The organism is Bradyrhizobium sp. CIR18 (assembly GCF_014198295.1).
Lineage (GTDB): Bacteria > Pseudomonadota > Alphaproteobacteria > Rhizobiales > Xanthobacteraceae > Bradyrhizobium.
In genome coordinates, this window is the sequence record NZ_JACIHF010000003.1 from 568,325 (window position 1) to 625,995 (window position 57,671).

Here is a 57,671-nt window from a genome sequence, read left to right on the forward strand (position 1 = left end):
CGCCTCGGCCTCGGCCTGGTTTTCCGGCCTGCCGTTGCCGTTCGCCATCAGCGCTTCGGCACGCCGTTTCAACTCCGCTGCGGTCAGCGGCGCGCGTGAGTGATGAAAATTCATTACGCGGCCTCTGCAACAACGGTGACGGCGGTTTCGAGCCGATAGCGGCCGTGCATGCCCGGAAATGCCCCGGCGTGCGGTTCGCTGGTGGTCGAGATGCTCAATCCCGCTTTCCTCAGCATGTAGATGTAGTGCGAGCACCTGGGACCTGGGGTTTCCAGCAGGGTGATCCCGGTCGATCCGGCGTCGATCAGCCTCCGCAGCATCCAAGCTTGGCGGCCCGTGAAGGTTCGACGTGACCCGTCCGATTTCTGGATGGTGATGCTGCTCATTGCTCCACCCCCGATCCGATGCCGGCGAGGTTTGCGATCAGGTCGGCCACAGCGGGATGCACGCGGTATCGCCGACAGATAAAGTGACCGGCGGGGGTGGCCGGCCTGCGGACGGCTGCCCGCCAGGAGAATAACGGCAGGTCGGAAACCGGTTGGATTTGGGGCCGCTGTTTGCTATAGGTCTTCATCTAGACTGCTTTCTAAGAAAGCTCGGTGCACGTCTGTCCCGCCACAGGATTGGGACGTGCTGCCGGGCTTTTTCGTTGGAGGGGGGTTAAGTTAAGCAACGCGCCGGACTTCAGACGTCGACCGGACCAAGGGTCCAATCTTCTTCTGTGCCCATGCGTCGAGACCGGAGACCGGGTAGAGGGGAAAGCGTCCCGCCAACCGAAAGGGCGGGCCTTCCGAACTCACGCAAGCAAGCTTTGCCAGCGTCTTGGGTGAGCACGGGACATTGTAGGTCTCGACAACATATTTCGCTGCTTGAGCACGCCGCAGCAGGCGTTCGGGGTTGATTTCAGCGTTTTCTTTCATCGGGTCTCTCATCAACTGAGGGGAATCCTCTTCGTCGACGTGAAACCTCTCGCATAGTCGCGAGCACGAAAGCCGCTCAGAACCCGCCCGTAACTGATCATAACCCCTGACCGGAGGTTATGATCAGAGGTCCTTTAGCCAAGCCGTGATGTAGCGGCGAACGGTTGGCTCGGCCAAATCGACACCCTTCTTGGCCCACTCGTTCATGACCGCCTCGGCGAGCTGACTCTTGCTTGGCAGTCGCTTATTCGTACGCCCTGGTCGACCGTGCTGCTTCACCAAGCCAAGGGCATATTCCTTGACCGCATCCCAGTCATATTCGAGCGGGCGCCCGCCCTTGTCGCGCTCTCTAACTTCAACCTCGGCCATGGGGCCAGACGACGAATAATACCAATCTGAAAACGAATCGGCGTCGACTAGAATAGTGGCCCAAAGGCCGTCTGGCTCGTCGATGAAGTTGACGTCGTCGGGCGCACCAGGAACATAAGGACCGAACGGAATCCGGCGCATCTTGCCGGTCGCCACATAGGTCAAGCCATCGTCGAACCAATTCATCGCCGTGTCTTGTGCCCAAGACTCAGGTGGTTGATCAACCCGCTCCCCGGTTTGAGCAAATTGCAGAACGGATCGCAGTTCTCCGGCATTCAGTGCCGTTCGGATCAATTTTTGGCTTTCTTGGTAGGACTTAAAGCGCTCCTCAATCGAGTTGTCTGGCAGCTCTCCCGTCTTGCGATCCCGAAGACTTAGCTCGATGCCCTCCAGCGTCCGCCGGAGATCCTTGAAATGCGAGGTTTCCCCCAATCTCTCGTAAGCATTAATCTCCGAGAGGGTCATCTTGGCATGGTCCCAGAGGCGCTCGTCCAGCTCCCGCGCTATCAGCAACACAGCCCGTTCGAGGGCGTAGAATCCCTTTGGGACAAAGTCCGCCATTGCACTTCCGCTTGTGCTCCGCATATGGACGACGCGGCAGGCTGGTGCGGACCAGCTTTTCGGGAGCTACCCTAGCCGCGTCGATTGGTCAGGCCTTCCGAAACTGGACGACCTTGTTCTGCTTCTTTCCGTTCATGGCATCATCGATGTGCCTGGCGATGCGGTCGGCAGCTGCGAGCAGCGCCGAATCGATCTTGTGAATGTAGCCCATCGTCACGTTCCCCTTCTTGGAGTGGCCGATGAGGGCCTTGATGGTTGGTAGGGTGTAGCCGAGATCCTCGGCAGTAGAGCTGAAAGAATGCCTCAGTCCGTGACTTGTGATCCCCGGGACGTCCTTGGCCGACACCTTCTGCAGCCATCGCGTCAAGCCGGTATGGTGTTTCGTGTCGGTCGTTATGGCAGGGAACACATATTTCGACTTGGACTTGGCCATCGCCGCCTTCACGACCGCAATAACTGCCGGCCCGACAGGACGGATGCTCTTGCCAGTCTTGCTATCGCCGAGGCGAAGGGCCATCCCGGTGGTGTCCACCTCGGTCTTCAGCAATCCCTCCACCTCGTCCAATCGGCAACCAGTCATGGCGGATGTCCGGCTCGCGAGTACGCGCTGCCAATGCTCGCCGTTTGCCTCGGCGGTGGCGAGGCACTTACCCAACCGGCGATACCCGGCGTCATCCAGGCGCCACTCTCTGGTTTGGTCTTTGGGACGCCGAATGCCGCTAACCGGATTGTCGGGTCGATAGCCCTCGTCGACGGCGTAACTGAAGATGCCGCCCAGCAGCCCCATCGTCCTGGCTGCTGTTCCCCTCCCGCCAGTCACAATCGCCCGGCCCCGGGTTTTGGTCTTCACGTCGGCCGCGGATTTGCCCGCGATAATGTCGCGCTGGAGGCCCTTTGCGTCTGTGGAGGTGAAGCCCTTCACGGTCTTCTTGCCGATCAGCTTGATGATGTGGCGCTCAATGCGGCCCTTATCGCTGTACAGGGTCGTCTTGCTTTTGACCTCGCCCCGCCGCGTGAGGATGAGCCCCCGCTCGGCCTTATCCAGGTACTCGCGGCATAGTTCCTCGACGGTCATGGCGCCGCGGGCGAGCTTCTTGCTTTCGACCGGATCTGCGCCCCTCACCACGTCTGCCAAGGCCAGCTTGGCGTCTCGGCGAGCCTCCTCGGGGGTCAGCACGCCGTAGCGCCCCAAAGTCAGCCGGCGGCTGCGGCCATTGGCATTCCGGTACTGCACCAGGAAGGACTTGGCCCCGCTCTTCTTCACGCGCAGGCCAAAGCCCCGGAGCTCGTCATCCCATACGAAGACGTCGTCTCCGGTCGATTCCGCGGCATCGACCACGCGCTTGGTTAGTTTGGGCAAGATTCCCTCGAGGTAAGCACCGGGTAAGCAGGCGCCGGAAAACGGGGGAAATCTGAGGAAACGACCGTAGCCCCCAAATCAGGCTGTTTTACCCTATATGTGAGGGCTATCAATTCCAAGGGATTTCAGGTAAGCAAGGGCAATCAATTCACCCTTGCCCTCCGAAGGCAAAGGTCACACGTTCGAATCGTGTCGGGTGCGCCATATTTACAAGCACTTAGCTCCATCGTTTTTTCGGTTGCATCGCGGTGGCTACCAAGGGGCTACCAGCTGGTCGAATCGGTGAGCGATTGGGCGAAGTGACCGGACAAACTTCGTTCATCGAAAGCATCATGGGATATTCCGGCCGCGGCTAGGTCTGGCGAGTGCGTGCCGAAGGGCGTACCTCCGCGAACGGTAGCTATGGAGACAGCTCAACCTCTGTGTCGGCAGCTCAGGTGCTTTTGCCTCGCCACAAAACAAACGGTGGCTCAAGCCTTACCGGGTATCCCCGCCCCCATATGGACAGGGCCCCCGGCGGTCCCCGGCCTCGCTTTTTGAGGGCCCCTTCTTTTACATAGCCTAGGAAAAACGATTTAGCGCCCCCTGGAGCACATCTCTTGAGCCTGAAACTCCAGCCATCGAGCGCGAAGAGCGCTGCGATCTGGAAAGCGGCTCGGCTCTACAAAGAGCTGTTGGCCGTCAAATTGCATATACTCACTATCTGCAAGTCTTTCGCTGGCTGACACCAGCCCGTCCTCGGGATTTATCGCAATGAGGTTTAAATCGAAGAGTGTGTGGAGATCGCTTCTTAAAAGCAGCCCGTTGGACGGATGGTGGTCTCCCTCTCCCCGATAAGGTCGTATATGAGCCGCCTCCAATATTTCAACCACACTGCAATTGGAAATGACACACCTGCTCGCGTATTGCTCCAGTAGCGCAAGTCTAAAAGTCTGCTGGCCCCGTCGTAAGCGTATTGCGCGTAAGGCTGATACTCGATGGTCTTCACCAGGTGGCGTTAAGTCGGGCTCGCCATCTTCAACATAAGGCGTGCGAACGTCTCGGAGCCAGCCGACCAATCTTTGATACGATTCCCGTCCTTCCCAACTTCCAACAAAGCTTACGATCTCGTCCAACGCGACAGGCATAATTGCAAGTTGGTTACTCCTCCGGAGGTGAAACCGCTTGAGCTCGATATTACTCACGGGTCGAGCGGTAGGCATCCAGTCGCGATCAAAATGAGCCCGAAACTTTCTAACCTCCATAGTGGTCAATTTCGGCGCTATAAATTCATGCCCTCTTTTGCATCGACCGCGCTCGGTCCATTTTCTGGACTGAACCATCTGCCCACATGACGGACAGCGGGCGATTACTTTCTCCCCGTAGGACATTTCTATGTGGCCGATCCGCCCAACTCCCTGCAACTCGGTTCTTGAGCGTACAAAGAGCAAGTCTCCCGCTTTCACCTGCTTATGGTTCTGAACGTTACTATCGTAATCGTAGTGAACCCCGACTTGATCATCATATGGACTTGAAGCGTCATCGAATGCCATCGCCAGCCACGCACGCCGACCGTCCATAATTTGCGTTGTTACGTCGATCGGTTTCTCACTCATCAGCGGGCCGCTCTCTCGCAAAATCCAAAGCGTGAATAGGCCTTCGCACAACGTCAAATGCGTCCACGAAGAAGGTCGGTAATGCCCCCGCATCCGCAATTATGCTTTGGAAGGGCTCGACCAAGATCGATTGCGGTTTGATACTCCAAAAAGGATGGACCACGACATAATTCTCGGTATGACCATTCCTTTGAACTTGTACTCCCGGCAACCTGTACTTCCCGTATTCGCGAAAAGACCTAGTCGTGGGTTGTATGCGGACTAGCTCGCGAGCCGCCACACTTGAAAACGCGAGCCAATCCTCTAATTCACGGTACCGTTTCCAATTGCCGTCCAAGCCGCAATTATAGTCATGATCAATCATCGCGCGTAAAAATCCTATTCCAAGCCTCCAATCCAAAAGGCCGTGATAGCTGCGGTTGCTGTAGCGCTGTAGGCAACGATAGCAGGCTTGCGCGCACTCTTTACGGTGCGTCGCGTCAAAGTATGAGCGCACTAAGATGTCATCAGGATTATCCAAGACGGACCGAATCAGATTCACTACAAGCGGCTCGCCGCCTTCAGTGCGCTCTGATAGCCTTTGACAGAATCCAGCTCCATTCACCAAAAAATCAGAAATTTGCAGAAGCGGCTTACCCTCTCTGAGGCGCGGCTCCAAGGCTTCGAACTCCTCCGGTGCCAGGTCCAATTCAAGCGCTGCACGTTGAACAATGATTTGCGTCGCACTCAGAGCTGCTGCTCTGACACTAGTCTGCCATTGTTCACGACCTATCCGCGCCAGCGCCAGACCTGGCGGCACTTCCTGCAGACCGAGCCAGAGAGCATCTGTCGACTTTCGAGACATAAGCCGAATGCCCTGTTCTACATCGGGAGCACCCAATTCCCAACGACTAGGATTTTTGTCGTAAGCGGCTACGTCAACGAACTGATTGCGCAGACGAAATGATCCAGCTCTATTCGGAGTACGTGCTTGATCGTGAACGTGCCGAACATCGTAGCCCCTTGAGCCCGCTCCTCCGTTATTTGCAGGACCGTCATTTAGTCTGAGCACGACTGCGCCCGTTCCGGCATGCATGGTCATGTTCGTATTAGTCACTGGAGCGGTAGCTACTTCGGCTATTTCTGCAACCACCACGCGGCGCAACACCTCAGTGCGCTCGTTCTCATCCACCTTCCGAGGGTGAAAGTCAGTCCTGAAACCTGCAGGTACAAAATACCGCCGGAACGCATCGCGTTCAATTCGACTTGAGCAGTCTGCACAAAGGACGGCATCCGACGGTGCAGGTTGGCGCGACGCTGTGCCTTGACATCTCGGACACTTTGCCAAGAACCAAGCTTCAGTAAACCAGCGGGCAGTCGGGTCCACGGGCGCAAATAGTCCGGCCTTCCAACGACGAGGTTTTGGAAGGGACCCTGTAAAGCCGATCGGCTGATGAAGCCGTTTGTCCCTTACTAGAGCTTGGCCGGGAGCAAACTCGTAGATGGCCACGTCCATGTCTCGGTCGATGCTATCCCACGCCAGCCCGTCATTAGCGGCCGCCTCCAATCCAAGATACAATGGGCGCACTCGCGTCGGCATCCCATACATCGGAAGCAAGCCGAACTCCGCCAAAAACTGGGCAAGCCCTCCATCAAATATCTGTCCTGCTTCAGAAAGCGAGTCGATCTCGGACATGATCGTATCGACCGAAGCACGGGCCAATAAGCTGCTAGTGCGGTCCATGATTCCGGCGCCCAAAGCTAACGCGAACGAATCCCTGATGCCGACGGTGCTTTCGAGCGAGCTTCGCAACTGAGAAGCCCAAGGTGTACCCGTCGCGTAGAATTCAGACGCCAAAAGATATTCACCGTGTATGTCAGGTGGGTTATCATCTCCGGGCCAAGGAACGGTCTCACGCCGCATGTTGGCAAAAGCCGCCGAGAGCCACACCTTCCGCAATAAGCGAAGGGGAATGTCTAAATGATCCGTCGCCAGGAATGGTGGAGGAGGCTTATCCCCAGTTATCGCTTTCGGATTGCGGAAATAATGAAGATCATGACTTCTGCTTCTGCATAGCGTTACGACTAAAGAGTACGCCTGCCCTCTTCGACCCGCTCGACCAACGCGCTGCTGATAATTGAAGCGCTGTGGCGGCATGTTAGCCTGATAGACTGCCTGCAGCGCACCGATGTCGATCCCGACCTCCATCGTCGTTGTGACTGAAAGCATGTCGATTTCGCTAGCTGCGCGCTCAAGTGCAGCGTCTTGGCTGGAATCAGCACTGACGAAAATGCCTCTGAACCTCCTCAGCCGTTCGGCTGGCTCACTCGTTTGCCCAGTGAGCTCTTCACAACGCAGGCGGAACGAAGGAACCATCTCCGCTTCGCCGCGAACAATCCGCCTGGACAAAAAATTCGATCGCCACAGATCGTCTACAGGTCCTGTTGGTTCTGCAGGCAGTTTTTTGTAGCATCGTGTGCAGAAGCCCGTACCAGAGTGCAGATGTACTCGTCCACAGCCATCGCACCGGCGGTATGGATCACCAGATCTAGTTAAATAGATGTTCAGCTTAGATGCATCAATAATTCCGTTGGAATGGCCGAGAGCGGTCAACTTCGCCAACAGCACGCGAAGCTCTTCCTCTGGATCATCTGGCTTTGAGGCGCCTGCAAAGCGACGAACTCGGTTCGTGTTTGTGCGAGGAATTTGATCAACTCCGGGCCACAATTTCGTGTCGTCTGTGACCCATCGATTGGATGATACCCGGTACGCGTCAGAAAATACCCTCAACCAAGCATCTAACCTGTTCGCGTCCGGATGCGCGGTTTCGAACAGAGACGCGTAGCCAAGGCCCGTCTCCTCCAAGGCGAAGTAGGTCTTGGAAAATAGCACTTCATCAATGTAGGGCTCTTGTTCGGTTAGCACCTCCGTCCGGGCCCCTTGCAGGGCCGTGGCATCCGCCCCTTCAATACGCCATCGAAAAGAACCATCAGGCGCGCGCGTGAACAGCTGGGGCCAATCGAAGCCATTGATCTTTCCCACGCCCGCGTCGTCGGTGGGATGGACCCCCAGTCGAATGAGCTCATTTAGCATCGGGCTAGTAGGATGGCCCGGACGCGCGGAAGCAATCGGCTGTTCGATTAGTTCCGCGAGTGGAATGCGCCGTTCATCAACCTCTTTCGGAAGAGACCCAAGCTTAGCGCTAAGCTCAGTTACGCGAGCATATTGCTTTTCTGCAATGGCTTTATTCCACTCAAGTTCTAACTGTTCACGAGATGGCCCAGAACGCCGCTGGCTCTGATATCGCCTCGCTGTCTCGATGACAGTTTGTCGCCGCAAATCTTGATGATGCCGGCGCTCGATGTTAAGCGCCGAATTTGCGGCATCCTGTCGACTATCTGAGAATACGATAGCTTTCGCGGACATGCCGCCGGCCTGTAATAGTTCAAAAATTTCCGTGGCCACGAGTTGAGACGTTTGACCGAAGCCAGTGCGAAAGCTTCTGATGGGCGAGAAACGCGGCTTCTTGCGTTGCGTATAGTCGGTGCCACAGGCAGGGCAACAATCCGGTCCAGCGGTCCCTGCTGAACGCGGTCCCCTCTGGTGGCTAAACTGACCCACCCGCCGGTAGAGCTTTCCCGCTATAAGACAAGGATCTAAAGACGCATTGGGCGGCGACACCAATCCCGTTCGGGTATCGAGGGAAGCGTCGCTCCAGACCTCTCCCTGCCCAACGTTAACCGGAGTTTCGTTCTTCGGCCAAAATATCGCAAAATCTTCGTAGCTTAAGTCTTCATACTGACCTGATGCTGCAGCTTCAGGAAGATTTTCTAGCATCGGCGAAGCCGGCAACAACTCAACAGCCGCGGCTCCGAAGGCTCCCTGTCCTCTCATCCCGCCGACAAACGCTTCTCCGCAAGCTTCGCAATAAACGAGCTCAAACGAGCGTCGATAACCTAGGTCCTCGGAAAACGTGTATGTAGTTCCACGTTCGACGGACACGCCATCGAATGATATTTGGCCCTCCTGGTTCCTTGGCGTCGCGAACATTCCCTCTAAGCTTCGAAGAAAGATATGCATTCTGAAGCTGGGTGTGGTTTCATCAATACTTTGGTTGCAGATTTGTTTGGCTCTGTCGCCCAAACCCCTCAGAATCAGCAATCCTCGCAGAGCCTGCATTGCTTTTGAGTCGTTCGTCCCAAATAGTCGCTGTGCAATATTCTCAAGACTTGTCGCGCGCAGGCTGTCGGGATCGCCGTCTTTTATACACGCCCGCACAAGGGTAGATGCCGCCGCCTCGATCGCTCTCGGCAATGCTACCGAAAACTCGGTTGAGCTTTGATTGGGGAAGAACAGTTCGTGAATTCTTCGGATGTGATTTTTGCTCGCTTCGTTGTTTGGAATGTCCGTTATAAGGCCTTCCGCTCCAATAAGTTTAACAAGAGCGCAGAACGGCTCTGGATCTAACCTGGAAGGCCCCTGCCGCTCCGGTACAACGGGGTGGCCGGGAACAATGCACTTACGCCAAAATTCCGGCGATGTTGCACCCAGGGACTTCTCGCTCTCAAACGTCCCAAGGTTTGCAAAAAAGTCGTTTAGATATTTTACGCTTCGATCTCCTTCAGGGCCCTGAGACGGCAGCGATGCGCTGGATGCAAGTATTCGCAGCTTGTGGCGATGCTCGGGAGTATTGAGACCTAATCGTTGAACGAGAGCCCGCACGAGGCCAGCTATTTCAGTACCAGCAGAGCCACGTATCAGATGAAGTTCGTCCAGTACGAGGTAGAAGTATGCTTCCGCTTCAGACTCTAGCCACTTTCGGGTTTCATCAAAGATCCGATCCTCGACCTCGCGGGAGAGCATCGCACTTAGCATGGAGACGTTAGTTACCAGAATGTCGGGCGGATAGTGCTGCATATCCCAGCGACTACAGAGCTCGCTGCCATCAATTGATGGAAAGAGATAGCGTGTAGCCTCTTCCAACGGAGACTTCTCGTCGTAGTCGCGCGCCTCTTGTTGAATTGATTGTATCGCACGAAAGGCTTGGGCGAGCTCTTCTGTTTTATCTTTCTTACGCTTCTGTTCGGCAGCATTCGTTCGGCGGGGATGTACAAGATGACCGGTCACTGGAGTTGCACTCGTGTAACGGCCGAAAAAAATGCGATTCCCACGAAATCGTCGGTCCATCGTCGCACGAGCCTCTGGCGAATCTAGGGCTCTTCGCAATCGCGTCATCTGATCCTCGACGAGCGCATTCATCGGATAGAGGACCAATGCCCTAACGCTGCTAGGCCGCGCTTCATTCAACCTCCTACACTCAAACGAGCTTTGTTCACGATCCCACCATCTGCCTCCCAGATAATTGGCCTTTGGCGGCGACCAGTGCACCGCTTCATTAGAGATCGCTGCCAAAATCGGGAGCATAAACGATTCAGTCTTGCCCGAGCCTGTGCCCGACGTCACTATTCCTGGGTGGCCCGGTCGAGTGCCTCTTTCGAGCATGGCGACCTGGTGAGTGAACGCATCGAAGCGTGCCTTACGCTTTACACGACCAGTAAGGTCGTCCTCGCCTGGAAACAGCCCCGACAAAGCAAGCTCGGCGAAAGCAACACGCGCTTCCTGAGAAAAGTGTTGCAGAGGATTTTCCCTGAAATTTTCAACAATCCGTTCTAAACGCCAACCCGCCGGCCTGTAGCGAGGCACAGGTTCGAGAAATGGGACCGTCGCCAATGATCCAGCGCTTTGGAGCAAGGCGGTGCGAGCCGCCGCTAGTCCAGTCTCTCGAACGCGGAACGCTGTGTCGAGATAAGACAGAAGAAAATCCTGAATCCTCTCAAATCCGCCAATTGGATCAAGCACCGGCAACCTCCCAATTTTATGGCTTAGCGATCGCGGCCAACAATTCTTCCAAGCGACAGAAGCTGCTCTCAATATGAGAGAGCAAACCTTCCGTCGATGGTCCACTGACTACTAGCTTGGGTATCTCAAGGGAAAGTTTTCTGGCTTCTTGTGGCTGCATAGTTGCGAGCGACGCCCTAAAGACAAGAACAGCGCGCTGCGCTAGGATGGGCGTGGCGCCGATTTCTAGAAGCTCGCGCGAAAGATCCGCGATCATGTCCTCAGCGCACGTCGGCAAAATTGGGCCTTGAAGCTCAAGCACGGGCCCCCGCGCCTCGTGAAATATTGCCTGATAGGCAGCTGCCGCTACACCACCCGCGGTGGCCGCTACCTCGAAGGGCACGCCATGTTTCAGCGATGTAAATCTCACCCTGCCTGTGGCTATCGAGGTGTCACTAACGGTGGCACTTATGAACAAATTTGGGGGTCTCGCGCTGGTGCGTGCAAAGTGAGCCAGCTGCGGAAACCAATGCGACGCCGGTGCTGCCGTCAGGTCCTCTATGTTGACCAGAATGGGCGTACCTGAACCTTTCGCCGCTTCCCATGCAGAGGCAAATGCGGTCGGCTCTCCGGTTGCCGCATGCCTCCAAAGATCGTCAATACCCAACGTGGCCAAGTCGACACTCATCCTCCAAATGTTCCCGGCGGCGACGCTCCTACTATAGACTTGCAGTAGACGATCAGCGTCCGCACCGAACAACAATGGTATTTCCCCTGCTCTTAGAAGCGCGTCGAGCTCGATCAGATCATCAAACTTTACTCCGCTGAGCTCGGCGCTATCCATGAGTGCATTCTTTAGCTCCGCTAGCTTTATTGGCTTTCCGGTCTCAATGTCTGGATTGATCCATGGCGGCACGACTTGTTTGAGCTTAGCTTCCGGCGCGTAGCGCTTTGCAATGTCCAATGCCGTCGATATTGCTCCAAGAAACTCAGTTGATTGCGAACCAAGGGCCGCGATCTGACGATCCCGGTCCTCGCTTATCAACGCCATGTCTTGCCTGACGCTCGCCAATTGGGCATGAGCCTCTTCTAATTCCATAGCGGCGGACTCTCTCGCAGCAGTTAGCTGCGAGAGCGATTCGACGATTTCCTGACGAACTTTCGGCCCCAAAGTCTCTCGAAGCTCATGCTCGACTTTTTTTACCGCACTATCCTTTGCTTTGCGCAGCTCGCCTTCAACGAACGGCAGTGACAATAACGTGTCGACAACAGAGTGCACCGCATTCACATTCGCTTCCAGGTTCGCAACAAACGCCTGCAGCCGAACGGTCATGGCTTTGGATGACCTGCTGTCGTTTCCGAGAGGCTCGCCGTTTCTAAGTGCAGTTGCCAGCCGCTCAATAGTCCGACGGCTAATGTCGCTCAAATCGCCTTGTGGCTGAAACGCCGCGGTCTTCTTCAGCCTCTTCAGCACGCGCTGGAAGAACTCAGGATCACTAGACCAATCAACCACATCGATCGACTGCAAAGGTTCGGTAGGACAAAAATAGGAGCGTCCGTCCAACTTCGCGGTTAGGAGTTGGTGAGGTGGCAATCTGAAGATTGTCAGCTGCTCAAGTCCCCTATGATCGGCCGGCCGCCATACATTGTCAGTCGCGTCGAACTCAAAGCGCAATCGAACGCACAATCGCCCCTTCATCGCAATGACAGCTTCTTGGGAGCTAATGCGCTCTGCTGAAAGGCCCGACTCAACAATCATCCGCCTGACATCATCCAGATGTTCATACGTTGATAGATCAACTATCTCGACTGGGACCTGGACATCAACGGCAACAAAATGGTCGTGCTCATCGCTTAAGATTCTCGAATTTGCTTCGACCCGAAACAGTCTCGCGGCACCTTCCACACAGCGCAGAGCGTTTCGGTCTACAGAAAACACATTTCCAAAGGGCGGAAATTGCCGCTTCTTCTCATCAATAGGAATCCAACCGTTTACTGACGATCTGAAAAACGGCTCAAGACGAGTAAATTTCTCATGCCAAAAAAGACATCTCCCGAGAAATAGGGAATTTGGCCCCCCGGCGTTCAATGTTCGCCTCCAAGACTCAGTCGAGCCCGGAATAATTTCTCACCGCGGCTCAAACGGCGACTAACTTGTTGGCTTTCACCGTCGGCACGGTCGCCGGCAAATATAGCTGCGCCGAACTTGTCGGAAAGCCACCGGATATCCTCGCTATCAACAGGGTAGCTGTAGAGGACTTCTCCAGAGGGCTCTTCTATTAGTCCCGGAGGCGACGAATGACGCAGCCTGATACGAGATACCGCAGCATCGGGTAGTTTGCCTTCAACTGTTAGCGCTATAAGAAGATCGCCCCTTCGTTGAAACAAGGGCCGGCCGTTTTGCCGATAGGCCTCCAGGATCGCCGCGACGCGGTTGTTGAAAATCACTTCGCGAGAGCGGCCACTAGACACCCGAAACAGATCCGCCGCATCACCTCTCGGCCTGGCCCAGCGCTCAAGTCTAATTTCTCCACCAGCTTTTTCCTGCTGCGACTTAAAACGCCCCTCACTCCAACTCCAATATCCAACGACTTTCCGCCGTGCCAAATTGAAGTTGCCGCTGGTCCAGCAACCGGGTGCCCGAGCCACTTCATCGAGTTGTGGCTTGATAATCTCAATCTCGAGTGCCGAGGACAGCTTGAGTGCATCGATGTGTTTCGCAACCAAGGTCGGAATGATCCAACGCCCCCCGCGATTGTTGATTTCAACCTTTCCTCCCAGGTCTGCAACCGCGCTAAAAAACCTTTCCCGGTGCGTTTCATTCCAAGAGCCGACTAACATTACGGATCCGGAAATCTGAACAAGTCGGAGAGGCTTGAGGTACCAGCGGCGCGCGCGCCATGCTTTTGCTACCCAAGCCTCTAACCATCCGGCGTCTCGCAAGCTTCTCAACAAATCCCAATTACGAGGACCGTTAGGCCCCGCAATTTTGGTTAGCAACGGCAGCAGCCCAATCTCGCTCCATCCGCTGGAACCACCCGCGTACACCGCCTCCAGTAAATCGCTGACAACGTCAGAGACGAAACCGTTGAATGTGGGCATCACGGTCTCTGGTCTTGGCCCAAGCTCCTGTGTGCTTGCAGTCTCGTTGTCGTATTGCCAACTTGTATTGCTCGGGCGAGTTAGCACCGGATGGACGATTGCACGGTCGACAAAATTCAGACGAAGTTCGCTGGGCGCGGACGCATCAGATTCGCTGATAGACGCTCGCCAGGCGCCAGATAGCCGGGGAGTCGCTGACAGTGAGATCAAATCGGCGTTTGATCCGCCTACATTCAGCTCCCCCAGCTCGACTCGCTGAGGATCTATGATGACGTTGCAACCCGCAGGCGCGCGAATGGAGGGCAAAACACATTCCCTCCCCAAATAAATTCCTGAAGTCCTGACACCGCCTTCTAACGAAGGACGTTTGAGATGTGTCTCAACAGCAACAACTTGGCCAAGTGACCGAGCGAGAGCTTCATAGAGTCCTGCACCTATAGGAACGGACATCCACCATTCCGGGGAAACCCGCACCGATGCGCAATGGTGGTCTGAATGCGCTTTCCATCGGCTATGTATCAATACACGTAATATGCCTGCGTCGATATCACTAGACCAAGACCATTGCCCCCAGGTGTCCTCCTTAAATGCAAGGAAACCTCGATCTAGCTCCGTCGCCAAGCGTGTCAAAAATGGACCGTTATCCGATCGGGTTTCACGTACGATTGTCCAGGCTTCCTCCAAAAGCCCCGTAAATTGCGACGTGTGATCATCTTTGCTATGCCATCTCGGGTCTGAGTTCTGTATTGTGCAAGTGGATACTTCCACTTGAATCTCTTCATCCATCTCGATCAGCAAACGTAGGTATGGCGAGTCTTCTGCAATGGGCTGCGAACGTCCCGGGTCGCACACTTCCTGTACAAACCGCCAGAAGGCGTGATCCCGCAAGAGTCGATCTCCCCTACGGTAGCGTCGTTCGAACTCAAGAAAAGCTGCGCGAAATCCCTCCGACCAAGGATGGCGATCCAATTGTCTCCGGAAAAGAGAAATGATCTCGGGAGGATCATTAGCAGGCAGTGGCGCCGCTAAGTTCTCAAACCGCTCTCTATCACGCCGCGATGGAAATGAAATCCTGAGTGGATATCCGATATGGGTCATTCGACCGGGGTCGGGAAGAACAACTTTTCGGAACGGTCGCCCTTCCGATCTAGCGCTCTCGCACCAACTTGCGAGGCGCTGCCACAGCGTCGCGATTCCTCGGAGATCCAGAATGATGCTGTCGAAGCGGAGGATGAGCCTCAGTCTTTCTCGGTAGTCACCCTCATCCACAAGGTCGGTGGAGATCGAAGCTATCATGCAGCTAAGAATCAGATAGCGAAACCAACCCGGCCCTTCACTGCCGATTGCCCTTGGCAACGCCCAACTGAAAGCGCGAATAACTTCGGCTCGATTGGAGAAGGTGGCGATAATCCTCTGCGTAAGCTCTGAGCCGTTTTCAACGCCCAAAGCAGCCGACAGATGGTGTGGTCCCGTGTCCACGTATCGCAGCGGCTCTGAACCAAAAGGCCCGTCAGATCGGAGATAATAGTAAGCCAGGGCGTCTTCCAATCTTTCGACAGCCCAGTCTGTTGTCGCTCCAGAAGTTCGCATTCCACACAGCGCCCCAGGTCTACTCCTTCAATAGTTTAAATCTGTGGAGATTTACAACCTGGACTTAAGTAAGCTCACGCTCAAGTAGTGCGGTGCAGCAAAATGCGAACAGCTTGACTTGGTTCTCGACCAGCGACAGCGGCCAATCCTTCAAGGAAGCCATCTTCCAATCTCAGGGTCGAACGTCTCACCCGCTCAAAAAAACCGCTTACCGCCCGTTTCGATATCGCATGACCCTTGTGATTGAGAAACGCGTGCAAATGAGGGGGACGATCTCCGAAAGGCCATTCGCTGACCTCCACCATAAACCGACGGCCCTTTGCGCCAAATGCTGCGATCGGCCAAGCGGACGATTGTTCAAAGGGTGCGATATAAGCAGGGCTCAATTCTCCAGGCGACGTTATACGATCAGCGATCCAGCGAGCAACGGGTACACTTACAGCGTTGCCCACTTGCTTCCAACGTCGCCTCGCATATCGCGCGTGGCTTGCTTCAGTCGGCTGCGTCCAGTCCTCGTCAAATCCTTGTAACCTTTCGGCGTCGCGAATATCAGGCAGTATGATCGCACCATTTCGCGGAGTCCAAATTGCTGGAGGCGAAGGAATTGAAAGCGACGAGCCCCCTTTGAGAGTAGGGATCGCATCAATTGCCCATCCCACACCCCGATTGCCTTCCGTCCAGTAAAACCCTCTCGCATATTTAGTACTCTTAAGATCCGCGACCGGTCTTGCATTATCAGAAAACAGGACGTTTTCGGGTTTTGCTCCTCCGCGGCCCGCAACGATAAACACTCTTCGTCGGCGCTGAGGTAGGCCGAACGCGCGACTGTCGACTACACGGTAGGCCCACGCGTAGCCCAAATTCTCTAGTCTACGCGTAATAATATCCATCGCTCGTCCCCGCTCCAGCTGGAGCATGAATGGAACGTTTTCGAGAACAATCCATCTAGGTCTCTTCGAGCTATCCTCCACAAGTTGAAGAAGGGCATTGATAAGGTTCGAGCGGCTTCCAGATATTCCAAGGCGAGTGCCGACCGCACTCAAGTCTTGGCAAGGGAATCCTGCAGTTATCACATCTACGTTTGGAAGCTTGTTCAAACGTAGAATGTCTTTCTGGATCTTTACCCCATTAAATTGGGCTTCCAACACCGTGCAAGCGTCGGGATCCAACTCGCACAAAAATCGACTTTCGAAGCCGACGCTCTCAAACCCCAACTCGAAGCCGCCGATACCGGAAAAGATCCCCGCGACGGTTTGTCCGTTTTGCAAGGGTTTACGAGCCTTACCACTTGATTGGACGACTACGGATTCAACAATCGCGTTCAATTATTTGTACCCTCTAAGCTCGGTCAGGAGAGCCTTACCACGGATGGCTTCCGAAATTGAATGCTTGAAGACTCCCAGGTCCAAGCGACCCGGCCCCTTAATAGAGCACTGCCAGACAACGACTGTCCGCCAATGTTCATCTAGCAATTTATGAATGATTTTGTCATCGCGCATTGCGTTTGCTTTCAACTTTTCCCGCCACCAGTCGGCCCTCGTCGACGGTAGCTTGAAAAGCGAACAATCGTGCATGTGCCAAAAACATCCGTGAACGAATACAACAGTCCGCCAGCGAGCCAGGACGATGTCGGGTGAACCAGGTAGATGGGTTTGATTCAACCGAAAGCGAAACCCAAGTTGATGAAGCACGTGTCGTACGAAAATCTCTGGAACGGTGTTCTTTTGGCGTACCAGAGCCATTCGACGACTTCGTTCATCTCTTGTAAGTATATCGACCATCCTTGAACGACCCCAATTGTTGCGCGGGCGATGCTACTGAGCGGATTCCATCGTCCGCACTCGTTTATGGGAAGCTTCGCGCTGCCAACCTTCCCAAACGCGCGTAACCTCGCACGCGAGAAGCGCGCCCCCGACCAATAACATGCCGCGATCTAACCGGCGTCCACCCCAACTTCAGCATGATTTTCTTGATGCGCTTGCCGCTCTCTGGCGTACGCTGGAGGGGTGGAAGATCAAGAGCATCGAAAACCGCTTCTGTTGCAATTCGAGCGATGCCGTCGCTTCCCAGTTGGCCTTTGACCGTTCGCAACGGATCAGTCCAAGGGTCCGAAGGTTTGATTGCCGAGCTAGCAGCTCGCAAGCGTGCGACAAATGACTGCTTAAAGCCAGCGTGATCCCCTGCCATCGCTACAACCTCATTTCCAGTGGCCATATAAGAATAAGCTTCTGATTTTTCTAATCAAAAGAGCGGACGGAATTGGACGGTTGAGCCTAGTGGGCCCGCCAAACCAATCCGGGCCCTAGATGGTCGAGCACCTTTGGAGGGAAACTCTGCTTCAGCTCTCGATCTTGCTTGACGGAATCCGGCGCATACGGCGATGCCATAACGCCGCAGACATACTCATCAAAAGATGGATGAGCGTCCATGTCGTAGTCCATCCTCATCAAAGATTCTGCATACCAAGCTACAAGGTGTGACAGACCTCCCGTCTTCAGAGATTCGCGCTCGCCGCGCGTAGTTGGCAGCGGAGGGGCATGGGAGGGGCCTTCTTGGGCGAAGCGGTGTCGGGCGACGAGGGCCCGAGACGCGTCCTCTTTCTGAACTTTTATAGCGTCGACACCTTTGACCCAGCGCGCCCCCGTCACGGGGTTCTCAACCGTTTCCCCAAGAGACCCGCCCATCTCGGAAAACACTCGATTGACCTGCAATTTGATTTTTAGATCGATAATCATCATTCTTCTCAGTCCAGTTGTTACCCGTGAGGTAATCGTTTCAAAGTGTCAGGCGTTTTAGGAGCGCCAGCGCTGCCGCCAACCACACCCCCCGCACCCCCTGGCTTGTGGCGGTGGCGTGACCGCCCCAAGCCACATCAGCCATTTCTGCGCCATGGACGGGTTATGGCGGATCATGGCTACGGAACTCCCGTAGATGTTCGTGAGCCGACCAGCACGAGGCCATTGCGGGTGTAGGGACCACGACCCGGCCGTGGCACCAGAACGGGCTGCACCGTCACTTGACCGGAGCGTATTAGGTAGTCGAGAACCGCTTTCGCGTTAGCGTTGGATGCGTGACCAAGTAGATGAGGCGCAATCGCCGCTGAGATGACAGCAGCAGCGCTAGTGCCGCTGGCACGGCCAAACGGCGAAAGCGGTGGGCTCGCTTTTCCGATAGCCTGCAGCGCTGCCGCGATGACAGGAGCAGGGAACACTGCACTTGTGGGATTGGGAATAAATTTTTCAACCACAGCCACGCTGTCACCATGCGGATAGATCGGCGGCTCGGCGTTGAGCATATCAACGGATGTGAGGCGCACCCAATCATCAGTTGCATTGGGTGGAGAAAGATTTTGCTTAGTCCCGATGATTCGAAAAACAGAACGCGCATCCCAAGGTGCCAAGCCGACCTTACCAGCATCCCCCTCTGCCAGCGGCTCCAGCGAAAGGCAGATGCGTGCCAGATTCACAAGACTAGCCGCGCCCATCGCGGCCTCAGCCGAGGTGGCCTCACGATTTTTCGCCGCATGGTGAGCGATCAGGACGGCAATTTTTCGTTCTGCGGCGATACTGACAAATTTGCCAATCATCAGCGCAGCAGCCGAATTGTCGTTTAGAGAAACTCCACCGACAAGGGCTACCAAAGGATCAATGAGAACGATATCGGGCTCGACTCGATCAATCTGAACAATCAAATCGTTCCAACCAGTTATGTTTAAGGAAGGTTGTCCACGATTGGCAACGAGCAGAGTCAGGCTTAGGCAATCAGCCCCGGCGACGTGAAGTTTTGCTACATCGGAATCTTTTAGTCCATGATGCTGCATTGCTGCGCGCAATCGAAGAGCAAGTTCGTCTGTAGAATCTTCTGCGTTTATATAGAGAACACGAAGGGGGCCGCCAAAGACGCGTGTTCCTAAAATCGCCCGACCTGAGGCGCAAGCTATAGCGACGGCCAGTAACCACGTTGATTTTCCCCGGGCCCCCGGAGCTACTAAAAGTGAAACCGCCCCTCGAACGAGGTAAGTCCCATACAACCATTTCCGCTTCGGCGGAGTGGCAGGAAGGTTCGCAACCGAAATTGCGCCTCGACTTGCGGGGGATTTGGCCGAGGTTGGGGGCGTCTGCACACATGCGTCAATGCCATTGCCCGGCAATGGGTTTTGCACAATTGCCGGCCGCCACAGTGCAAGATCAACTCCGCCGTTCTGGCCCAGATGCAGCAACGTGCCCACGGTAATTTTGCCGCGACGAAATGAATTCCAGGCTTGGTCGAAGTCGTGGTTTGAAGTCCACCCGCGTCCGTTTTTCGACCACTCGAGGGCAAGTTGTTCAGCGTCTGGACAGCCCCGTGCCGAGGCATCTCCGACGGCGAACAAGATTTGAAGCCATCGATCTCTTGGGTCGCTCTGCCGATTATCGATTGCGTCAAGGCAGGCTTTGACGATGTTTCGCTTTTCTGTAGGTGCAAGTAAGTCAAACCAATGTAAGACTTCTAATCCGCCAGAAAGATCGCTAACAAGGGACGCCGATGCGAACCGTTCGGGGCGAAGAGGGAAGTTACCCTGCGAGGTTACAGGGTCGCTCGTGCGCAGTATCGGTGCGCAGGCACTCAGAAATGACTGAATAGCCGCCTCTGAAGCGATCGGAAGCTCGTCGGCGGAAACCGTGGCCGGCGAACGACCTTGCATCCATTCGAGTTTGACGCCAGAAGGATGGATCCCGTCAACTACAAGCTGCTGTCCCTTCCCGAGAACTTCGACCTTACCTTTGTCGCCGGCCGCAACTAATTTTCCGGGTTCGCCATCAGCTGCATAGACAAGTGCAAGGCGCGAGGAGCCCGGTCGGCGCCGGACAAGCGGGTTTGCGGGCAAGTACGTAATAGCTGCAGCAATTATTTGATCGACCACCGCCGGATCATCGCAGTCTACGTCGATGACCCGGCGCCCGCGGCAACTCATTCCAGTGTTTGCCGTCTTCTGAGTTACATTCAAAAGGGTCTCGGGCAGCTCTCCATTTTGCCAATTTTCGGCTACGGGTCTTTTTCCGTGCGCGTGCACCCGCAAGAGAGCATAACCATTTGCAAGTGCGGCCTGCCGCCGTTGTCGGACTTCGGCAAGGTCTAGCGACACGGTCATTGCGACCCGCCCAAAGGTTTGGCATCGATCTCAGAAGTGTTATGCCGAAGCGGCGCAGTATTTGCCTCCGCCCACTTAAGTAGATCGCCCCAACGATAAATCGCGCGCTTGCCGAAGATTCGATAAGCTGGGCCATTACCGCGAGTGGCCTTGGTTGCCAGTGTAGCCGGTGACGTGACATAGCCGGCGGCCGTCAGAGCGCGCGCACTCGCGTCACGACTGAGTAAGGTGTCTAAGTTTTCAGGGATTGAAGTTGTCTGCATTTGCTACCTCTTGATCTGGTAGCATTGCAAAATCAGAATGCCTTGAGCTCGTCAAAATGAAACGTCGTACGCAAATGAGTCATGCCGGCGTTCTATTATGGGCGGTTCGTCGCTCGCTGGCCACGACTGCGTTTTTTTGACGGTGACCGGTTGAAGGCGGCGGTCGCAGTTGCAAACGTGCAAGGGATAGCACGCGTGCAATCTGAAATGCGATCTTTCCTTTTTTTCAGGGGATTATTGGCAAAGTCGGCATTCATCCAAGCATCAATCTGCTGATTGGCTATTGGCCACAGCTCCAGAATTTCCTTGGCATCAAAGGTGACGTTCTTCCAACGCGGGATATTCTGAGGTGCACCCGGAGGCAAGAAAACTGTTTCGCCTGTGTGATCCACCGCGAGGCTCTCAAACTCTTCAAAAAGAGCCCATGGGAGGAGTTCAGTTGAAATGGCTGGCTGTCCAACTTTTTCTGGATATCCTTCAGCCGACACGGTTCGCTTCGCGATGGCGTCTCTAAGCTGTCGAGTAATTTCTGGAAGGGATCGAGAAGCCAAGCTTATATTTGCCTTGCCGTCTAGCGCGTTTTGCAACATTGCGGCGTTGCCGAACATCCCATAGCTTAGCGCCTCACGCGCTGTCAGCCTCGCCATTGTTAGCCGCCCGCCATGAGAGGAACGACGGCTTTGAGCGATTGTGGCTTGCAATCGGACATCAAGTTGTCGATGTGCGCCGCCACCACGTCCGACGCTGCTAACAACACTGTGTCAGCTTGGTGTGTATAGCGCGAGGTAATGGAACCAGCTCGGTGTCCAAGTAGGGCAGCTATGGTCAGCTCGGAGAAGCCAAGATCGGCTGCGACCGAGGCAAACGAATGGCGCAGAACATGCGGCGTGACTTCTTGGGGCAACTCCGCGAAACGCGCAACCTTTCGAAACATCAAAGGGAAACCTGACATCAACCCCGAGTCATGAGAAGGAAACACGAGGCCATCTACAGAGCGAGGGAGTTCTTCTAGGACCTTGATCGCTGCGCGCGAGATTACCCTAACGCTCGCTCCCGTTTTGGTATCGGGAAGACACGCGACCCGTTGCTTAAGGTCGAGGTAGGACCATCGCAACTTTAGTGCTTCACCCGAACGCCACCCGGTTAACGTCAGAAAGCGAGCGGCGGCTATGGCATAGGGCCAAATTTCCTTTGAGGCACCGAGGCTTTTGCCGAGCTTCAAGTATTCACCATCGGTAAGACGTCGATTGCGCCTCCCATCGGCAAAGCGGACAATCCCTACAACTGGGTTTTGATTGCAAACGCTCGTGCGCACTCCGTAATTGAATATTGCGCCAAGTAGACCGACGGTGCGGGTGGCTGCCCCACGACCGCCTTTCACGTTGGAGACGGCACGCGGTTTGCCAAGGTGAGAGCGGCGCTTCGTCTTTCCCCCAGCAACGTCATGCATGAATTTCTCAATATCGGCGCGACCAATCTCGGCAATCTTACGGTTGCCGAGAAGTGGTTTGATGTGAGCGGCGATACGACTTCGATCTGTGTCGAGCGTGCTTTGTTTCTTGTCCTGGCCACGACGTGTTAAAAGGCGTCCTTCCGACGCAGCCCTCAAATATTCATCGCAAAGTTCCGCGACCGTGGCGGATTGCCGGAAAGCAAGCTTATCTCCGGCCGGGTCGTTGCCCGTAGCGACCTCTGCCAGAATGCGGCGCGCTTCGTCTCTAGCCGTTTCGGGAGTCCAAGGTGCCCCGTGCCGTCCGATCGTATGCCAGCGCTGTCGCCCTTCTTTTGTCCGATATTTGAGCCCGTAGACAACCGCCGGGCTATTCCTACGGCGCGCACAGAAGCCCGGTATCCGATCGTCCCAAAGGGTTTGATGGGCTCCTAGAGCTCGTATTCCCTTCATCCCAATTCTAGCTTTTCCACTGCTTGCCATACATTAGCTGTGGGGACACTGGCTACCGGATGGCTACCTATCTGGGACAAAGGATTTCGAACCTCCGCAAGTCCAATCAAAAGCTTTCTGAGTGGAAGTTATTGACGTCGCTACGATATTTACCCATATCAAACACGAGCAAACTTGCCTAACTGCCCTCCGAAGGCAAAGGTCACACGTTCGAATCGTGTCGGGTGCGCCACGTCGGTACAAAACTGGTGATGTTAAGGACGCGCGCGGGCGTTTTCGCGGGCGCTGCGCCCTCGCCGGCGAGATGATTGGTCGTACCGTTCCCCGACGCCCCGACATTGATCGCGCCGGACTTCGCCTTCGCGAGCGCGATCAGCTCCTTCACGTCCTCGCGGCGGCCTGCGGCGACGGAATGGGCGAACCGATCGGAGAGGCAACGTCGTCCGGTACCAGTCCTGGTCCCTGGATCAGCTCGACCACAGGCAGAACGGGATGACTTTCCTTACGCCTGAGGGCGAGCAGGGCGGCAGAGACAACGTAGAGGGCGACGCCCAACGCATATGTCGAGGCGATGCCGAACAGGATGGAAAGGGTCACGCCCAGCACCGAGGCTAGCATCGAGGTAATGCCGTTGGCGCTCCAAAGGAACGGAAGTATTTCCGAGTGGCGGCGCCAGATGCTTAGGCCGAGCGGGAACATCATGCCCATGCAGAACGCCGGCGGCGCTAACAAGGAGACGGAGATCAGTATCCGGATGTCGGTCGCTTCCGACCGCGCCCAGGTGCTCACCAGCGGTGTAAGGAAGCCCGCCACGGTGAGCGTGACGAGGAGAGCAGCCACCCGGCCGAGCACTACGCCGCGATGAGGGGTTAGCGCACCAACCGTCGCACTGCCGATACCGCTGAAGATGAGAATGGTGAAGAGAACGACGCTCAATCCGTAAACGGGATGTCCGAGAAAGACCATTAACCGCTGCATCTGCGACACTTCGATCAGCATAAATCCGAGGCCGATCGCGCTGAAATAGACCACCGGCGGCGTCAGTCTCGATAGCGGCATCTGTCGTGCCAGACGCACAAACGGAACGACGATATAATATGCGCAAGCGCCGAGCGCGACACCGAGCACCAGCAAGATCATGCTGGTGGCCACATTGTTGTTCGTGACGGTGGACGACGGTTTGGTGATGAAATTCGTAAAGCGCTGCGTGAAGAAGAAGAACGGACTATCGTCGGTCGAAGCGGTGATATTCTCCGGCAATGACGCCAAGAAAGCAGGGCCTGCGTTGCCGGAGAGCAATTTAGAAGTGATGGCGTCGAAAGCGACGTCGGGTGCCAGGATAATCTTGAAGCCCTGTGCAGCAAGTCTTACCCGCGCGCTTTGCCATTCGGCGTCCGTGAGGGCGTCGGGGCGGGTGATGACGGTCACGACAGGACCAGCGTTGACGGCGATCACATGCCGCGCGAGTTCGCCCACGGGTACACCGTGCCGCTGTAGTGCGTCGGCGGCGATCGCCACAAGCCGGTAAAATTCTCCGCTATGATCCGTGGGATCGTACCAACGCGAGATCGACAGCAGCCCGCCGGGCTTCAAGGCACGGTAGAAGTCGCCCCAGGCCTCCACAGTATAGAGGCGATTTTCCGTCAGCGTCAGCCCGCCGGCGGCCGTGGCGGCCCAGGTGTCGATCAGCGAAATCTGGACGAGATCATACCGATCGGAAGAATGATTGATGTAGCTGCGTGCTTCGGCGTTCACCAGCTTCACACCCGGCTGACGATCAAGATGGCCGGAGAATTCGGCGAATTTGTCGGTCAGGACCTCGAAAATGGCGGGGTTGATCTCGATTCCGCGGATGCGCTTCGCGCCAAACAAAAGTGCAGAAAGGATGTCGCGCCCGCCGCCGACGCCGATGACAGCCACGTCTGTTGGCGGCTGAACTAGGTAGGCCGCATTGATAACGTCGTCTTTCAGATAGGACAGCTTGTCGAGATCGCCGTCGTGCCGGGTGATGACGGTAGCCGCGTCGGAGTCGATATCCAGATAGTTCTGGTCGATCTTTACCTTGGGATCGCGGGCAAAGCCCCAGCCGAACGGAGCTGTCTCTCCGAGCGGCCTCACTCGTACACGGGAATATGTGTTCCAGCGCTCGAACAGTGTCCCGGTCTCCTCCCGCCCCTTGGCCCAGAACACTCCAAGGTGACTTTTGCCAGCAACATGAAGACCAGTGTGCAGGGCGGCCGTAGTCGCCAGCGTCAGCGCGACCACACCGCTCAGTCGCCGGCTGCCGACATTGCCGCCGCTGCGGACCACCATCCAGCCCGCACCTGCGGCAAAGGCACCGAGCCACAACGTGGCGCTGACGGGATCGACGACGAGCAAAGCGAAGATGATGCCGAGGCATCCGAACGCGGCCCCGGTCAGATCCGCGGCATAGAGCCAGCCACCGGCATACGGAAGACGCGTGAGCAGCAGCGTGATGCAGATGCCGCTTTCGCTGAAGGGGATCACGAATGCCAGGGCCGCAAGCGCGAGAGCGCCCTGCGCGAGGACTGCAGGAATCACGAGAGGCACGCAGAGGAAGGCGACCATCGCGCCAACACCCGAGACTGCGAACCACGAGGCGTGGCGTGCGAACTCGGGGCCCACTGCCTCGGGCCCGTAACGCTCGGCGTTGTTGTAGACCTCCATCGCGCCGCGCGTCAGTCCGAGCATCGCAAGCGAAATGGCCGCGAACGCGAAGTGGTAGTATAGCATCACGCTAAAAAAGCGCGTGATCAGGATCTGGAAAGAGAGAGTAGCGCAGGCCAAGACAAAAATTGCAAAATAGTAGCGGCCTGGAATCCTGAGACTTGCCGGCACGGCATTCACCCTTAGTTGGTCATCGGCGAAAAATTAGATCCGTTCTGGCCAACACTGGACAGCGTTTCCTAAGATCTGGTTGCTTGTTTGGGCGCCTTACAACTTTTAGGAGAATGTCTTCTTAACGGTCTCTAAAGGCTTGGCGAAAATCGTGCCGAGTTAACGGACTGTGCCGTGCGGCTTTTCAAACTAAGCGACCGTAACTCGGAAACAGGTCCGTGCCCTAAACATTCTTGACGAGCGGGGAAGATAGCGATGCCTCTTCTTGGCCCACCGCGCTGTTCCCGAGATTGATCGAAATGGCCGCAACCGCGAAATCGGGAGGACAACAGCCTATGAGGCGTAGCGCAAGATCGCAGTCCGTCGCTGGTTATCGGGCGTGATCGCGTCGCCGGCCGCCGCGTCATTGCGCTACGGCGAAGCAATAGTGCCCATCTTCATCGGCCGTGGCGCGCCAGTCCTACGGCCGTTTCAGGCCGACGCTCACGTCAGCATCGCGACAATCGTCTGGAGCTGGTCCGAGGCGGACGAGACCAGTCCGTCATATGAGGTCTGGCCGTGTGCGGCGGCGTTCAGGATGCATTCGGCCACGGCCGCTTTCAGGCCGAACACCGATTGATGGCCGGTACGCTCGCCATCACGGTCTCCAGCGCTTGACGCATCGTGTGAATGAGCTCGGAGCTGTATTGCATTGGCTGTCCTCCGTGCGCTCATATTAGGTCGCGCGACCATGCTTGCCACTCACAGGCCTGAGATTGTTCTTTGAACTGGTCGAGACTGAATGTCTCAATTCAAACGCCAGATGGCCGCATTGAGCACGCCGGCAAACGCGACCCAGGCTGCGTAGGGCACGAACAATGCGGCGGCCAGCCTGTCTCGTGATGCCTCGAGACCGATATAGGTCGCGATCGCGACCAACAGGCCGATGAGAATGACGAGCGCAGCGCCGATCTGGTGCATCGTGAACATCACCGGCGACCAGGCGAAGTTGAGCGCCAGTTGCGCAGCCCAGGCCATCATCGCTTTGCCCCCGGCTTCACGGCGAAAGGTCCGCCAGCCCGCGATGGCGATCATGATGTAGAGCAGGGTCCAGGCCACCGGGAACGCCCAGTTCGGTGGCACGAACGCCGGTTTGGCGAGGCCGGCATACCAGTCTCCGGGGAGATTGGTTGCGCCGATCAGCCAGCCCGTGCCGACCACGCCCACCACGAACAACAACAGCTGCAGCATCCATCACCTCGCGCATTTCATCGCGCAATTGTATCATCTGTTCATGAGCGAATCCGACACGGTGACCGGCGAAGCCTCGCCCGTCCGCAAGATCATCCATATCGACATGGATGCCTTCTATGCGTCGGTGGAGCAGCGCGACAATCCGGAGCTGCGCGGCAAGCCGGTCGCGGTCGGAGGCTCCGCGGAACGCGGCGTCGTCGCGGCCGCCAGCTACGAGGCGCGGCAGTTCGGCGTTCGCTCCGCGATGCCGTCGGTCACTGCGAAGCGGCAGTGCCCCGATCTGATCTTCGTCAAGCCGCGTTTCGAGGTCTACAAGGCGATCTCCAGGCAGATCCGCGACATCTTTGCCGAGCACACGCCCATCATCGAACCCTTGTCGCTCGACGAGGCCTATCTCGATGTGACAGAGAACCTGCAAGGAATCCCGCTGGCGCGCGACATCGCGCTGAAGATCCGCGGGAAGATCAAGGCCGAGACTGACCTCAACGCGTCGGCGGGCATCTCCTACAACAAGTTTCTGGCCAAGCTCGCCTCCGATCATCGCAAGCCCAACGGCCAGTTCGTGATCTCGCCGGAGATGGGACCGGCTTTCGTCGAGACGCTGCCGGTCGGCAGGTTCCACGGCATAGGCCCGGCGACGGCTGCGAAGATGAACGCGCTCGGCCTGTTCACCGGTCTCGACATTCGCAACCAGACGCTGGAGTTCATGAATGCGAATTTCGGCAAGTCAGGTGCGTACTATTACTGGATCTCACGCGGCGTCGACGATCGGCCGGTCCGGGCCAACCGGATCCGCAAGTCCATCGGCGCGGAGACCACGTTCTCGACCGACCTTGCCGAATATGACGCGCTCGCCGCGGAGCTAAGACCTCTCGTCGACAAGGTCTGGCGGCATTGCGAGGCGACCGGCAATCGCGGCCGCACCGTCACGCTGAAGATCAAGTTTGCCGACTTCGAGATCATCACACGCAGCAGGTCTGTCGCAGCGGCCGTCGCGGGGCGGGACGATCTGGAGCGGCTGGCGTGCGGCCTGCTCGAAGTCGAGATGCCATTGCCCAAGCGCGTCAGGCTGCTGGGTGTCTCGCTGTCCGCGCTCCAGATCGGGGACGAGGCGGAGCCGCAGCTGACCTTGGGCATTTGAACGGGGCCGGCAGGCCCTCGGCGAACGCGACATCTTTATCCGCGACGCGGCTCGAAACCTGTCGTAGAGACACCAGAACACGATTTTTCGCGATTGATGCTGGAATGCTTGCTCTATTGATACGCCTCGGTTTGCGCTTCGAAGACCGCATCGAGGAGCGCCGGTTTGTCGACCAATACGTCCGAGGCAGTCTCGGGTGGACGCAGATCGCGATGCTGCTCGGCGCCGCCACCTATGCCGGCTACACCCTCTGGGATTGGGTGCTCTATCCCGAAGTCGTTCCAACCACGCTGGCCATCCGTGGCGGCACCGCCCTGTTCGTGCTGCTCCCGCTGACCGCGTTACTGTCACGGCGCTTGATGAAGCCATGGGCGGAGACGATTTTCCTCGTCTACTGCGTCATTCCCGGCTGCATCCTTCCGAGCATCTATCTCGTCCTGCCGTCGGGCTTCACCTTTGCCGCCCCCGGCATGATGATGATCATTCTGTTCGTCTCGACCATGCTGCCATTGCGGATCGGCTCGCTGGCGATTTTCTGCCTGTTGTCGTGGCTGGCGCTGCTGGTCGCCGAGACGTTCGCACCGACGATGCCGATCGGCCTGCGATTCATCAATCATTCTCTCGTCGGCAACGCCTACGCATTGTCGCTCTACGCCGTGGCCGCGCGCGAATACCGGGCGCGAAAGCAATTCCGAACGTCGGAGGCGCTGCAGCGGGAAAAGGAACGCTCGGAGAAATCGCTGCGCGATCTGCGCGCGACCCAGGAACATCTGGTGCAGGCAGAAAAACTCGCCTCGCTCGGTCGATTGGTGGCCGGTGTCGCGCACGAGGTCAGCACCCCGCTTGGCCTCGCCCTGACGACCTCGACCACCATGCAGACCGATCTGCAGACAATGGCCGACGCATTGGGCGGAGCGTCGGTCCGGCGATCCGATCTGACCAAGGGAATTGACAGGCTCAAGCAGGGGCTCGACCTGACCTTCGACAACCTGCATCGCGCATCCGAGATGGTGCACAGCTTCAGGCAGGTCGCAGTCCACCAGGCCGATGAGGACCGGCGCACGTTCGAGCTCAAGGATTGGCTGGCTGAGCTGATGTCCAAGCTTGGGCCGCTGCTGTCGCACCATGCTCTGGCGGTCGACGTCCAATGCCCGGCGGGCATCACGCTCAACAGCTACCCCGGAGCGCTCGCCCAGGTGATCAGCAATCTCGCCCTCAATACCGCAGGGCATGCGTACCCGGACAAAAGAGGCGGCAGATTCGCAATCACCGTCAGCCAGCCGGACGCGAAACGGGTCCGGCTGGTCTGCGCCGACGACGGAGTTGGGATACCCGAGGAATTACAGGCGCAGATCTTCGATCCGTTCGTCACGACCGGTCGTGAGAGCGGACATGCCGGCCTCGGGCTGCACATCGCATTCAATTTGGTGGCCTCGTCGCTGAACGGGCGCCTGCGACTTGAGAGCAGGGCGGGGCCAGGGACTCAGATCGCGATCGAGATTCCGATCGAAGCATGATGCTGCGGCTCCTGGAGCCGCCTCACAAGGCGGCACGCAGCCGATGGTGACGGGATTTTCAGGCCCCGTCACCGATGGAATTCGACCCGCTCGGGGCAATCAATGCCTCACGTGCTCGAACACCACGATCACGCCGGTCGGCTCGGGCTCGTGCGCCATCAGGCGCGTCAGGTCGGAATCGCCCCAATCGGCGAGGCTGACGACTTCGCCGCTCTGGCGGTCGGCACCGAGCGATGGTGTGGGCTCGAGGACCTTGAGGCCCATTTCGTCGACGAAGAAGGTATGCTCGCCGAACATGCTGTTGAGTTGCGGCATGGCCGGGTGTTCGTCGGGCAGCACCTGAGCGCCGAGTTGGTTGACGGTCTGCTTCACCTGTTCGGATGTGAGCTTCATGAGCTGCTCCGTTTCTGTGTCCGGTTTCGTTGGCCAGGGCGGGAGCACGCGTTCCCTGCGCCTTTGCCCGCCTGGCTCGACTCCGAACAGGTGCTGCGCTCAAATGTTCCCGAGAAATGTATTTCGTGATCGGGCGCTGCATCTGCCGCGCTCGCGGCACGAGATCGCCACAGGATGCACACGATTTATCGGGGGACCTGCTACGCGCTGCGGCTTTCACCGACCGAGAGCGCACAGATGCGTGACAGATATGTGTAGGGCAGGCCGGTCTCCTCGGCCCAGGCATTGAACTGCGCCTGCACCTTGGCGAGATCCCGCTTCGACTTGACCTCTTCGGCAATGTCGAGACCGGCATCGCGCAGGCAAGCCACCACGTCTGCGGAGGTCACAAAACCGTCCCACCCGACGAAGCGCAGCAGCATCTGCCCGGTATTGCCGCCGAGCCGGCTGCCGCGCTTGGTCATGAGATCGAGCAGGCCGATCTCGTCGGACGACGGCCACTTCGCCAGAAACTTGCCGAAGCTGCCGTGCTCCTTCGCGATCTCCTGCACGAAGGCAGCGTTGTCGCGCACCGACATGATCTTGGCACCATTGCGCACGATGCGCGCATCGCGCAGCAGGCCTTCCCAATAATCCTCGGGCTGGAAGCTGAGCTTGGCCGGCTGGAAACGCAGGAAAGCGTCTTCAAATCCGTCCCATTTCGTCTCGATCACGCTCCAGGCAAAGCCGGCGCAGAACACACGCTTCGTCATCTCCGCCAGGATGCGATCGTCGCCGAGCTTCGCCAGACGCTTCAGGTCGGGCTTCGCCGGCATCAGCTTTTCCAGGGCCTTGAGTCCGCCCTTGCGTTTCTCGGCGCGGGCGCGAATGGTCTTGAAGGAGGTCATGCGGACATCCACGTTGATGAATCGTCAAGACACCAGAATTGGCCCAAGAGGTCCAGCACCGCGGAGGTGAAGTCCGTGATGCCGGCGCGCCAGGCGCACGTGGTCGGGGTCCTCGGCCAAGGACGTCGCCGCCCGGATGAGGGCGCGGGTGGATAGCGGTTGATTTCATCTCAAAGTTGCTATTGGATGCCGCGGCCAATGAAGCGGCCCAGTCACCGCCTCGCTGGACTGTGGTTTATCTGCGCAATCCCGGTTGCACCCGCGCTCGCCTCGTTATCCAGACTGAGCAGAGCGACGAGCGGCGTCGCGATCCAATAATGTGACCTATTCTTGCAATGTCCTTTGTCTCCGTGGCGTTCCTCGGTCTGGTGCCCGCGACCTTCCTGCTCTATCACGCCACCTCCCGGCTCGCGGTCCAGAATGTCATCATCCTGGCGGCAAGCTACGTCTTTTATGGCTGGTGGGACTGGCGTTTTCTGCCGCTGCTGGTCGGAATTTCCGTCGTCAACTATGCTGCAGCGATTCTGATCGCCGCGACCCCTCACGAGCACACCCGAAAGCTTCTGGTCTTTTCCGCGGTCGCAGTGGCGATCATCGTCCTCGCGATATTCAAGTATTTCAGCTTCTTCATCGATTCGTTCGTGACGATTGCCCAACGCGCGGGTCTCAATCCGAACCTGCCGACGATGCGCATCATCCTGCCGCTGGGCATATCCTTTATCACCTTCCAGGGCATCGCCTATGTGGTGGACGTCTATCGCGGCAAGCATGTTGCGGAGAGAGACCTGGTCAAGTTTCTCGCCTTCAAGGCGTTCTTCCCGCAACTCGTGGCGGGACCGATCGAAAGAGCCAGCAATCTCCTGGACCAATTTTCGAAGCCTCGACAATTCACGGCTGACCATGCCGATCGCGCACTCTGGCTGCTGATCTACGGCTACGCCATGAAGGTCGTGGTGGCGGACAGTTTGGCCGTGATCGTCGACACGCTCTTCATTCCGGATCAACCCTTTGGCTGGTCGGTCGTGCTCGCCACGATCGCCTTCGGCATCCAGATCTACGCCGATTTCAACGGATATAGCCTGATCGCAAAAGGCGTCGCGCTGCTGTTCGGCTTCGAGCTGACGTGGAATTTCCGCTACCCCTACTGGTCGGTATCGATCAGCGAATTCTGGCGGCGCTGGCACATCAGCCTCAGCACATGGCTCCGGGACTATTTGTACATCACGCTCGGCGGAAACCGTCGTGGCGAGACCATCACGAACCGGAATTTGATGCTGACCATGGCTTTGGGGGGCCTCTGGCACGGCGCGTCGTGGACGTTCGTTCTCTGGGGACTGCTTCATGGAACCGTGCTTGCGCTGTGGCGCAAATTGCCCGGCGGAGACGAGCCCCCTTCGAAGGTCGCCCGCGGCGCCGGCTGGGCCGTCACCATGCTGGTCGTATTCGTCGGCTGGTTCCTGTTTCGAGCGGCAAACTGGAATTTGCTGATGGGCATGCTCAGTGCGCTCAAGAACTGGGAATGGGCCCCGGTGCACAGCGCCGTCGCAGTCGCGATTCTATCGCTGTCAGCCCCACTGATGCTGCTGGAATGGCAATTGCAGTCGCGCGGGGATTATTTCCTGATTCGCCGACCTGCTTGGATGAGGTATCCACTGTTTGCAGCCTTGGCGGCTGTGACTATCGCGGCGTCCGGGCACGTCAACGCAACCTTCATCTATTTTCAGTTCTAGGCCATGCAGAACCGCACGATTCAGGCGATCGGAAAGTGGCCGCTGACCCATGCGCTTCAGCTCGTCGCGCGCAAATTCGTTCCGGTCGTCGCCTTGACGGCTCTCATCCTCGGAGTCGCGAATTTCATTTATCAGCAGGGCAACTATCAATGGTCTCGCGGGATCGAGACCTACATCGTCCTCGAGCAGATCAGGCGTTCGGAGCGGCTGCCTGCATCCGATCTCGCCTTTCTCGGCGACAGCTCTTGCCTGTTTGGGGTTCACGTCCCGACCTTGTTACGCACGTTTCCGGGATCCGACGTCGAGTCGTTCTGCACCATCGGCTTCGTTGGGCCGGATGGCTACGCCGCCATGCTTGACAAGATGATCGCCCGCGGACGCCAGCCCAAGAAACTCATTCTGGTGTTCAATCCGATCCAGTTCCAGCGCGATCCGAGATGGAATGAGTGGCCGACCTTCATCAGGACCGACCGTTTCGAAGTTCCTTCCAGCCTGACGTTTCCGGCCGGCGGTCTCGAATACATCCGACTGCTGATGGAGCGAGCCGTGTACACCCCGCTTCCAGGCGCCTATGGGATTTATTACGGCGGCAAGGACCAGTTCCTTTCGACCATATGGAGGGAGCACGGTAGCGCCATCGAGCCCAACCGAATGCTTGATATTCCTTCGCTGGAGGCATTCAAGGCCACGCTGCCCGCTCACGTTCTTCTCAAGCCGCTCCCCGCATCAAAGCCGTTCGTGATGAACGCGGAATTCGAAAAGGCGCTCGACTCCCTGTCCATAACGCTTTCGAAGCTCGACCGGACGAAGGTTTATCTCGTGATCTCGCCGGTCAATTCCGTCAATGCTCAGGGCGGTCCGCAAAGCTTCCACGCCGAGGCAGGTCAGAGGATTGCGGCTCGACTTGGCCTCGATCAATCGCAGTTTCTGGATACGCCGGACGTGATGCTCGATATCCTGTATGCGCATTATCCCTCGCATTTGCATCGATGGGCGCGGATGATCTACACCGAGCAACTTGCCAAGACCCTGGCTGACCGGAGAATCCTGGGAAAATCCGCCGGCGATTGATTGATCGGCTGGCTGGGCATCGACCGCGGATTTCACCCGCACGCCCGACCGCCTTCCCAGCCATTTTGCTGCGCCCGGAGGGCCATCCTGGCCCGTTTCTTGCGTCCATCAATTCGCAAGCAATTCGATTTCTCTTACCAATGGATTTTCGATGCGTTGCCTGGTCGTTGCCGACCTGCATTATTCGCTGCCTCAGCTCGACTGGCTCGTCAGTGCGGCTCCGCAATTCGACCTCGTGATCTTCGCCGGCGATGCGCTCGACATCGGCTCGATGGTGGATTTCCGGGCCCAGATCGTGGTGGTGAAGAAATACCTCGCGCTGCTCGCCGCGAAGACCCGCGTGATCCTCTGCTCCGGCAACCACGACCTCGACGAGCGCAATGCAGGGGGCGAGAAGATCGCACGCTGGATTTCGGAGGTGCGCGACATCGGCATTGCCTGCGATGGCGACAGCCTCACCATCGGCGACACTCTGTTCACCGTGTGCCCGTGGTGGGACGGGCCGCTGGTCAAACAGCGCCTCATGACCCAGCTCGGCGACGCCGCTTCCGGCCGGCCGCGGCGTTGGATCTGGGCACATCACGCGCCACCGGCCGATTCACCGACCAGCTGGGGCGGCAAGCGCTTCTTCGGCGATGTCGAGCTGGCGCAATGGATCACGCAGTACCAGCCTTCGATGGTGATCTCGGGTCATGTGCATCAGTCGCCCTTCATCAAGGACGGCTCGTGGTTCGACCGGCTGGGCGAGACCTGGGTGTTCAACGCCGGACTGCAGCCGGGCCGGCCACCGACCTGCATCGTGCTGGACCTCGACGCAGACCAGGCGTTCTGGCTCGCGGCTGGCGAAGCCCAATGGATCGACCTCAGCGCGCCGCTGAAGCGGCCCGCTGCCCCTATCGAGGCGCCGCCCGACTGGCTCACATTCTTGGATCGGATTGCCGATCCGACCCTGGCGAGACCTCAAGCGGCGGCAAGTTGATCATGCTCTGGAGCACTTCGCCAACCATGGCCAGATGCGTGCCGTGACCGGCATATTGCCGCTTGAGATCGGCGAGATAGGTGTTGGCGACGTTGAGCCGCTGTGCCAGCATCCGCGCGATCAACAGCGCGACGCCCGGCTCCTGCCTGAGAACCGATGCTGCATCCTCGAATTCGTAGATGACCGCGTCGGTGCAGGCCCGCACCGTCGCGGTATGCGGCTGCTCGAGCAGCACGGACATTTCACCCAGAACCGCGCCTGGCTCGGCGACGGTGGCGACCACCATCTCGCCCTTAAGCACCTCGAGCCTGCCCTTCATCAGCACGTAGAGATGGCCGCTGGTGCCACCCTCGGTGACGATCAACGTGCCGGCCGCCACCTGCCGTTCCGTTCCGCCGCGGCAATAGTTCAAGACTGCGCGCATCGCTGAAAGCTCCGATCACGGGAGACAGTAGAGCACGATCGGCATCGCCTGCTTGCTCAAATTTTCGGCAAGACCCCGCTAGCGCGACAGGCGCTTGGCGAGATGAACCGACTGCCAGTCTCCGAGCCCGGTATCGTTGAATCCCGCTTTCCTGGCGAGGCCGCGCATCTCAGCATTCGCCCGCGCGGTCTCGGCAGCGATCATCTCATGCCCGAGATCAATCGCGCGCGTTTCCATCGCCGTCATCATCTGAAGGCCGAGCCCCATGCGCTGGAAGGCATCGGCAACCGAGATCGCAAATTCGCCGTGCCGGGCCGTCGCATCGTACGCGTATAGCGCTTCGCCGATGATCCTGCCCCGTCCCTCCTCCCTGAGCTCGGCGAGCAAGGTGAAGTTGTCGAGACCGCCGCTCTTGGCGATGCATTCGGCCGCGACCACGCCGAGGTCGGAACGCGCACCACTGAAGCGCTTGTTGCGTGATGTCGTGGAAAGGCCGGTGAAATAGACCGACAGATTCTCCACGTCGGATGCGCTCGCGGCCCTGATGCAGACCATGCCGTTTGCGTCGGCCAGTTCGACCGGCTCGACGACGGCTCCCGGAAACAGCTGTGACATGCGTGATGCTTTCGGCAGGTTGCTGGGACTTGCAGACCTAGCCGAGGCCGCTCACCGTCCGCTTGGACGGAGCTGCCAATCATGCGGATGAAAACGAACAGCTCGTTCTCATGTGCCGCGGGTCACACACGGGAGAGCGAAGGCACCTCCTCGGGCACGATCGCCTGAAGGCCGCCGAAGCGGCGCTCGCGGCCGTGGAAGGAGGCTAGGGCGGCGGCGAGATCGCTGGCGTCGAATTCAGGCCACATCCGCTCGGTGAAGTGCAGCTCGGCATAGGCGCCTTCCCAGAGCAGGAAGTCCGACAGCCGCTTCTCGCCCGAGGTGCGGATGATGAGATCGACGTCGCGCAGGCCGGCTTCGCCGGTGACGAGCTGTGAGAAGGCTTCGCGGGTGAGGCTCGTCAGCGCGGCCGCCTTCGCCGCAGCATTGAGGATGGCATCACGCGCGGAATAGTCGACGGCGATACGCAGGTGCAGCGTTGAGCCTTCAACTGTCGCGTCTTCGGCTCGTGTGATCGCATTGGCGATACCGTCAGGCAAGCGGTCGCGGCGGCCGATCACGGTGAGGCGCACGCCGTTCTTGACTAGGCTCTGCACCTCGTTGGCGAGATAGAAGCGCAGCAGGGTCATCAGCGCCGCGACCTCGGGCTTCGGTCTCCGCCAATTGTCGGTCGAGAAGGCGTAGAGCGTCAGCGTGCCGATGCCCTGTTTTGGCGCGGCCTCGACGATGCGGCGGATGGTTTCGACGCCGGCCTCGTGGCCGCGCACGCGCGACAGGCCCCGCCGCGTCGCCCATCGTCCGTTGCCGTCCATGATGATGCCGACATGAAGCTTTTCGTTGCGGGACGCAAGGTCACTTTGCATTGCAAAGTCTCCGGTCAAAAAGGGGGAGGATCAGGTCGAGACGATACCGAGGCGGCCGAGCGGCGGCGCCTCGCGGCCGGCGGCTTTCGCAGCGTCGCGCACCAGGCGTTCGAGCACGGCGAGATAGTCGAGGAAACGGCGGCGCCCGGCCTTGGTGAGGCGGCAGGTGGTGTGCGGGCGGTTGCCCTCGTAGCCCTTGGTCACCTCGACGAGGCCGGCCTCCTGCAGCACGCCGAGATGCCGGCTGAGATTGCCGTCGGTGAGGCCGCACAGCTGCTTGAGGTCGGCGAATGCCAACCCCTTGGGATGCGCCATCAACGAGGTCAGAAGCCCGAGCCTCGCCTTCTCGTGGATCACGCGGTCGAGCCCTTCATAGGAGAAAGGCGCGCTGTCAGCCTTCAACATCATGGTCTCCAGATGCGACATAGAGAATGCCCGCCATCACCGACTGCCCGATCACGTAGGGCAGGCCCATGGTCCATGGCGACAGCGTGTGCGTCTGGCTCGCGAGCACCACCACGGCGAAGCCGGACACGAAATACCAGGCGCCGGCGAGCGCGACGGTGCGCGGCAGCGAGCGGACAGAAGCGAAGATGCCGAGCGATACCAGGATCTGCCACAGGCCCGGGAGCAGCCACAGCGTCTCGCCCGCGAACTTCCACATCACCACCGCGAGCAGCACACCGGCAACGCCCGCCGGCAGAAACTGCTCGACCGCCTGGTGGATCATGGCGTCGGCCAGACCCGAATGATGGCGGCGCGAACGCGCGCGCATCTCGATCCCGATGATCAGGCCGGACAGCGCGGCGGCAACGAACCAACCGAAGAAGAAGCCGAGCGGCTCGCTGTTGGGATCGCCCAGCAGCCAGAATTGCAGGATCGCGGTGAGCAGCGCGACAGCGCCGGTCGCGGCCATCGTCGCGGGGCCATAGCCGCGGAATGCCGTGCCGGCCGCAATCTGGCTGCGGATCGCCACGATGTCGGCCAGTGCCTTGTCGAGATCGCGCAACGCCAGAACCTCGCTCCGCCCGTGTTTCCGGGATTGCTCGTCCCGTTACTTTGTAATGCAAAGTATATGGCATTGCAAAGCAAACGCAAGCCTGAAAGTCGCCGTGAGAGGATTCCGGCGGCACAGACAACTGCCGGTTGCGCACGCCCGGCTCCCGTAGATAAGATGCGGTCCAGAAGCGTCCGGGGGCTGGTATGTGGCTTAAGTCATTTATTCTCGCATCTCTATTGCAAATAGGTATCGCCGGAGCCGCGAATGCGGCGGGACCGTTCGGCAGCGTCAATGTCGGCAACTGGATCGGCGGCGCCTTCAGCAACGACCAGACCGGTGCCTTCTCCCATTGCGCCGCGACGACGCCTTACCTCAACGGCGTTATCCTGGTTGTCGGCTACAACGCTGTCGGCACCTGGTCGCTGGCCTTTGCGAGCCCGAGCTACCGCTTCAAGCAAGGTGAGAACGCCGCGATCGACGTCATCTTCGACGGACAGGAGCAGGCGAGACTGTTCGCCACGGCCAATCAGCCGAACATGCTCACGGCGGTCATGCCCGCCAACGTGGTGCGTACGTTTCAGAAGGCAAGCCTGATGGTCGCAACCAGCGGCCGCACCGTGCTGAATTTCGACCTGACATCGACCGGGCCGGTGATCGCGGCATTGGCCAATTGCGTGAGCAAGGTGAAAGCCGACGGGCTCGACAAGGCCGGGGACTTCACCAAGGTTGCGGCGAAGCCCGCAGTGGCCGGCGACAAGCAAGGTGCGCCTCCCGCCAAGCCGGGACGAACCGGAACCTTCACCGGCACTGGTTTTGTAGTCAGTCCCAACGGGCATGTCGTCACCAACAGTCACGTGATCGATAGCTGCACCGGAGACATCAAGGGCAATCTTGCCAGCGAGGCCGCGATGGTTCTGCGCGTCGTCTCCAGCGACGCGACAAACGATCTCGCGCTGCTGCAGGCGCCGGCGACAGCAGTGTTCAAGGATTTTGCGAAGATCCGGGACCGCTCGATGCACTCCGGCGATTCAGTGGTGGCCATCGGCTTCCCGCTGCACGGCTATCTCTCCTCCGACCTGACCGTGACGACGGGAATCGTCAGCTCACTCAGCGGCTTCCGCAATCACACCGGACGTTTGCAGATCAGCGCGGCTGTTCAAGCGGGCAACAGTGGGGGCCCCTTGTTCGACTTGTCCGGCCAGGTCGCCGGCATCGTCGTTGCCAAGCTCAACGCGCTCAGGATGATCAAGGAGACCGGGCAACTGACGGAGAATATCAACTTTGCCATCAAGACCGGCGCGTTGCGCGACTTCCTCGACAACTCCGTGGTGCCCTACCAGACCGCAGAGCCCAAGGGCGAACTGAAGACAGCCGACATCGCCGCCAACGCCCGCGCCTACACGATGCTGATCTCGTGTACCGGCACGGAGCAGGCGGACGCGAAGCGGTAAACCGCTCCGCCCTCAGTACGGAGCGACGGGCCGCACGCGCCGCGGCGGCCGCGGTTGCGCCGGCAGCACCTGGCCGTAGGCGAAGCGCGGATTGCGATCGCAGTACAAGAGCCGGCCGGACACGCTGGCCTGGCATTGTTCGTAGGTAGCGTAGGCGCATTCGCCGGGATAATCATAGTCACCGCCCTGGGCGCACCATGGATAGTCGCGCGCAGCCGCGGGCGTGACGGTGGCGAAACCCGCGAGGACCGCCGCGCTGAGCGTCAGCAGCATCAATTGCTTCTTGCGCATGATCCAACTCCTCTCTAGCTGGCCCGAGATACGGCGCCATCTATTATCAGGTTTCGCAACGCGGTTTTATTCCAGATCAACGAAACAAGGCACGCAAGAAAAAAGCCCTGCCAAACGGCAGGGCTCCTATCCTCACGATCACAAGGCCGCTACTCGACCTTCAGGCCGGCGAACTCGACGACCTTCTTCCACTTCTCGGTCTCGGCCTTGATCTCCTCGCCAAACGCCTCGGGAGTCTGCACCCGCGGCTCGCCGCCGAGCTCGACCAGACGCTTGGCCATGTCGGGCTCCTTGATCACCGCGTTGACCTCGGCGTTGAGCTTGGCGATGATCTCCTTCGGCGTGTTCTTCGGCGCGCCCATGCCGAACAGTGCGCTGGCCTCATAGCCCTTGACGGTGTCGGCGATCGGCTGCACGTCAGGCAGCTGCGCCGAGCGTTCCGTGGTGGTGACCCCGATGGCGCGAAGCGAGCCGGAGCGGATGTGCTGGATGATCGAAGGCATGTTGTCGAAGATCACCTGCACCTGGCCGGCGAGCATGTCGGTGATCGCGGGTGCGGCGCCGCGATAAGGCACGTGCTGCATCTTGCAGCCGGTCATGGCCATGAACATCTCGCCGGACAGATGCACCGAGGTGCCGTTGCCGGACGAGGCCATGTTGACCTTGCCCGGATTGGCCTTCACGTATTCGATGAACTCGGCGACGTTCTTGGCCGGCACGTCCTTGTTGACGGTCATCACGTTCGGCACGCGTTGGAACGAGGCGACCGGCGCCATGTCGCGCACGAAGTTGAACTTCAGATTGGTGTAGAGCGAGGCGTTGATGTAGTTGGCCGGATTGACCAGCTGCAGCGTGTAGCCGTCGGGCTCGGCATTGATGACCGATTCGGTGGCGATGTTGTTGCCGGCACCCGGCTTGTTCTCGATCACGAATTGCTGGCCGAGCTTTTCCGACAGGCGCTGGCCGATCAGCCGCGCCAGGATGTCGGTGGCCCCGCCCGGCGGATAGCCGACCACCCATTTCACCGGGCGGGCCGGATAATCGGCGGCAAAGGCCTTCGACAGCGGGGTGGCTGCAAGCGGACTGGCGGCGAGCAGGCCCAGCGCGGTACGGCGAGTGATCATCTCAAGGGTTCTCCCAACGTGTTGTTCTTGAAGCCAGATTGCTTGAACCCGGCGTCGGTGGGGTTGTAACAAAGCTTGCGGAGCGCGGAAAGTGCACGGGGCGCATCACGACGAAAGGATAAGACATGCCTGTTAAAGTCGAGGCCCTCGATCATCTCGTGATCAACGTCGCCGATGTCGCGGCCAGCGCGGAGTGGTACCGCAGAATCCTCGGCATGGAAGTCAAGGTGTTCGATCCCGGCGGCGGCAAAGCGCCGCGGACTTCGCTTCACTTTGGTAACCAGAAGATCAACGTCCGGCCGCGCGACGCCGACAAGGTGGAGTGGTTTACCGCCGACCAGGCGACCGCCGGCAGCGAGGACCTCTGCTTCCTCACCTCCGCCGCGCCCGACGAGGTGGTGGCGCATTTGCAGGCACACGGCATCGCGATCGAGGAAGGCCCGGTTCCCAAGCAGGGTGCGCGCGGCACGCTGCGCTCGGTCTATTGCCGGGATCCGGACGGCAGCCTGATCGAGATCTCGTCGTACGGGGATTGAGGCCGGTAGGGCCATCGCCGCCTGCCCCATCGTCATTGCGAGCGAAGCGAAGCAACCCAGACTGCCTCCGCAGACGCAGTCTGGATTGCTTCGTCGCAAGGGCTCCTCGCAATGACGAGGAGAGAGGGCAGCCTCACACGCCCCCCCGATTTGCGCCCGGCGCCGTCCGATGGCAGGAAGACGCAATCATCAGAAGACAGCCGCCATCAAGATGCAGGCTGCACGGGGAGGATCCATGCCACTTCAACAGACCGCAGTCGGGATCGTCGGCCCATTCGACGGGCTCGACGTGCCCTGGCTCTTGAGGATGCGCGCCGAGGTCCGGCATGACCATCCGTTCCTGATCTGGGCGCCGTTCGATGCGCCGGCGCAGCGCTGGAGCTATGGCGAATTTCACGAGCGGGTCGGCGCGCTCGCGGCAGGGCTGGCACGGCGCGGCGTCAAGCCGGGCGAATATGTGCTCATTCATCTGGACAATTGCATCGAGGCGCTGCTCGCCTGGTTTGCCTGTGTCGAGTTAGGAGCCATTGCGGTCACCACCAACACCCGCTCGGCGCCGGCCGAGATCGCGTATTTTGCCGATCATTGCGGCGCGGTCGCCGCGATCACGCAGCCAGCCTATGCGGAGATTGTCGCGCAGAACTGCCGCAACATAAGCTGGATGGCAGTGACCTCGCATGATGCGGGCGCAGCGCCCGCGCACGGCGTCTCGCGCGGCGACAGTTTTGAATCCCTGTTCGCCGACAGTGCCGACCGCCCCAGGCGCGTGGCCGATCCGCTGGCGCCGTGCAGCGTGCAGTACACCTCGGGCACGACCTCGCGCCCCAAGGCCGTGCTGTGGACCCATGCCAACGCGCTGTGGGGCGCCAAGATCAACGCCGCGCACGAGGACCTGCATGCCAGCGACGTGCACCAGACCTATCTGCCGCTGTTCCACACCAATGCCCTCGCCTACTCCATGCTGGCGACGCTGTGGGTCGGCGCCACCTGCGTGATCCAGCCGCGCTTCTCCGCGAGCCGGTTCTGGGGTGTCGCGCGCGAGCACGGCGCGACCTGGACCTCGACGATTCCGTTCTGCATGAAGGCGCTGCTCGAGCAGGAGATCCCGAGAGATCACAAATTCCGCCTGTGGGGCACCGCGATCAACGAGCCGCCGGCCTTTGCCGCCTTCGGGATCAAGATGATCGGCTGGTGGGGCATGACCGAGACCATCACCCACGGCATCGTCGGCGAGGTCGACCAGCCCAACATACCGATGTCGATCGGCCGCGCGGCGCCGGAATATGAAATCCGCATCACCGACGATGAGGGACGTCCGACCGAGGTCGGCGACACCGGCAATCTCGCGATCAAGGGCATCCCCGGCCTGTCGCTGTTCGCCGAATATCTGCACAACGAGAAAGCGACGCGCGAGAGCTTTGACGCGCACGGCTTCTTCCTCACCGGCGACCGCGTCGAGCGACTTGCGAACGGCACCATCAAGTTCGGCGACCGCGCCAAGGACATGCTGAAGGTCGGCGGCGAGAACGTCGCGGCCTCCGAGATCGAGCAGGTGATTGCGCTGGTGCCGGGCGTGCGCGAGGCCGCCGTGGTGGCGAAGCCGCATCCCATGCTGGACGAGGTACCGGTCGTCTTCATCATCCCGCAAGGCGGCGTCGCCGGTGCTGCGCCAGATCTGCACGCGCGCGTCATGGAAGCCTGCCGCAAGGGCCTTGCCGACTTCAAGGTGCCGCGCGAGATCAGGCTCGTCGACGACATGCCGCGCTCGACGCTGGAGAAGGTGGCGAAGGCGGAGCTGCGCAAGCTGGTGGGGTGAGATGTCGCCAAACGGCGCGCTGCCGTAGGGTGGGCAAAGGCGCGTCCGCGCCGTGCCCACGTTCCTAGAGTGGTGGGCACGCTTCGCTTTGCCCACCCTACGGCAGCGGAGAACGTCGCGTTAGAACGACCCCAGCGCCACAGGCCTGAACGCCTGCAGAAGCTGCTGATCGAGCTTGCCGCCCATGCCTTCCATCATCCCGAACGCACGGGAATGCGTGAAGGGCATGCGGTAAGCGCGTTTCTCGACCAGCGCGGCGTAGATGTCGACGATCGTCGTCAGACGAACGATGTCGCTGATCTGGTTCGACGACAGGCCGTTCGGATAGCCGGAGCCGTCGAGGAATTCGTGGTGATGCAGCACGACGTCGAGCATCTCCGGCGGGAAGCCGCCTTGCGCTGCGAGCGCGTCATAGCCGCGGCGCGGATGCTGGCGGACCTCGGCCATCTCCTCGTCGGAGAGCTTGCCGGGCTTGTCGAGCAGCGCGGAGGGAACGAAGGCCTTGCCGACATCGTGCAGCAGCGCAGCGCGGGTCAGCCGGCGCTGGTCGTCCTCGCGCATGCCCAGGTGCTGCGCAAAGGAGACGGCGAAGCCGGTGACGAACAGGCAGTGCCGGTAGCTGCCGACATGGTGGCAGCCCACCGTGGTGAGCCATTCGCGCAGCGAGGAGTGCTTGATCGCCTTCAGGATCTTGCTCTCGGCGGCGATCACGTCGTCGAAGGTCAGGGGCACGCCGAGCGGCAGCTTCTCGAACATCTTCGCCAGCACCGCGTGCGCCGCCTCGACGCCGCGGTTGAGCGTCTTGCCGCGGTCGGTCGCGTCATAGGCGGCGGTGTCCGGGAAGGCGGCGCGGATGCGCTGAAGGATGGCGTCCGCCTGGAGTGGCCGCGAGATGGTGTCGGTGGCGCCCAGCGCCCAGGCCTGCATGGTGCCGTGATGCAGGGCATCGGCGAGCACGAACAGCCGCGGCATCGAACGATAGGCGTCGCCGCGCAGCTTGTTGCGCACCCGCTGCACGCTCTCGGGCGAGCGCAGGTTGATATCGACCACGAGGCCGGACAGATCGCGTGAGGGCTGCTCGGGAATGCCCTGCGTCGTCACCGTCGAGACATCGCCGACCGCCTTCAGGATGCTGGCGAGCTCGGTGCTCTCGTCGCTCCGATCGGAGGCGAGCAGAAGCCGGCGTTTGGCGGCGGTTTTGGCTGAGGCGTTCATGACTTCCCCAAAGCACGGGATTGGATTTGGCGTCAGCCTAAGCCGGATCAGGTTCTCCGGCCCTTAAGAGGCGTGCTCAATGGAACCTTCTGGAATTGGGTGCAATTTTACGGATTTCGGTTCCGGAAGGGGAACGGCAAAAATCGCGAAAACAACCCCATGCACAGTAGAAGGGGCATTGAAAGATAAGGGGAATTTTGAGTGCGCTCCCCCCGCTGTCGTCGCCCGGCTTGCCGCCTTCGCTGAAGCCTTCGGCGCGCCGAGCACTCGTGTGAGCCTCGGCGGAGCCGGGACCGGGCGACCCAGTACGCCGAGGCGGTGCGGCCGGAACCGAGAAGCCGCGACGTACGGGATGCCCGCCTTCGCGGGCATGACATCGAGATTGGGGAGACAGCCACCAAAACAAATCCGCCGGAGGTTGCCCTCCGGCGGATCGTCTCATTCTGCAATCGCGCTCGGCTTACGCCTTCATGCTCGCCTTCACGGCCTCCGCCGTGATCGGCAGTGCCCGCACGCGGGCGCCTGAGGCGTTGAAGATGGCGTTGCCGATGGCGGGGGCGACCACGGTGACCGCGGGCTCGCCGACGCCGGTGGCCTTCTCGCCATTGGCGATCACGGTAACCGCGACCTCGGGCATCTGGCTCATGCGCAAGGGCGTGTAGCTATCGAAATTGGTCTGCTCGATGCCACCGTCCTTCAGCGTCGCCTTCTCGTACATCGCCAGCGACAGGCCCCACAGCGCCGCGCCCTCGACCTGGGCGCGGATGTTGTCGGGATGCACCTGCGTGCCGACGTCGGTTGCGACCGTGAGCTTCTTCACGGTGACCGCGCCCGACGGCGCCACCGCGACATGGGCGACGCACGCCGTCCAGCTTGCGGTCGCGCGCTCCTGCGACGAGACGCAGGCGACCCCCATGCCCTCGCCTTTCGGCAATGGCCTGGTGCCGTAGCCCGACAGTCCCATCGCGGCGAGCAGTGTGTTGCGCAGCCGCTGCGCGCCGCCGTCGTTCTTGCCGGCGCCGTCGAGCAGCGAGATGCGGAACTGCGCGGGATCCTTGCCCGTGGCAGCCGCGATCTCGTCGATCATGCTTTCGACCGCCCAGAAGGTCCAACCCGGCGCCACCGAGCGGAGCTGGCCGGACGGCGTGGCGTTGTGCGCGAGCTCGTTCTTGATCGCGCGCACATAATGGTTGGGCACGGTGTAGAAGAAGTCGGCGCCGTTGACCGTGAAGCTGTCGAGCGGACCCTTCTTGTCGACCGAGGGCGTCAGGAAATCGGGGATTCCCCAGCGCGCGGTCGGCCAGGCCGAGACCACGTCGTGGCTGAGCGCGACGAGCTTGCCGTCGCCGTCCACGCCGGCCTTGACCTTTTGGTAGGTGAGCGGACGCGAGAAATCCATCGTCATGTCGTTCTCGCGCGAGTAGATCACCTTGACCGGCTTGCCGACCGCCTTCGCCGCCTGCACCGCCGGAATCATCATGTCGGCATCGAGCCTGCGGCCAAAGCCGCCACCGAGCCAATGCTGATGCATGACGACGAACTTCGGATCGATCCCGGCCGCACCCGCAGCGATCGCGCCGGAGCGCGTCGCGAACTGGTTGCCGGAATAGATGTGCAGGATGTCGCCCTTGAACTCCGCAGTGGCGTTCATCGGCTCCAGCGGCGCGTGGATGTTGATGCTGGTGGTGTACTCGGCTTCCACCACCTTGGCCGCCGAACCGAAGGCCGCGTTCGGATCGCCGTCCTTGACGAAGAACTGGCCGGAATCCTCCAGGCCCTGAAGCCGCTTGGCCTCGTCCAGCAGCGACTGGCTCGACAGTTTTGCGTTCGGACCGCCGTCATAGGCGATCTTCAGCGCATCCGCCGCCTTGCGCGCGTTGGCGTAGGTGCTGGCGACCGCGACGACCCAGCCGGAGGTGGTTCCGGTCTTGTCGTCGAGGATGACGGCCTTCATGAAGCCGGGCACCTTCTTGGCGTCGCTGTCGTCGACCGACTTCACGGTGGCGCCGAAGCGTACCGGCGGGGTCACCACCTTGCCGTAGGCCATGCCCGGCAACATCACGTCGATGCCGTACTTGGCCGTGCCGTTGGTCTTGGAGGGGATGTCGAGCTGCGGCACCGACACGCCGATCATGGTGTATTGGTCCGGCGTCTTCAGCTTGATCGCCTTCAATTCGTCCGGCGTGAAGGTTTTCGTCGCCTTGCCGCTCTTGACGATCTCGGCAAAGGTCATCTGCTTCTTCGACTTCGGATGCGAGATCACGGAGTCGCGGACCACGAGCTGGTCCTTGAAGTAGGGCGGCAGTCCCATGGCGGCGGCGGCGGCCTCCGTCAACGCGATGCGGCCGGCCGCACCCGCCCGGCTCATCGCCTCGAAGTTCATCATGGTCGACCAGCTGCCGCCGGTGATCTGCGCGCCGAGCACGGGATCGTTGAACTTCGGATCGTTGGAGGCGAGCTGCACGCGCATGTCGCTCCATTTCGCGCCCAACTCCTCGCAGACGATCTGGGCCATGGTGGAGGCGATGTGCTGGCCCATGTCGGCCTTGCCGCAGGTCACGGTGACGAGACCATCCGGCGCGATCGCGTACCAGACGCTCGGCTCGAAATTCGCGGGAGCCGCGGCCGAGGCGGAATCGATGCCGGGCACGCCGGCATAGCCGAGCACGAGGCCGCTTGCGGCGGTGCCGACGAGGAAGGAGCGGCGGCTGAGATCGGTCGTCGCGGGGGTGACGTTCTTGACGTGCCGATTCATGTGGGCCTCCGTTCGGTGGAGGTGGCGGATGCGGTGCGCATCTCGGATGCGGCGCGCATGATCGCCTTCTGGATCCGCGAATAGGTCATGCAGCGGCAGAGATTGCCGTCCATATGCGCGACGACCTCTTCCTTGGTCGGATTGGGATTCTTCGACAGCAGCGAGGCCGCCTGCATGATCTGCCCGGACTGGCAGTAGCCGCATTGCGGCACCTGCTCGGCAACCCACGCCTTCTGCAAGGGATGATCGCCCTTGGCGGAGAGGCCTTCGATGGTAGTGATCTTCTTGCCGGCGACATCACTGAGCATGGTCTGGCACGAGCGCACGGCTTCGCCGTTGACGTGCACGGTGCAGGCCCCGCACAACCCGGCACCGCAGCCGAACTTGGTGCCGGTCATCTGCAATTGCTCGCGGATTGCCCAGAGGAGCGGCGTGTCGTTCGCCGCATCCACGGACAGACTCCGCCCGTTGATGGTGAGAGTTGGCATAGGCGTCTTCCCCTGCCGGTGCATGAAGCCGCTTACGGCGGCAACTTGAATGGCGGACGCCCACCGGGCTGGCGTCAGCCTTGGCCGCGAGCATGATCGGGTTCGGGTGCCGTGGCAAATGCAATTTGGAACGAGTCGAAAAAACCGCTTCTACACTTGCTCGTTGTGCGCCGCGCCAACGACGCCGACGCAGCGACTGGACACAATAGCGCGTGCGTCAGACATGCGTGCCATCGCGTTCAGGCAGTTTCTTCCAGGTAACTTGGCGACGTAGAATGCAGCCAACCGCGAACCTCACCCTCTCCTGAAGGGGGAGGGTGAAACACTGAGATCGCGGCTAGAACAAAAAGAATGGGGCGGAAGCAATGCCAAAGATCAATCGGGACGGTGTCAACATCTATTACGAGGTCCACGGCAACGGTCCGCCATTGCTGCTCACCCACGGCTATTCCTCGACGTCGGCGATGTGGCATGGGCAGGTCGATGCGCTCGCGAAGGATCACACGCTGATCCTGTGGGACATGCGCGGCCACGGCCAGTCCGATTATCCCGATGATCCCAACGCCTACAGCGAAACTCTGACCGTCGGCGACATGGCGGCGATCCTCGACGCGGTCGGCGCTGAGCGCGCGATCATCGGCGGCCTCTCGCTCGGCGGCTACATGTCGCTCGCGTTCTATCGCACCTATCCGCAAGCCGCCCGTGCGCTGCTGATCATCGATACCGGGCCCGGCTTTAGGAAGGACGACGCCCGCGAGGCCTGGAATGCGCGGGCGCTCGGCACCGCCGACAAGCTCGATCGCGAAGGTCTCGACATGCTGAAATCGGCGACGCGCGAGCGCGCCACCGCCAGCCATCGCAACGCCAGGGGATTGGCGCTCGCCGCACGCGGCATGCTGACCCAGCGGGATGCGCGCGTGATCGAGCTGCTGCCCGACATCAAGGTGCCCTGCCTGATCGTGGTCGGCGCCGACGACACGCCGTTCCTGGCCGCGTCCGATTACATGGCCGCAAAAATCCCGGGCGCACAAAAGGTCGTGATCCCCGCAGCCGGCCACGCCGTCAACATCGATCAGCCCAAGGCTTTTGTTGACGCGGTCGTGCCTTTCCTGAAGAACTTGCCGGCCTAGGCTAGGCAATGAGGACGTCGACCATGATGCGAGCGATCTTCGCGGCGGGCGCAATGGCGGCGCTGTTGTCGGCAGCGCAGGCCGAACCGTTCGGCACAGTGCCGCCGCGCCAGCCCTTCGTCACGACCTTGTCGAACAATACGCCGCTCGCCTTCGGCATGGATGCCGAGCAGACCGCGCGCGCTCTTGGGCAGCCGCTGCAATATGTGCGCGGGCGTCCCGGCAACGAGATCTATCTCGCGCTTCGCAACATCGGCGGCAGCGGCTTGATCCCCTATCGCCACCGCCTGTTCCTGCAATTCCGTCATGGACGGCTGGCAGGCTGGAAGGAGGATTACGGCGAGAACTGGATGTGGGAATAGGTACCGCCCCTCATCCTGAGGAGCTTGCGCAGCAAGCGTCTCGAAGGATGAAAGGCCCCCGCCGCTGCATCCCGGCCTTGCATCCTTCGAGACGCGCGCGAAGAGCGCGCTCCTCAGGATGAGGGAAGAGAGTGAATTCCGTGACAACCAAGAAGGACAACCCGCGTGGGACAAGACATCAAGCTGACGGCCTCCGACAATTTCCAGTTTGGCGCCTATCGCGCCGATCCCGGTGGCACGCCGAAGGGCGCGGTGGTGGTGATCCAGGAGATCTTTGGCGTCAATCACCACATCCGCTCGGTCTGCGACCGCCTCGCCGGGGAAGGCTATGTCGCGATCGCGCCCTCGATCTTCGACCGGACCGCGCCGGGCTTCCAGTCGGGCTATTCGCCCGATGAGGTCGCGGAAGCGCGCAAGTTCGTCGCCAGCCCCGATTGGGCCGCGATGCTGCGCGACACCCAGGCCGCGATCGATGCGGTGAAGAGCGTGGGCCCGGTGGGCATCATCGGCTTTTGCTTGGGCGGCAGCATCGCCTTTGTCGCGGCGACGCGGCTGTCGGGACTGAAGGCTGCGATCGGCTATTACGGCGGCGCGGTCGTGCGCTTCGCCGACGAGACGCCGAAGGTGCCGACGCAACTGCATTTCGGCGGGAAGGATGCGGGCATCCCCTTGACCGACGTCGAGACCATCAAGTCGAAGCGGCCGGACGTGGAGGTGTTCGTCTATCCGGGCGCCCAGCACGGCTTCCATTGCGACGAGCGCGCGAGCTACGACAAGGCCAGCGCCGACATCGCCTGGCCGCGCAGCATGGACTTTTTCGCGAAGCATTTGAAATAGGGACGAACTCTCTCCACAAGGAGAGACAACCACGCGGCGTCCCCTCGCGGAAATCGGGTGGCCGCATCCTGCCGCCCGGCGATAGAGCTGGCCAATCGAGCCAGCTCACGCCGGGAGATCGCCATGCCGCAAGACATCACGCACCTCGTCATCCGCAATCCGTTCGGAACCATGGATGTCCCCTCACCCGATGATTCCGAGGTGATGGATTATGCCGCGGCGGCCAGGCTGGCTGGCGACGCCGCGGACGGCAATGCGGCGGCGTGGACAGCGACCGCGGCGCCATCCGATCCGCTCGAAGGCAGCTGGGCGAGCCGCTGGAATGGCGGCGCCGATCCGACCATCGCCGGCGACGCCGCGGAGAAGTGGAAACAAGGGCGCGCGGAAGTGCGCATCACGGGCAGCCGGATCTATCTGCGCTTCGACTGGGACAATGGCCGCCGGCACGGTCTGATCGACGCCGCGCGCGAGGGCGCGGATCGGCTGGTCGGAAAATATATCAACCTGACCACGCCGGCGATCACACGGCCATGGGTCGGGCGCGTGGTCGACGCTAACAGGATCGACGGGTGCTTTCCGGAGGGGCGGCTGGATTTCAGGCGGTGAGCTAGAACCAGCGCTCGCCGACGAACACGGTGTCGCCGGGATTCAAGGGAGTGCCGAGCGGCACCACGGCGCGCATGGAGCCGCCGTTCTCGGTGTGCGTGATGGTGACCACGTCGCGTTTGGCGCGGGGCGAGAAGCCGCCGGCGATCGCGACCGCGCTCTCGACCGTCATGTTCGGCACGTACGGATATTGGCCGGGCGCGGTGACTTCGCCGAGAATGAAGAACGGGCGATAGGCCTCGATCTCGACCGCGACCGAGGGCTCGCGGATGTAACCATTGCGCAGGCGCGCGGCGATCTCGCCGGCAAGGCCCGCCGTGGTGCGGCCGCGGGCCGGCACTGCGCCGATCAGCGGCATGGTGATGGAGCCGCCCGCATCGATGGCGTAGCTGTTGGTGAGACCTTCCTGGCCGTAGACCACGACGCGGAGCTTGTCGCCGGCGTCGAGATGGTAGGAGGCGTCGTAGCGCACCGGCGCCATCGGCGCGGCGTAACCGACCGGCATGGGTGCGGGCGAAGAGGCAAAGGAATTGCGCAGCGCGCCGATGGCGCCGCCGCCGTCGGCGACGACAACCGGTTGCGGCGCATTGTAGGGCTGGCCATAGGCCATGGAATCGAGATCGGCGCGGGGCTGCATCACCGCGACGGGGCCGGCGGTCTGCATGCAGCCGCCAAGGGTCAGCGCGGCGGACGCTGCCAGGGACGCTGCCAAGATCGACCATCGAAACGCGCGTGCAACCGGCACCGGACCAATCCCTCGAAACGAGACGGCTTAAGTGATGCACCGGTTATGGTTAATAAAGCGTTGAGCGGGGCGGCTGTGACCGTCGCACCCTCCCCTGGAGGGGGAGGTCGATCGCGCAAAGCGCGAGCGGGGTGGGGTGATCTCTCCACTCGGGCGCTGCTGGATGTGGAGAGACTGTCACCCCACCCCGCTACGCATTCCGCTTCGCTGCATGCGTAGCGACCCTCCCCCTCGAGAGGAGGGTAAGCAAGATGCGTCGTCTCGCTTACGCGCTCACACCGACGCCGATCGGGCAGGACACGCCGGTGCCCCCTAAGCCGCAATAGCCGGCGGGATTCTTCGCCAGATATTGCTGATGATAGTCCTCGGCGAAATAGAATTCGCCTGATGGCGCGATCTCGGTGGTGATGGCACCGAGGCCCTTGGCGGCGAGCGCCTTCTGATAGAGCGCCTTCGACTCATCGGCCGCCTTCTTCTGCGCATCGGAATAGGTATAGATCGCGCTACGATATTGCGTGCCGACATCGTTGCCCTGACGCATGCCCTGCGTCGGGTTGTGGCTCTCCCAGAACGTCTTCAGCAGCGTCTCGTAAGAAATCCTGTTCGGATCGAACACGACCAGCACCACTTCGGTGTGACCGGTGCGTCCCGAGCAGGTCTCTTCATAGGTCGGGTTCGGCGTGTGGCCGCCGGCATAGCCGACGGCGGTGGTGTAGATGCCATCGCCGAACTGCCAGAACTTGCGCTCGGCGCCCCAGAAGCAGCCGAGCCCGAACACGGCCTGCTCGAGGCCGGCGGGATAAGGCGGCTTGAGCTTGCTGCCGTTGACGAAATGGAAGGTCGCGGTCGGAATGGCTTGCGCACGGCCGGGCAGCGCCTCGGCTGCGCTCGGCAACGCGGTGGTCTTGCGCATGAACAGCATGATTGGATCTCCGCAGACGAGCCGTCCGTCGCCCGAGCCAGATGTTCAGGCGGCGTGCTCGCGATCAGGTGGGAATATAGGGATCTACGCTGGCGTGGGCAGCCTTGTTACGCCGCGCGGCTGGCGAGCGCTCAATCCCGGCGGGAATTGAGGATCAATCCCGGGGGATTGAAGATCAATCCCGGGAATAGCCGATCAGCGGTTTCCGCGGCCGGAACAGGATCATCAGCAGGATGCCGAGAATGCCGAGGACGGCGAACACCGGCTGATCCAGCAGCAGGCGGATCACCGAGGTCCAGAGCCAGGGCGCCTTGGCCTCGACCCAGGTGCGGAATGCCGCTTGGCTGGCCTGATTGATGTCGTTCCAGAACTGGCCGAACCGGGTGAATCTGAGGGTCTGGTCGGCCACCCAGCGGGCGCCGTCATAGACCATGAAGATGAACCCGCCAGCGAGCAGCAACAGCCCAATCAGTCGGAAAAAACCGCGGATCATGCCTCACCTTATATGGTCGTCCGATCGGAGGAGCCGACAAAACGCCGCCAGCCAATAGCCGGGAGACGGCAGAAATTCAACCTCTTCAGGGCGTTACGACGCCCCTGGACGGCCCCGGAGGCCGCTTTTCCAGCCTGGAAAGCGTTGACGGTGCCGAAGACCCTCTCTATAAGGGCGCCAACTGGCGGCGGGCGCAATCCTGCCGCCGCTGTTCTTTGAGCAGTTGCAGCTCCTTGAGCTTAGAGCTCTTTGCGGCCTCATGTTCCGGGGACAGCCCAGCAACCGAACACCCTAAATCCGAGCGTCGATTCCGCGGTCAAGCAAGCCGGCGCTACCCGACCAAGACGCGACCGGTACCCGCAAAGGATATTGAGACCATGGCCAATACCACTTCCGCCAAGAAAGCGACGCGCAAGATCGCCCGCCGCACCGCCGTCAACAAGTCGCGCCGCACCCAGATGCGCGGTGCCGTGCGTAACGTCGAAGAAGCCATCGCGACCGGCGACCGCGCCGCTGCCGTGAAGGCGCTGGCGAATGCCGAGCCCGCCTTGATGCGCGCCGCCCAGCGCAACATCATTCACAAGAACAACGCCAGCCGCAAAGTCTCGCGCCTCACCGCGCAGATCGCCAAGCTCGCCAAGTAACGAGCCAGGTAACGGCGAACCAATCGGTCGGCCGATCCGATCGAACATCGCATGCGTCAAACAGCCCGGCATCGCGCCGGGCTTTTTTGTTGCCCGTCATATTCACGCAACCGGTCACGCTACAGTCGATCTTCGATCGGAAGGTTTGCACCGCCTGCGCTATTCTTCGTTCCGTAGTTCTACCTGCCGGTAACTTGCAACAGTGGAAACTTTCACCGCGTTGCAAAAACCCCTGTGCTGCGGGGCTAAGATGAATTCGCGCGCGCAAGAGTTCTGCACACCGTAGATTCACCGGAACGCGCACGGCTTGGAGTTACCCTGTGAAACGAGACTCAAAAAGCGATGTCTCGCTAATCACTTATCGACATAGCGACCGCAAGCATTTGGAAAATTCGCCGACACGTCCGGCGCGTGACGAATTTGTAAAAATTTTTTTAGCAGTGACGGAGAATTGTCACATGATGCCCGGCATTCTCGATTCTGTGCACGAATCCAAAAACTTGCTTCCGAGCCTGTGAACAACTCCCGCGCGGCGTTAACCGAGGTCAAGTTTTTTGACGCCTCAAGTGTGAATCAATTTCGTTGCGAGTCTTTCCGCATAGTGTATTCCTTAAGTCGTCAGCGGCGCCCACGATCTTCAGACCAGCGCGGTTTAGGAAACGGGGCGAGCGTGCAAATCGGCGGCGGTGTGCACGTAGGCGACGCTTCAAAAAGCGAATGTCGGATCAAAAACCCATAGCAATATGGGAATGGTATCTCTTTGTCTGAATGTCTCCAAGCGGGATCTTGCGTATCCCTCGCGAGGCGCACGGGCATCGCAAAGTTACCCCGACACGAGCGAAGGCGAAGCCGAGCGGACGAGCAGTGCAGACGGGCAGGTCATCAGCGATTTTCGTCGCGGGTGTCTTCAGAAGCAGGACCTTGTCGTGAGCGATCACGGCAGGACGGGGAGGTATCATGTCCTACGGATTCAACGCGGTATTGACTCAAGTTCCATCGTTCAACGATGCCGTCTCCGATCCGTCCTGCGTTCAGCCTCCCACATGCGAGAGCGCGTCGAGTACGCGCTGACCTCGCGAACTCTCCATCTCCGACATCGCTGATCTGACCTGCGGCGTTTGCGCCGAACGGTCGAGCTATGCCTGACGATGGACTCGCTTGAGGTCGCGCCATGACAGGAAACCCTGCTTGGCGCTCACCACGCAACCTTATCTCTCAAGAGAAGTTTTCTGACGATGACAATGGAACAGGATCGCTGGTCACGCGTGAAGGGTCGGCTGCGCTCGAGCGTTGGCGAAGACGTTTACACGAGCTGGTTTGCGCGCATGGATCTGGAAGGCGTGCAGGAGGAGAGCGTGCGGCTCTCGGTGCCGACCCGGTTCCTGAAGAGCTGGATTCAGGCCCATTATGCCGAGCGCGTGCTGTCGTGCTGGCAGGCCGAGATGCCGGAAGTGCATCGCATCGACCTCACGGTGCGTTCGGCCGTGCGCCCGGTGATACAGCCGAAGGAAGCCCCCGCGCCGGTCGAGACGCGACGCACGCCCACGCCGGAGCTGCGCTCGACCGCGACCGCGCCGGTGTCGGCCAATCATGATGCGCTCGGCGGCTCGCCGCTCGATCCGCGCCTGACCTTCGCGAGCTTCGTCGTCGGCCGTTCCAACACGCTGGCGCATGCGGCCGCGCGCCAGGTCGCCGAAGGTCGCCGCGGCGACCCCGTGATGTTCAACCCGCTCTACATCCATGCCGGCGTCGGCCTCGGCAAGACGCACCTGCTCCAGGCGGTGACCTGGGCCGGCAATTCCGGCAACGAGCGCAAGGTGCTGTATCTCACCGCAGAGAAATTCATGTACGGCTTCGTCGCCGCGCTGAAGACGCAGACGGCGCTGGCCTTCAAGGAAGCGCTGCGCGGCATCGACGTGCTGGTGATCGACGATCTGCAGTTCCTGCAGGGCAAGTCGACCCAGGCCGAGTTCTGTCACACGCTGAACGCGCTGATCGACGCCGGCCGCCAGGTCGTGATCGCGGCCGACCGGCCGCCGTCCGATCTTGAAAGCCTCGACGACCGCGTCCGCTCGCGGCTCGCCGGCGGCCTCGTGGTCGAGATGGGCTCGCTCGGCGAAGAGCTGCGCCACGGCATCCTCAAGTCGCGCGTCGCCGCGGCCCGCGCCCATCATGCGACCTTCGAGGTGCCGGAGGAGGTGCTGCATTATCTGGCGCGCACCATCACCCATAATGGCCGCGACCTCGAAGGCGCAATCAACCGCCTGCTGGCGCACTCGAAGCTCAACAACCGGCCGGTGACGCTGGAGATGGCCGAGCACGAGGTGCGCGACCTGGTCCGGCCGCAGGAGCCGAAGCGGATCAAGATCGAGGACATCCAGCGCGTGGTGGCGCGGCAGTATAATGTCAGCCGCTCCGACCTGCTCTCCTCCCGCCGCACCGCCAATGTGGTGCGCCCGCGCCAGGTGGCGATGTATCTCGCCAAGACGCTGACCCTGCGCTCGCTCCCCGAGATCGGCCGCCGCTTCGGCGGGCGCGACCACACCACGGTGCTGCACGCCGTGCGCAAGATCGAGTCCCTGGTCTCCAAGGACACCGCACTGTCAGAGGAAGTGGAGTCGCTGAAGCGCCAGCTTCAGGAATAAACGCCTAAGGCGCTCCTGCCATTCTCCCGCCGCCCCGGCCATGCCTGGGCGGCGGCTTTCGTTTGGGCGGTAAATCGTGGGAATCGTGCGGAACTGGCCCCCGATCCCTTGAATCCGGGGGCCATCCGAGCCACCTTGCGCGACCCTGGCGGCTTTGGTCATATCGGTTGGATGGCCCTGACCTGCCGGGGTCATCGGTGCCGCGGCGGGGCTTTTCGACCGCCCGGCTTCTTCATTTGGGGATCGGGCGAGTAGTGCAATGAAGGTTACGGTCGAACGCGCGCAACTCCTGAAGTCACTGGGCCACGTCCACCGCGTGGTCGAGCGCCGCAACACGATTCCGATCCTCGGCAACGTGCTGGTCCGGGCCGAGAACGCCAAATTGTCGCTGAAGGCGACCGACCTCGACCTCGAGGTGACGGAGACGCTGCCGGCGGAAACCGCGACCGCTGGCTCCACCACCGTGCCGGCGCACATGTTCTACGACATCGTGCGCAAGCTGCCGGACGGCTCGCAGATCGTGCTGGAGGCCGACGGCGACCGCGCCGTGCTGGCGATCCGCGCCGGCCGCTCGCGCTTCACGCTGCAGACCCTGCCGGAGAATGATTTCCCGGATCTGGCCGCCGGCGACATGTCGCACTCGTTCTCGCTCGCCGCCAAGGACATCAAGCGGCTCATCGACCGCACCCAGTTCGCGATCTCCACCGAGGAGACCCGCTATTATCTCAACGGCATCTACCTGCACGCCGCGGGCACGCCCAAGGCCGCGACCTTACGCGGCGTCGCCACCGACGGCCACCGCCTCGCCCAGCTCGATTTGGTGCAGCCCAAAGGCGCCGAGGGCATGCCCGGCGTGATCGTGCCGCGCAAGACGGTCGGCGAGGTGCAGCGCCTGATCGAGGACACCGACGCCGAGATGACGATCGAGCTGTCGCAGGCAAAAATCCGCTTTACGATCGGGAATGTCGTGCTGACCTCGAAACTGATCGACGGCACCTTCCCCGACTACGGCCGCGTCATCCCGCAGGGCAACGACAAGGAGCTCGTCGTCGACAAGAAGGATTTCGAGAACGCGGTCGACCGTGTCTCGACGATCTCGAGCGAGCGCGGCCGGGCGGTGAAGCTGTCGCTGTCACCGGGCAAGCTGGTGCTGTCGGTGACCAATCCGGATTCCGGCAGCGCCACCGAAGAGCTGGAAGTCGAATACGCCTCCGACGCCCTCGATATCGGCTTCAACTCGCGCTATTTGCTCGACATCGCCGCCCAGATCGAAGGCGACGTCGCAACACTCAGGCTCGCCGATCCCGGCTCCCCGACCCTGGTCCAAGACCGCGACGACAAGAGCGCGCTGTATGTGCTGATGCCGATGCGGGTGTGAGGGACGTGCTCCCCCTCTCGCGATACCTTGTACGCGGAGACAACCCCTCACCCGGCTTCGGTGCGCGAAGCCACCCTCTCCCACGAGGGAAGAGGGTGAAGCTACAGCCTATCCTGTCGCCACAAGCGCGACGCACGTTGTTGTGCCCTCTCCCCTTGTGGGAGAGGGCAGCTCCGGTGGCGGATACACACTCAGTCGGGTGAGGGGTTCGTGCCGCAGGAGCCATCCCATCGGCCAGTCGCCAAGCGTCTCCGCCAATTCGCGAAGAACATGCGGCACGAACCAACCGATGCTGAAACCGCAATGTGGCGCTTGCTGAGGGATCGTCGGGTCTCCACTTTCAAGTTTCGCCGACAGGTACCATTCAAAAACTACATTCTCGATTTTGTCTGTTTCGAAAAGCGCCTTGTAATCGAGATCGACGGTAGCCAGCACGTAGAATCACAACGTGACGCGACGCGAGAGGCGACGCTTGCTGCCGAAGGGTTTGGACATTGCGCTACTGGAACAACGACGTGCTACAGCAGCCCGCTTCTGTATTAGAGGATATCCTTGCAAAGCTTGCCGGGCGGTAAGATACCCCTCACCCGTCGCCTCACTGCGTGAGGCGCCACCCTCTCCCACAAGGGGAGAGGGGAAGAATCGCGCCAGATCGAATAACTGATGACCCCCTCCCGCATTCATCGCCTGACGCTGACGCATTTTCGCAATTATCGGGCGGCGGGGCTCGAGACGACGGCTGACATGGTGGCGCTGGTCGGGCCGAACGGGGCGGGCAAGACCAATTGCATCGAGGCGATCTCGTTTCTGTCGCCCGGACGCGGCTTGCGGCGGGCGACGCTGGAAGACGTCGCCGACAACCAGGGCGACGGGTCCTGGGCCGTCTCGGCGCAAGTCGAGGGCGCGCTG

At 60.2% G+C, this 57,671-nt stretch carries 49 protein-coding genes and 2 pseudogenes (2 of these 51 running past the window's edge); 17 read left to right on the top strand and 34 right to left on the bottom strand.

Annotation, left to right across the window (positions count from 1 at the left end; translation table 11 throughout):
- The 19 genes and pseudogenes from GGD65_RS15580 to GGD65_RS15670 all read right to left on the bottom strand — a co-directional run.
- Positions 1–48, bottom strand: the 5' end (the start) of a protein-coding gene (locus GGD65_RS15580; RefSeq protein ID WP_183235812.1) for an AAA family ATPase. 1,497 nt of this gene lie to the left of the window's left edge; 48 of the gene's 1,545 nt are visible here — the first part of the coding sequence; it begins with the start codon at positions 46–48; its stop codon lies beyond the left edge, outside the window.
- 65 nt (positions 49–113) lie between these two features.
- Positions 114–386, bottom strand: a complete 273-nt coding sequence (locus GGD65_RS15585) for a hypothetical protein (RefSeq protein WP_183235813.1) — start codon at positions 384–386, stop codon at positions 114–116.
- Between the two features lie 279 nt (positions 387–665).
- Complete coding sequence (locus GGD65_RS15590; protein WP_183235814.1) at positions 666–920, bottom strand: hypothetical protein; 255 nt, start codon at positions 918–920, stop codon at positions 666–668.
- Positions 921–1,043: 123 nt separating this feature from the next.
- Positions 1,044–1,850, bottom strand: a complete 807-nt coding sequence (locus GGD65_RS15595; RefSeq protein ID WP_183235815.1) for a hypothetical protein — start codon at positions 1,848–1,850, stop codon at positions 1,044–1,046.
- Positions 1,851–1,938: 88 nt separating this feature from the next.
- Positions 1,939–3,210, bottom strand: coding sequence for an integrase family protein (locus GGD65_RS15600; RefSeq protein WP_183235816.1), 1,272 nt, complete (start codon positions 3,208–3,210; stop codon positions 1,939–1,941).
- Positions 3,211–3,785: 575 nt separating this feature from the next.
- Positions 3,786–4,805, bottom strand: coding sequence for an HNH endonuclease (locus GGD65_RS15605; protein WP_183235817.1), 1,020 nt, complete (start codon positions 4,803–4,805; stop codon positions 3,786–3,788).
- Positions 4,798–10,644, bottom strand: a complete 5,847-nt coding sequence (locus tag GGD65_RS15610) for a DEAD/DEAH box helicase (protein ID WP_183235818.1) — start codon at positions 10,642–10,644, stop codon at positions 4,798–4,800. Before GGD65_RS15610 ends, GGD65_RS15605 begins: the two co-directional genes overlap by 8 nt.
- 16 nt (positions 10,645–10,660) lie before the next feature.
- Complete coding sequence (locus GGD65_RS15615; protein ID WP_183235819.1) at positions 10,661–12,712, bottom strand: hypothetical protein; 2,052 nt, start codon at positions 12,710–12,712, stop codon at positions 10,661–10,663.
- Positions 12,709–15,273: a hypothetical protein gene (locus GGD65_RS15620; protein WP_183235820.1), complete on the bottom strand. Its 2,565-nt coding sequence runs from the start codon at positions 15,271–15,273 to the stop codon at positions 12,709–12,711. Before GGD65_RS15620 ends, GGD65_RS15615 begins: the two co-directional genes overlap by 4 nt.
- 122 nt (positions 15,274–15,395) lie before the next feature.
- The gene (locus GGD65_RS15625) at positions 15,396–16,640 is read right to left on the bottom strand and encodes a DNA cytosine methyltransferase (protein WP_210317029.1); all 1,245 of its coding nucleotides are present in this window, start codon (positions 16,638–16,640) and stop codon (positions 15,396–15,398) included.
- Positions 16,641–17,096: a DNA mismatch endonuclease Vsr gene (locus GGD65_RS41105; RefSeq protein ID WP_183235821.1), complete on the bottom strand. Its 456-nt coding sequence runs from the start codon at positions 17,094–17,096 to the stop codon at positions 16,641–16,643. It lies immediately after the preceding gene.
- Between the two features lie 492 nt (positions 17,097–17,588).
- Entirely contained in the window at positions 17,589–18,053 is a 465-nt protein-coding gene (locus GGD65_RS15635) for a hypothetical protein (RefSeq protein ID WP_183235822.1), read from the bottom strand.
- Positions 18,054–18,229: 176 nt separating this feature from the next.
- Positions 18,230–20,446, bottom strand: coding sequence for an AAA family ATPase (locus tag GGD65_RS15640; RefSeq protein WP_183235823.1), 2,217 nt, complete (start codon positions 20,444–20,446; stop codon positions 18,230–18,232).
- Between the two features lie 358 nt (positions 20,447–20,804).
- Positions 20,805–21,356, bottom strand: a complete 552-nt coding sequence (locus GGD65_RS15645) for a hypothetical protein (protein WP_183235824.1) — start codon at positions 21,354–21,356, stop codon at positions 20,805–20,807.
- Positions 21,357–21,358: 2 nt separating this feature from the next.
- Complete coding sequence (locus GGD65_RS15650) at positions 21,359–22,612, bottom strand: site-specific integrase (RefSeq protein WP_183235825.1); 1,254 nt, start codon at positions 22,610–22,612, stop codon at positions 21,359–21,361.
- A gap of 202 nt (positions 22,613–22,814) precedes the next feature.
- Positions 22,815–22,997, bottom strand: coding sequence for a hypothetical protein (locus GGD65_RS15655; protein ID WP_183235826.1), 183 nt, complete (start codon positions 22,995–22,997; stop codon positions 22,815–22,817).
- A complete protein-coding gene (locus GGD65_RS15660; RefSeq protein ID WP_312017707.1) occupies positions 22,994–25,471 on the bottom strand; it encodes a hypothetical protein in 2,478 nt (825 codons plus the stop codon). Before GGD65_RS15660 ends, GGD65_RS15655 begins: the two co-directional genes overlap by 4 nt.
- 483 nt (positions 25,472–25,954) lie before the next feature.
- A pseudogene (locus GGD65_RS40965) lies at positions 25,955–26,163 on the bottom strand (hypothetical protein).
- A 94-nt stretch (positions 26,164–26,257) separates the two neighbouring features.
- Positions 26,258–26,701 carry a TspO/MBR family protein gene (locus tag GGD65_RS15670; RefSeq protein ID WP_183235827.1) on the bottom strand — a complete coding sequence of 148 codons (444 nt, stop codon included), beginning with the start codon at positions 26,699–26,701 and terminating at the stop codon, positions 26,258–26,260.
- Positions 26,702–26,744: 43 nt separating this feature from the next.
- Here GGD65_RS15670 and dinB point away from each other — a divergent pair, with 43 nt between their 5' ends.
- Both dinB and GGD65_RS15680 read left to right on the top strand, forming a co-directional pair.
- Positions 26,745–27,845, top strand: coding sequence for a DNA polymerase IV (dinB, locus tag GGD65_RS15675; RefSeq protein ID WP_179732827.1), 1,101 nt, complete (start codon positions 26,745–26,747; stop codon positions 27,843–27,845).
- Positions 27,846–27,949: 104 nt separating this feature from the next.
- A complete protein-coding gene (locus GGD65_RS15680; protein WP_183235863.1) occupies positions 27,950–29,362 on the top strand; it encodes a sensor histidine kinase in 1,413 nt (470 codons plus the stop codon).
- A gap of 99 nt (positions 29,363–29,461) precedes the next feature.
- Here the strand turns inward: GGD65_RS15680 and GGD65_RS15685 are convergent, their stop codons facing one another.
- Complete coding sequence (locus GGD65_RS15685; RefSeq protein ID WP_018319488.1) at positions 29,462–29,755, bottom strand: hypothetical protein; 294 nt, start codon at positions 29,753–29,755, stop codon at positions 29,462–29,464.
- Between the two features lie 200 nt (positions 29,756–29,955).
- A complete protein-coding gene (locus GGD65_RS15690; protein WP_183235828.1) occupies positions 29,956–30,642 on the bottom strand; it encodes a DNA-3-methyladenine glycosylase I in 687 nt (228 codons plus the stop codon).
- A 335-nt stretch (positions 30,643–30,977) separates the two neighbouring features.
- Here GGD65_RS15690 and GGD65_RS15695 point away from each other — a divergent pair, with 335 nt between their 5' ends.
- The 3 genes from GGD65_RS15695 to GGD65_RS15705 all read left to right on the top strand — a co-directional run bounded on the left by GGD65_RS15695 (position 30,978) and on the right by GGD65_RS15705 (position 34,422).
- Positions 30,978–32,372: an MBOAT family protein gene (locus GGD65_RS15695; RefSeq protein ID WP_183235829.1), complete on the top strand. Its 1,395-nt coding sequence runs from the start codon at positions 30,978–30,980 to the stop codon at positions 32,370–32,372.
- A gap of 3 nt (positions 32,373–32,375) precedes the next feature.
- The gene (locus GGD65_RS15700) at positions 32,376–33,443 is read left to right on the top strand and encodes a hypothetical protein (protein WP_183235830.1); all 1,068 of its coding nucleotides are present in this window, start codon (positions 32,376–32,378) and stop codon (positions 33,441–33,443) included.
- A 151-nt stretch (positions 33,444–33,594) separates the two neighbouring features.
- Positions 33,595–34,422, top strand: a complete 828-nt coding sequence (locus GGD65_RS15705; protein ID WP_183235831.1) for a metallophosphoesterase — start codon at positions 33,595–33,597, stop codon at positions 34,420–34,422.
- Here the strand turns inward: GGD65_RS15705 and GGD65_RS15710 are convergent.
- The 5 genes from GGD65_RS15710 to GGD65_RS15730 all read right to left on the bottom strand — a co-directional run bounded on the left by GGD65_RS15710 (position 34,361) and on the right by GGD65_RS15730 (position 37,333).
- Complete coding sequence (locus tag GGD65_RS15710) at positions 34,361–34,846, bottom strand: Crp/Fnr family transcriptional regulator (RefSeq protein WP_179732811.1); 486 nt, start codon at positions 34,844–34,846, stop codon at positions 34,361–34,363. The genes GGD65_RS15705 and GGD65_RS15710 overlap by 62 nt on opposite strands.
- 78 nt (positions 34,847–34,924) lie before the next feature.
- Positions 34,925–35,461 (bottom strand): GNAT family N-acetyltransferase, encoded by a 537-nt coding sequence (locus GGD65_RS15715; protein WP_183235832.1) that lies wholly within the window; start codon positions 35,459–35,461, stop codon positions 34,925–34,927.
- Positions 35,462–35,583: 122 nt separating this feature from the next.
- Complete coding sequence (locus GGD65_RS15720) at positions 35,584–36,324, bottom strand: di-trans,poly-cis-decaprenylcistransferase (protein WP_018319484.1); 741 nt, start codon at positions 36,322–36,324, stop codon at positions 35,584–35,586.
- A 30-nt stretch (positions 36,325–36,354) separates the two neighbouring features.
- Positions 36,355–36,729 (bottom strand): transcriptional regulator, encoded by a 375-nt coding sequence (locus GGD65_RS15725; RefSeq protein WP_026202187.1) that lies wholly within the window; start codon positions 36,727–36,729, stop codon positions 36,355–36,357.
- Positions 36,716–37,333 (bottom strand): hypothetical protein, encoded by a 618-nt coding sequence (locus GGD65_RS15730; RefSeq protein ID WP_179732807.1) that lies wholly within the window; start codon positions 37,331–37,333, stop codon positions 36,716–36,718. The genes GGD65_RS15725 and GGD65_RS15730 overlap by 14 nt, the downstream gene beginning before the upstream one ends.
- 194 nt (positions 37,334–37,527) lie before the next feature.
- On the opposite strand from GGD65_RS15730, the gene GGD65_RS15735 reads away from it, so the two are divergent.
- On the top strand, positions 37,528–38,775 hold the full coding sequence (locus tag GGD65_RS15735; RefSeq protein ID WP_183235833.1) for a S1C family serine protease: 1,248 nt from the start codon (positions 37,528–37,530) through the stop codon (positions 38,773–38,775).
- A gap of 12 nt (positions 38,776–38,787) precedes the next feature.
- On the opposite strand, the gene GGD65_RS15740 is transcribed toward GGD65_RS15735, so the two are convergent.
- Both GGD65_RS15740 and GGD65_RS15745 read right to left on the bottom strand, forming a co-directional pair.
- Complete coding sequence (locus GGD65_RS15740) at positions 38,788–39,066, bottom strand: DUF3551 domain-containing protein (RefSeq protein WP_183235834.1); 279 nt, start codon at positions 39,064–39,066, stop codon at positions 38,788–38,790.
- Positions 39,067–39,215: 149 nt separating this feature from the next.
- Positions 39,216–40,190 carry a tripartite tricarboxylate transporter substrate binding protein gene (locus tag GGD65_RS15745; protein WP_018319479.1) on the bottom strand — a complete coding sequence of 325 codons (975 nt, stop codon included), beginning with the start codon at positions 40,188–40,190 and terminating at the stop codon, positions 39,216–39,218.
- 125 nt (positions 40,191–40,315) lie between these two features.
- Here GGD65_RS15745 and GGD65_RS15750 point away from each other — a divergent pair, with 125 nt between their 5' ends.
- Together GGD65_RS15750 and GGD65_RS15755 are read left to right on the top strand one after the other, a co-directional pair.
- Complete coding sequence (locus tag GGD65_RS15750; RefSeq protein WP_018319478.1) at positions 40,316–40,726, top strand: VOC family protein; 411 nt, start codon at positions 40,316–40,318, stop codon at positions 40,724–40,726.
- A gap of 235 nt (positions 40,727–40,961) precedes the next feature.
- Positions 40,962–42,542: an AMP-binding protein gene (locus GGD65_RS15755; RefSeq protein ID WP_183235835.1), complete on the top strand. Its 1,581-nt coding sequence runs from the start codon at positions 40,962–40,964 to the stop codon at positions 42,540–42,542.
- Positions 42,543–42,662: 120 nt separating this feature from the next.
- Here GGD65_RS15755 and GGD65_RS15760 read toward each other — a convergent pair whose 3' ends face one another.
- The 3 genes from GGD65_RS15760 to GGD65_RS15770 form a co-directional block, all read right to left on the bottom strand.
- Positions 42,663–43,757 (bottom strand): HD-GYP domain-containing protein, encoded by a 1,095-nt coding sequence (locus GGD65_RS15760; protein WP_018319476.1) that lies wholly within the window; start codon positions 43,755–43,757, stop codon positions 42,663–42,665.
- A 460-nt stretch (positions 43,758–44,217) separates the two neighbouring features.
- Positions 44,218–46,512 carry a molybdopterin cofactor-binding domain-containing protein gene (locus GGD65_RS15765; protein WP_183235836.1) on the bottom strand — a complete coding sequence of 765 codons (2,295 nt, stop codon included), beginning with the start codon at positions 46,510–46,512 and terminating at the stop codon, positions 44,218–44,220.
- Entirely contained in the window at positions 46,509–47,000 is a 492-nt protein-coding gene (locus tag GGD65_RS15770; protein ID WP_018319474.1) for a (2Fe-2S)-binding protein, read from the bottom strand. The genes GGD65_RS15765 and GGD65_RS15770 overlap by 4 nt, the downstream gene beginning before the upstream one ends.
- A 365-nt stretch (positions 47,001–47,365) precedes the next feature.
- Here GGD65_RS15770 and GGD65_RS15775 point away from each other — a divergent pair, with 365 nt between their 5' ends.
- From GGD65_RS15775 to GGD65_RS15790, 4 genes are all read left to right on the top strand, one after another.
- Entirely contained in the window at positions 47,366–48,130 is a 765-nt protein-coding gene (locus GGD65_RS15775; protein WP_183235837.1) for an alpha/beta fold hydrolase, read from the top strand.
- 23 nt (positions 48,131–48,153) lie between these two features.
- The gene (locus tag GGD65_RS15780) at positions 48,154–48,492 is read left to right on the top strand and encodes a hypothetical protein (RefSeq protein WP_179732796.1); all 339 of its coding nucleotides are present in this window, start codon (positions 48,154–48,156) and stop codon (positions 48,490–48,492) included.
- 165 nt (positions 48,493–48,657) lie between these two features.
- Positions 48,658–49,329: a dienelactone hydrolase family protein gene (locus tag GGD65_RS15785; protein WP_183235838.1), complete on the top strand. Its 672-nt coding sequence runs from the start codon at positions 48,658–48,660 to the stop codon at positions 49,327–49,329.
- A gap of 123 nt (positions 49,330–49,452) precedes the next feature.
- Positions 49,453–49,935, top strand: coding sequence for a hypothetical protein (locus tag GGD65_RS15790; RefSeq protein WP_183235839.1), 483 nt, complete (start codon positions 49,453–49,455; stop codon positions 49,933–49,935).
- 1 nt (position 49,936) lies between these two features.
- On the opposite strand, the gene GGD65_RS15795 is transcribed toward GGD65_RS15790, so the two are convergent.
- From GGD65_RS15795 to GGD65_RS15805, 3 genes are all read right to left on the bottom strand, one after another.
- Positions 49,937–50,680, bottom strand: coding sequence for a polysaccharide biosynthesis/export family protein (locus GGD65_RS15795; protein ID WP_018319469.1), 744 nt, complete (start codon positions 50,678–50,680; stop codon positions 49,937–49,939).
- 265 nt (positions 50,681–50,945) lie between these two features.
- Positions 50,946–51,602 carry a peptide-methionine (S)-S-oxide reductase MsrA gene (msrA, locus tag GGD65_RS15800; RefSeq protein ID WP_183235840.1) on the bottom strand — a complete coding sequence of 219 codons (657 nt, stop codon included), beginning with the start codon at positions 51,600–51,602 and terminating at the stop codon, positions 50,946–50,948.
- A gap of 175 nt (positions 51,603–51,777) precedes the next feature.
- Complete coding sequence (locus GGD65_RS15805; protein ID WP_018319467.1) at positions 51,778–52,095, bottom strand: hypothetical protein; 318 nt, start codon at positions 52,093–52,095, stop codon at positions 51,778–51,780.
- Between the two features lie 377 nt (positions 52,096–52,472).
- Here GGD65_RS15805 and rpsT point away from each other — a divergent pair, with 377 nt between their 5' ends.
- The 5 genes and pseudogenes from rpsT to recF all read left to right on the top strand — a co-directional run.
- On the top strand, positions 52,473–52,739 hold the full coding sequence (gene rpsT / locus GGD65_RS15810; protein WP_018319466.1) for a 30S ribosomal protein S20: 267 nt from the start codon (positions 52,473–52,475) through the stop codon (positions 52,737–52,739).
- A 1,235-nt stretch (positions 52,740–53,974) separates the two neighbouring features.
- Positions 53,975–55,384: a chromosomal replication initiator protein DnaA gene (dnaA, locus tag GGD65_RS15815; protein ID WP_026202184.1), complete on the top strand. Its 1,410-nt coding sequence runs from the start codon at positions 53,975–53,977 to the stop codon at positions 55,382–55,384.
- A 259-nt stretch (positions 55,385–55,643) separates the two neighbouring features.
- Positions 55,644–56,762 (top strand): DNA polymerase III subunit beta, encoded by a 1,119-nt coding sequence (gene dnaN / locus GGD65_RS15820; RefSeq protein WP_183235841.1) that lies wholly within the window; start codon positions 55,644–55,646, stop codon positions 56,760–56,762.
- 210 nt (positions 56,763–56,972) lie between these two features.
- Positions 56,973–57,337, top strand: a pseudogene (locus GGD65_RS15825) (endonuclease domain-containing protein).
- Positions 57,338–57,425: 88 nt separating this feature from the next.
- Positions 57,426–57,671 carry the 5' portion of a DNA replication/repair protein RecF gene (gene recF / locus GGD65_RS15830; RefSeq protein WP_183235842.1) on the top strand. 891 nt of this gene lie beyond the right edge of the window, so the window shows 246 of its 1,137 coding nt (coding positions 1–246); it begins with the start codon at positions 57,426–57,428; its stop codon lies beyond the right edge, outside the window.

Coding starts and splice junctions, on each gene's coding strand:
- GGD65_RS15735 (WP_183235833.1), top strand. CDS start 37,528: ATGTGGCTTAAGTCATTTATTCTCGCATCTCTATTGCAAATAGGTATC.
- GGD65_RS15680 (WP_183235863.1), top strand. CDS start 27,950: ATGCTTGCTCTATTGATACGCCTCGGTTTGCGCTTCGAAGACCGCATC.
- GGD65_RS15685 (WP_018319488.1), bottom strand. CDS start 29,755: ATGAAGCTCACATCCGAACAGGTGAAGCAGACCGTCAACCAACTCGGC.
- rpsT (WP_018319466.1), top strand. CDS start 52,473: ATGGCCAATACCACTTCCGCCAAGAAAGCGACGCGCAAGATCGCCCGC.
- GGD65_RS15595 (WP_183235815.1), bottom strand. CDS start 1,850: ATGGCGGACTTTGTCCCAAAGGGATTCTACGCCCTCGAACGGGCTGTG.
- GGD65_RS15590 (WP_183235814.1), bottom strand. CDS start 920: ATGAAAGAAAACGCTGAAATCAACCCCGAACGCCTGCTGCGGCGTGCT.
- GGD65_RS15645 (WP_183235824.1), bottom strand. CDS start 21,356: ATGGCGAGGCTGACAGCGCGTGAGGCGCTAAGCTATGGGATGTTCGGC.
- GGD65_RS15585 (WP_183235813.1), bottom strand. CDS start 386: ATGAGCAGCATCACCATCCAGAAATCGGACGGGTCACGTCGAACCTTC.
- GGD65_RS15740 (WP_183235834.1), bottom strand. CDS start 39,066: ATGCGCAAGAAGCAATTGATGCTGCTGACGCTCAGCGCGGCGGTCCTC.
- GGD65_RS15760 (WP_018319476.1), bottom strand. CDS start 43,757: ATGAACGCCTCAGCCAAAACCGCCGCCAAACGCCGGCTTCTGCTCGCC.
- GGD65_RS15640 (WP_183235823.1), bottom strand. CDS start 20,446: ATGACCGTGTCGCTAGACCTTGCCGAAGTCCGACAACGGCGGCAGGCC.
- GGD65_RS15710 (WP_179732811.1), bottom strand. CDS start 34,846: ATGCGCGCAGTCTTGAACTATTGCCGCGGCGGAACGGAACGGCAGGTG.
- GGD65_RS15720 (WP_018319484.1), bottom strand. CDS start 36,324: ATGCAAAGTGACCTTGCGTCCCGCAACGAAAAGCTTCATGTCGGCATC.
- dinB (WP_179732827.1), top strand. CDS start 26,745: ATGAGCGAATCCGACACGGTGACCGGCGAAGCCTCGCCCGTCCGCAAG.
- GGD65_RS15780 (WP_179732796.1), top strand. CDS start 48,154: ATGATGCGAGCGATCTTCGCGGCGGGCGCAATGGCGGCGCTGTTGTCG.
- GGD65_RS15705 (WP_183235831.1), top strand. CDS start 33,595: ATGCGTTGCCTGGTCGTTGCCGACCTGCATTATTCGCTGCCTCAGCTC.
- GGD65_RS15790 (WP_183235839.1), top strand. CDS start 49,453: ATGCCGCAAGACATCACGCACCTCGTCATCCGCAATCCGTTCGGAACC.
- GGD65_RS15635 (WP_183235822.1), bottom strand. CDS start 18,053: ATGATGATTATCGATCTAAAAATCAAATTGCAGGTCAATCGAGTGTTT.
- GGD65_RS41105 (WP_183235821.1), bottom strand. CDS start 17,096: ATGGTCGATATACTTACAAGAGATGAACGAAGTCGTCGAATGGCTCTG.
- GGD65_RS15775 (WP_183235837.1), top strand. CDS start 47,366: ATGCCAAAGATCAATCGGGACGGTGTCAACATCTATTACGAGGTCCAC.
- GGD65_RS15745 (WP_018319479.1), bottom strand. CDS start 40,190: ATGATCACTCGCCGTACCGCGCTGGGCCTGCTCGCCGCCAGTCCGCTT.
- GGD65_RS15690 (WP_183235828.1), bottom strand. CDS start 30,642: ATGACCTCCTTCAAGACCATTCGCGCCCGCGCCGAGAAACGCAAGGGC.
- GGD65_RS15605 (WP_183235817.1), bottom strand. CDS start 4,805: ATGAGTGAGAAACCGATCGACGTAACAACGCAAATTATGGACGGTCGG.
- GGD65_RS15725 (WP_026202187.1), bottom strand. CDS start 36,729: ATGTTGAAGGCTGACAGCGCGCCTTTCTCCTATGAAGGGCTCGACCGC.
- GGD65_RS15770 (WP_018319474.1), bottom strand. CDS start 47,000: ATGCCAACTCTCACCATCAACGGGCGGAGTCTGTCCGTGGATGCGGCG.
- GGD65_RS15715 (WP_183235832.1), bottom strand. CDS start 35,461: ATGTCACAGCTGTTTCCGGGAGCCGTCGTCGAGCCGGTCGAACTGGCC.
- GGD65_RS15670 (WP_183235827.1), bottom strand. CDS start 26,701: ATGCTGCAGCTGTTGTTGTTCGTGGTGGGCGTGGTCGGCACGGGCTGG.
- dnaN (WP_183235841.1), top strand. CDS start 55,644: ATGAAGGTTACGGTCGAACGCGCGCAACTCCTGAAGTCACTGGGCCAC.
- GGD65_RS15755 (WP_183235835.1), top strand. CDS start 40,962: ATGCCACTTCAACAGACCGCAGTCGGGATCGTCGGCCCATTCGACGGG.
- GGD65_RS15700 (WP_183235830.1), top strand. CDS start 32,376: ATGCAGAACCGCACGATTCAGGCGATCGGAAAGTGGCCGCTGACCCAT.
- GGD65_RS15765 (WP_183235836.1), bottom strand. CDS start 46,512: ATGAATCGGCACGTCAAGAACGTCACCCCCGCGACGACCGATCTCAGC.
- GGD65_RS15650 (WP_183235825.1), bottom strand. CDS start 22,612: ATGAAGGGAATACGAGCTCTAGGAGCCCATCAAACCCTTTGGGACGAT.
- msrA (WP_183235840.1), bottom strand. CDS start 51,602: ATGCTGTTCATGCGCAAGACCACCGCGTTGCCGAGCGCAGCCGAGGCG.
- GGD65_RS15750 (WP_018319478.1), top strand. CDS start 40,316: ATGCCTGTTAAAGTCGAGGCCCTCGATCATCTCGTGATCAACGTCGCC.
- GGD65_RS15805 (WP_018319467.1), bottom strand. CDS start 52,095: ATGATCCGCGGTTTTTTCCGACTGATTGGGCTGTTGCTGCTCGCTGGC.
- GGD65_RS15695 (WP_183235829.1), top strand. CDS start 30,978: ATGTCCTTTGTCTCCGTGGCGTTCCTCGGTCTGGTGCCCGCGACCTTC.
- dnaA (WP_026202184.1), top strand. CDS start 53,975: ATGACAATGGAACAGGATCGCTGGTCACGCGTGAAGGGTCGGCTGCGC.